The 57,671-nt window shown below is 37.4% G+C and carries 52 protein-coding genes (2 of these 52 only partly in view); 28 read left to right on the top strand and 24 right to left on the bottom strand.

Features of this window, described 5'->3' with window-relative positions; translation table 11 throughout:
* Window positions 1-1,225: the 5' portion of a saccharopine dehydrogenase C-terminal domain-containing protein gene (locus R2800_04775; protein ID MEZ5016344.1), read on the bottom strand. Its footprint begins 98 nt before the window's first position; 1,225 of the gene's 1,323 nt are visible here — the first part of the coding sequence; its start codon is at window positions 1,223-1,225; its stop codon lies off the left edge, out of view.
* Between the two features lie 130 nt (window positions 1,226-1,355).
* Here R2800_04775 and R2800_04770 point away from each other — a divergent pair, with 130 nt between their 5' ends.
* Window positions 1,356-1,823: a hypothetical protein gene (locus R2800_04770; GenBank protein ID MEZ5016343.1), complete on the top strand. Its 468-nt coding sequence runs from the start codon at window positions 1,356-1,358 to the stop codon at window positions 1,821-1,823.
* A gap of 5 nt (window positions 1,824-1,828) precedes the next feature.
* Window positions 1,829-2,254 (top strand): hotdog fold thioesterase, encoded by a 426-nt coding sequence (locus R2800_04765; GenBank protein MEZ5016342.1) that lies wholly within the window; start codon window positions 1,829-1,831, stop codon window positions 2,252-2,254.
* On the opposite strand, the gene R2800_04760 is transcribed toward R2800_04765, so the two are convergent.
* Complete coding sequence (locus R2800_04760; protein ID MEZ5016341.1) at window positions 2,251-2,820, bottom strand: matrixin family metalloprotease; 570 nt, start codon at window positions 2,818-2,820, stop codon at window positions 2,251-2,253. The genes R2800_04765 and R2800_04760 overlap by 4 nt on opposite strands.
* A gap of 206 nt (window positions 2,821-3,026) precedes the next feature.
* Here R2800_04760 and gyrA point away from each other — a divergent pair, with 206 nt between their 5' ends.
* The 3 genes from gyrA (at window position 3,027) to R2800_04745 (ending at window position 8,257) form a co-directional block, all read left to right on the top strand.
* Entirely contained in the window at window positions 3,027-5,615 is a 2,589-nt protein-coding gene (gyrA, locus tag R2800_04755; GenBank protein MEZ5016340.1) for a DNA gyrase subunit A, read from the top strand.
* Window positions 5,616-5,773: 158 nt separating this feature from the next.
* Window positions 5,774-7,012: a hypothetical protein gene (locus R2800_04750; GenBank protein ID MEZ5016339.1), complete on the top strand. Its 1,239-nt coding sequence runs from the start codon at window positions 5,774-5,776 to the stop codon at window positions 7,010-7,012.
* Window positions 7,013-7,150: 138 nt separating this feature from the next.
* Window positions 7,151-8,257 (top strand): acyl-CoA desaturase, encoded by a 1,107-nt coding sequence (locus R2800_04745; protein MEZ5016338.1) that lies wholly within the window; start codon window positions 7,151-7,153, stop codon window positions 8,255-8,257.
* Between the two features lie 29 nt (window positions 8,258-8,286).
* Here R2800_04745 and R2800_04740 read toward each other — a convergent pair whose 3' ends face one another.
* The 7 genes from R2800_04740 to R2800_04710 form a co-directional block, all read right to left on the bottom strand.
* The gene (locus R2800_04740) at window positions 8,287-9,492 is read right to left on the bottom strand and encodes a DUF763 domain-containing protein (GenBank protein ID MEZ5016337.1); all 1,206 of its coding nucleotides are present in this window, start codon (window positions 9,490-9,492) and stop codon (window positions 8,287-8,289) included.
* A gap of 33 nt (window positions 9,493-9,525) precedes the next feature.
* Window positions 9,526-10,794, bottom strand: coding sequence for a sigma-70 family RNA polymerase sigma factor (locus R2800_04735; protein MEZ5016336.1), 1,269 nt, complete (start codon window positions 10,792-10,794; stop codon window positions 9,526-9,528).
* Window positions 10,795-10,864: 70 nt separating this feature from the next.
* Entirely contained in the window at window positions 10,865-11,212 is a 348-nt protein-coding gene (locus tag R2800_04730) for a YciI family protein (GenBank protein MEZ5016335.1), read from the bottom strand.
* A 96-nt stretch (window positions 11,213-11,308) separates the two neighbouring features.
* Window positions 11,309-12,289 carry a fatty acid desaturase gene (locus R2800_04725; GenBank protein MEZ5016334.1) on the bottom strand — a complete coding sequence of 327 codons (981 nt, stop codon included), beginning with the start codon at window positions 12,287-12,289 and terminating at the stop codon, window positions 11,309-11,311.
* The gene (locus R2800_04720; protein MEZ5016333.1) at window positions 12,289-13,170 is read right to left on the bottom strand and encodes a lysophospholipid acyltransferase family protein; all 882 of its coding nucleotides are present in this window, start codon (window positions 13,168-13,170) and stop codon (window positions 12,289-12,291) included. The genes R2800_04725 and R2800_04720 overlap by 1 nt, the downstream gene beginning before the upstream one ends.
* Window positions 13,171-13,321: 151 nt before the next feature.
* On the bottom strand, window positions 13,322-14,920 hold the full coding sequence (locus tag R2800_04715) for a hypothetical protein (protein ID MEZ5016332.1): 1,599 nt from the start codon (window positions 14,918-14,920) through the stop codon (window positions 13,322-13,324).
* 71 nt (window positions 14,921-14,991) lie between these two features.
* Window positions 14,992-16,134, bottom strand: coding sequence for a geranylgeranyl reductase family protein (locus tag R2800_04710; GenBank protein MEZ5016331.1), 1,143 nt, complete (start codon window positions 16,132-16,134; stop codon window positions 14,992-14,994).
* 71 nt (window positions 16,135-16,205) lie between these two features.
* Between R2800_04710 and R2800_04705 the strand changes: the two genes are divergently transcribed.
* Window positions 16,206-16,901 carry a hypothetical protein gene (locus tag R2800_04705; GenBank protein MEZ5016330.1) on the top strand — a complete coding sequence of 232 codons (696 nt, stop codon included), beginning with the start codon at window positions 16,206-16,208 and terminating at the stop codon, window positions 16,899-16,901.
* A gap of 24 nt (window positions 16,902-16,925) precedes the next feature.
* Here the strand turns inward: R2800_04705 and R2800_04700 are convergent, their stop codons facing one another.
* The 4 genes from R2800_04700 to fdhD are packed head-to-tail and all read right to left on the bottom strand — an operon-like array spanning window position 16,926 to window position 21,851.
* Window positions 16,926-18,317: a Gfo/Idh/MocA family oxidoreductase gene (locus R2800_04700; GenBank protein MEZ5016329.1), complete on the bottom strand. Its 1,392-nt coding sequence runs from the start codon at window positions 18,315-18,317 to the stop codon at window positions 16,926-16,928.
* A 35-nt stretch (window positions 18,318-18,352) separates the two neighbouring features.
* Window positions 18,353-20,665, bottom strand: a complete 2,313-nt coding sequence (locus R2800_04695) for an FdhF/YdeP family oxidoreductase (GenBank protein ID MEZ5016328.1) — start codon at window positions 20,663-20,665, stop codon at window positions 18,353-18,355.
* The gene (locus R2800_04690; GenBank protein MEZ5016327.1) at window positions 20,665-21,033 is read right to left on the bottom strand and encodes a hypothetical protein; all 369 of its coding nucleotides are present in this window, start codon (window positions 21,031-21,033) and stop codon (window positions 20,665-20,667) included. Before R2800_04690 ends, R2800_04695 begins: the two co-directional genes overlap by 1 nt.
* The gene (gene fdhD / locus R2800_04685; GenBank protein MEZ5016326.1) at window positions 21,030-21,851 is read right to left on the bottom strand and encodes a formate dehydrogenase accessory sulfurtransferase FdhD; all 822 of its coding nucleotides are present in this window, start codon (window positions 21,849-21,851) and stop codon (window positions 21,030-21,032) included. The genes R2800_04690 and fdhD overlap by 4 nt, the downstream gene beginning before the upstream one ends.
* A gap of 243 nt (window positions 21,852-22,094) precedes the next feature.
* Between fdhD and R2800_04680 the strand changes: the two genes are divergently transcribed.
* From R2800_04680 to R2800_04670, 3 genes are read left to right on the top strand one after another with little or no spacing between them, the layout of a single operon-like run.
* Complete coding sequence (locus R2800_04680; GenBank protein MEZ5016325.1) at window positions 22,095-22,670, top strand: Crp/Fnr family transcriptional regulator; 576 nt, start codon at window positions 22,095-22,097, stop codon at window positions 22,668-22,670.
* Window positions 22,671-22,722: 52 nt separating this feature from the next.
* Window positions 22,723-23,934 carry a multidrug effflux MFS transporter gene (locus tag R2800_04675; GenBank protein MEZ5016324.1) on the top strand — a complete coding sequence of 404 codons (1,212 nt, stop codon included), beginning with the start codon at window positions 22,723-22,725 and terminating at the stop codon, window positions 23,932-23,934.
* The gene (locus R2800_04670) at window positions 23,921-24,649 is read left to right on the top strand and encodes a GNAT family N-acetyltransferase (protein ID MEZ5016323.1); all 729 of its coding nucleotides are present in this window, start codon (window positions 23,921-23,923) and stop codon (window positions 24,647-24,649) included. The genes R2800_04675 and R2800_04670 overlap by 14 nt, the downstream gene beginning before the upstream one ends.
* A 24-nt stretch (window positions 24,650-24,673) precedes the next feature.
* On the opposite strand, the gene R2800_04665 is transcribed toward R2800_04670, so the two are convergent.
* The 5 genes from R2800_04665 to R2800_04645 all read right to left on the bottom strand — a co-directional run bounded on the left by R2800_04665 (window position 24,674) and on the right by R2800_04645 (window position 28,722).
* Entirely contained in the window at window positions 24,674-25,459 is a 786-nt protein-coding gene (locus R2800_04665; GenBank protein ID MEZ5016322.1) for a hypothetical protein, read from the bottom strand.
* 217 nt (window positions 25,460-25,676) lie between these two features.
* Window positions 25,677-25,967: a hypothetical protein gene (locus tag R2800_04660; protein MEZ5016321.1), complete on the bottom strand. Its 291-nt coding sequence runs from the start codon at window positions 25,965-25,967 to the stop codon at window positions 25,677-25,679.
* A 236-nt stretch (window positions 25,968-26,203) separates the two neighbouring features.
* On the bottom strand, window positions 26,204-27,835 hold the full coding sequence (locus tag R2800_04655) for an ATP-binding cassette domain-containing protein (protein ID MEZ5016320.1): 1,632 nt from the start codon (window positions 27,833-27,835) through the stop codon (window positions 26,204-26,206).
* An 86-nt stretch (window positions 27,836-27,921) separates the two neighbouring features.
* The gene (locus R2800_04650) at window positions 27,922-28,431 is read right to left on the bottom strand and encodes a DUF4375 domain-containing protein (GenBank protein MEZ5016319.1); all 510 of its coding nucleotides are present in this window, start codon (window positions 28,429-28,431) and stop codon (window positions 27,922-27,924) included.
* Window positions 28,432-28,437: 6 nt separating this feature from the next.
* Window positions 28,438-28,722 carry a hypothetical protein gene (locus R2800_04645; GenBank protein MEZ5016318.1) on the bottom strand — a complete coding sequence of 95 codons (285 nt, stop codon included), beginning with the start codon at window positions 28,720-28,722 and terminating at the stop codon, window positions 28,438-28,440.
* Window positions 28,723-28,811: 89 nt separating this feature from the next.
* Between R2800_04645 and R2800_04640 the strand changes: the two genes are divergently transcribed.
* From R2800_04640 to R2800_04630, 3 genes are read left to right on the top strand one after another with little or no spacing between them, the layout of a single operon-like run.
* Window positions 28,812-29,831 (top strand): tryptophan 2,3-dioxygenase family protein, encoded by a 1,020-nt coding sequence (locus R2800_04640; protein MEZ5016317.1) that lies wholly within the window; start codon window positions 28,812-28,814, stop codon window positions 29,829-29,831.
* A gap of 11 nt (window positions 29,832-29,842) precedes the next feature.
* Window positions 29,843-30,589 (top strand): ABC transporter ATP-binding protein, encoded by a 747-nt coding sequence (locus R2800_04635; protein MEZ5016316.1) that lies wholly within the window; start codon window positions 29,843-29,845, stop codon window positions 30,587-30,589.
* 1 nt (window position 30,590) lies between these two features.
* Entirely contained in the window at window positions 30,591-31,889 is a 1,299-nt protein-coding gene (locus R2800_04630; GenBank protein MEZ5016315.1) for an ABC transporter permease, read from the top strand.
* A 17-nt stretch (window positions 31,890-31,906) separates the two neighbouring features.
* Here the strand turns inward: R2800_04630 and R2800_04625 are convergent, their stop codons facing one another.
* Together R2800_04625 and R2800_04620 are read right to left on the bottom strand one after the other, a co-directional pair.
* Window positions 31,907-35,734 carry a 1-acyl-sn-glycerol-3-phosphate acyltransferase gene (locus R2800_04625; GenBank protein MEZ5016314.1) on the bottom strand — a complete coding sequence of 1,276 codons (3,828 nt, stop codon included), beginning with the start codon at window positions 35,732-35,734 and terminating at the stop codon, window positions 31,907-31,909.
* A gap of 32 nt (window positions 35,735-35,766) precedes the next feature.
* The gene (locus tag R2800_04620) at window positions 35,767-36,957 is read right to left on the bottom strand and encodes a DUF1343 domain-containing protein (GenBank protein ID MEZ5016313.1); all 1,191 of its coding nucleotides are present in this window, start codon (window positions 36,955-36,957) and stop codon (window positions 35,767-35,769) included.
* 100 nt (window positions 36,958-37,057) lie between these two features.
* Here R2800_04620 and R2800_04615 point away from each other — a divergent pair, with 100 nt between their 5' ends.
* The 11 genes from R2800_04615 (at window position 37,058) to coaE (ending at window position 45,326) form a co-directional block, all read left to right on the top strand.
* Window positions 37,058-37,486: a peptidylprolyl isomerase gene (locus tag R2800_04615; GenBank protein ID MEZ5016312.1), complete on the top strand. Its 429-nt coding sequence runs from the start codon at window positions 37,058-37,060 to the stop codon at window positions 37,484-37,486.
* A 106-nt stretch (window positions 37,487-37,592) separates the two neighbouring features.
* Window positions 37,593-38,057, top strand: a complete 465-nt coding sequence (locus R2800_04610; protein ID MEZ5016311.1) for a hypothetical protein — start codon at window positions 37,593-37,595, stop codon at window positions 38,055-38,057.
* Window positions 37,949-38,275 (top strand): MotA/TolQ/ExbB proton channel family protein, encoded by a 327-nt coding sequence (locus R2800_04605; GenBank protein ID MEZ5016310.1) that lies wholly within the window; start codon window positions 37,949-37,951, stop codon window positions 38,273-38,275. The genes R2800_04610 and R2800_04605 overlap by 109 nt, the downstream gene beginning before the upstream one ends.
* Window positions 38,276-38,286: 11 nt before the next feature.
* Window positions 38,287-38,685, top strand: a complete 399-nt coding sequence (locus tag R2800_04600) for a biopolymer transporter ExbD (protein ID MEZ5016309.1) — start codon at window positions 38,287-38,289, stop codon at window positions 38,683-38,685.
* Window positions 38,686-38,741: 56 nt separating this feature from the next.
* Window positions 38,742-40,844 (top strand): ATP-dependent DNA helicase RecG, encoded by a 2,103-nt coding sequence (recG, locus tag R2800_04595; GenBank protein MEZ5016308.1) that lies wholly within the window; start codon window positions 38,742-38,744, stop codon window positions 40,842-40,844.
* Window positions 40,845-40,985: 141 nt separating this feature from the next.
* Window positions 40,986-41,552: a hypothetical protein gene (locus tag R2800_04590; protein MEZ5016307.1), complete on the top strand. Its 567-nt coding sequence runs from the start codon at window positions 40,986-40,988 to the stop codon at window positions 41,550-41,552.
* Between the two features lie 80 nt (window positions 41,553-41,632).
* Window positions 41,633-42,838, top strand: coding sequence for an acyltransferase (locus tag R2800_04585; protein MEZ5016306.1), 1,206 nt, complete (start codon window positions 41,633-41,635; stop codon window positions 42,836-42,838).
* A gap of 74 nt (window positions 42,839-42,912) precedes the next feature.
* Entirely contained in the window at window positions 42,913-43,848 is a 936-nt protein-coding gene (gene nusB / locus R2800_04580; protein ID MEZ5016305.1) for a transcription antitermination factor NusB, read from the top strand.
* A gap of 21 nt (window positions 43,849-43,869) precedes the next feature.
* Window positions 43,870-44,346 (top strand): DUF1573 domain-containing protein, encoded by a 477-nt coding sequence (locus R2800_04575; protein MEZ5016304.1) that lies wholly within the window; start codon window positions 43,870-43,872, stop codon window positions 44,344-44,346.
* A gap of 35 nt (window positions 44,347-44,381) precedes the next feature.
* Complete coding sequence (yajC, locus tag R2800_04570; protein MEZ5016303.1) at window positions 44,382-44,732, top strand: preprotein translocase subunit YajC; 351 nt, start codon at window positions 44,382-44,384, stop codon at window positions 44,730-44,732.
* A gap of 3 nt (window positions 44,733-44,735) precedes the next feature.
* Window positions 44,736-45,326, top strand: coding sequence for a dephospho-CoA kinase (gene coaE, locus R2800_04565; GenBank protein MEZ5016302.1), 591 nt, complete (start codon window positions 44,736-44,738; stop codon window positions 45,324-45,326).
* Here coaE and R2800_04560 read toward each other — a convergent pair.
* Entirely contained in the window at window positions 45,323-47,959 is a 2,637-nt protein-coding gene (locus tag R2800_04560; protein MEZ5016301.1) for a M1 family metallopeptidase, read from the bottom strand. The two genes, coaE and R2800_04560, sit on opposite strands and share 4 nt — an antisense overlap.
* Window positions 47,960-48,122: 163 nt before the next feature.
* Here R2800_04560 and R2800_04555 point away from each other — a divergent pair, with 163 nt between their 5' ends.
* The 4 genes from R2800_04555 (at window position 48,123) to R2800_04540 (ending at window position 51,325) form a co-directional block, all read left to right on the top strand.
* Window positions 48,123-48,620 (top strand): acetyl-CoA carboxylase biotin carboxyl carrier protein subunit, encoded by a 498-nt coding sequence (locus R2800_04555; protein MEZ5016300.1) that lies wholly within the window; start codon window positions 48,123-48,125, stop codon window positions 48,618-48,620.
* Complete coding sequence (locus R2800_04550) at window positions 48,620-49,702, top strand: DUF4476 domain-containing protein (GenBank protein MEZ5016299.1); 1,083 nt, start codon at window positions 48,620-48,622, stop codon at window positions 49,700-49,702. Before R2800_04555 ends, R2800_04550 begins: the two co-directional genes overlap by 1 nt.
* A 7-nt stretch (window positions 49,703-49,709) precedes the next feature.
* The gene (locus R2800_04545) at window positions 49,710-50,237 is read left to right on the top strand and encodes a hypothetical protein (GenBank protein ID MEZ5016298.1); all 528 of its coding nucleotides are present in this window, start codon (window positions 49,710-49,712) and stop codon (window positions 50,235-50,237) included.
* Window positions 50,238-50,341: 104 nt separating this feature from the next.
* Window positions 50,342-51,325, top strand: coding sequence for a pyruvate dehydrogenase complex E1 component subunit beta (locus R2800_04540; GenBank protein ID MEZ5016297.1), 984 nt, complete (start codon window positions 50,342-50,344; stop codon window positions 51,323-51,325).
* Between the two features lie 51 nt (window positions 51,326-51,376).
* Here the strand turns inward: R2800_04540 and R2800_04535 are convergent, their stop codons facing one another.
* Together R2800_04535 and R2800_04530 are read right to left on the bottom strand one after the other, a co-directional pair.
* Complete coding sequence (locus R2800_04535; protein MEZ5016296.1) at window positions 51,377-52,066, bottom strand: hypothetical protein; 690 nt, start codon at window positions 52,064-52,066, stop codon at window positions 51,377-51,379.
* The gene (locus R2800_04530) at window positions 52,059-52,394 is read right to left on the bottom strand and encodes a PadR family transcriptional regulator (GenBank protein ID MEZ5016295.1); all 336 of its coding nucleotides are present in this window, start codon (window positions 52,392-52,394) and stop codon (window positions 52,059-52,061) included. Before R2800_04530 ends, R2800_04535 begins: the two co-directional genes overlap by 8 nt.
* 117 nt (window positions 52,395-52,511) lie before the next feature.
* On the opposite strand from R2800_04530, the gene R2800_04525 reads away from it, so the two are divergent.
* Window positions 52,512-53,771 (top strand): NAD(P)/FAD-dependent oxidoreductase, encoded by a 1,260-nt coding sequence (locus R2800_04525; protein ID MEZ5016294.1) that lies wholly within the window; start codon window positions 52,512-52,514, stop codon window positions 53,769-53,771.
* A 4-nt stretch (window positions 53,772-53,775) separates the two neighbouring features.
* Here R2800_04525 and R2800_04520 read toward each other — a convergent pair whose 3' ends face one another.
* A protein-coding gene (locus tag R2800_04520; protein MEZ5016293.1) for a S8 family peptidase crosses the window boundary here: on the bottom strand, window positions 53,776-57,671 show its 3' portion. Its footprint extends 556 nt past the window's final position; only the last 3,896 of its 4,452 coding nucleotides appear in the window; its start codon lies off the right edge, out of view; it ends in the stop codon at window positions 53,776-53,778.

The raw sequence follows: 57,671 nt of genomic DNA, 5'->3' as shown, positions 1-57,671 counted from the left end.
TAGCCTTGATCTTCCCTGTTAGCAATTGCTTGGCCAATATGCCCATTGGTAAACCAACAGTTTTTGCCATAGCAGAATATTCTCGATTTTCACCTTTTATCACTAAGGTGCTTACTAGTTTGCTCGTCTTGCTTTTATGAGTGTATTCTACTTCATGTTGCATCACTATCATATCCTTATCGTTTGGCTGCATCTCCCATTTCTCCAGTAGAATATGCAATAACAGATCGCCAGAAGAGCTTCCTTTGAAAGATACTGCGGTGTCTTCAAATAAGCCTAGCCAAGAGATTAAATCCATTACCTCTTTCTCCAAATTGAATTTGCCCGCAACAAACTCAGCCAAGTCTCCATGACCTTCAAAATTAGCTTTATCTGCTACCCAATCAGTAAGCGTAATACCATCTTCGATTTCATCTGTAATATCAGTAAGACCAAGGTCGATAAGTGCTTGCCATCCCTTACAGAAAATAGGGTGACGTAATGACCCTCTGATAAAAGTATCTATATGGGGCACTTCGTAAGTGTCAAGATATTTTAAAGAGTCTCTATTGGGGTAGGATATTAGATCCTCAATGCCATTTACACTTTCTATAGCGTTTACGTCCGTAAATACTTTATTGTATGGTAGCGTTGTAACTGTTTTGTTTTGTAGGTATTGCGCGCCCGCCATACCTGCTGTTATAATATTTCTAGGATTCCAGGTAAACTTATAATGCCAAGGATTATCGTCAGACTCCGGAGCTATAAGGCCTCCTGCGTAAGACTTAAAAGAAGTGATGGTAGCTGCAACTTTGTGTATGCTATGGAATATCTGACTGGCAGTCATATGGTCAATACCGGGATCAAGCCCCATTTCACACATAAACATTAAGCCTTTTGCTCTAGCTGCCGCATCTAGTTCTTTCATCTCGTCAGACACATAAGAAGCTGTAATGATATGCTTGTTGTACAACAAGCAATCTTCAGCTAAAGAGATATGTAAATGAGGTGGCATTAAAGAAATAACCACATCCGCTTTTTTTACTAATGGCTGTCTCTCTTCTGCCTCTGTAATATCTATAACCGCAGCTTCTGCATATTTGCTGTTACGGGTTTTAGCAGCTACTGCTTCTGCATTACCATCGGCTACTATTATTTTCCAATCATTACTAGCTGCATGCTCTATAAGATAATCGATCAGGTATATTGATGTTTTACCTGCGCCAGCTACAAGTATTGTTTGCATGAGTAATTATGTCTTAATTAGTAGACTAATGTAGAACTTGTTTATGTAAAAGCATGAAGGATTTTATATTTTATTTGTTCTATTTTGTTTAAAATCATTTAGTTATCAAATAATATAAATCCTACAACGAATGAAGAAAGTTGAGAAAATTTTTGTTATTCTATACTTATTAGTATTTCTAACTAAAATAGCCACACTTTTGGGCTTGATAAGTCTTTCAATAATAGGGCTACCATTACTGTTAATTGGTTTTGCGCTTTCATCGCTATACTTCTATGCAGGCTTTATAGTATTCCCTGATGTAAACATTGTTACACAAACCAATAAAAAAACAAAAGAGACCAAAGAACAAGTCATCACATCCATATTTTCAGGAATAATAATTGGCTATGGAGTAATAACGACTGTATTTACTATACAAAGGTGGCCACTGTTAGGGTTTAAAATATCAACAGTTTTATTGATATTGCTTGCGATATTTTTAACTATTATGTTATTACTTAAGAAAAGTAAATTTTATAGGCAGCTACTACTTAAAAGTATGTTTGTTTTAGGGTTAAACTTTATATCATTGTTAGTGATTCAAACTATATTTTAGTGCTTATGATCTGGAAAACACAGCCTGATTTGGCACAAATGAATGCTTTGTCTGCTAATACAATGGGGGAGACACTAGGCATGGTCTTTACTACAGTTGCCGATAATTATATAGAGGCAACCATGCCTGTAGACAACCGTACCCGTCAGCCTTATGGCCTGCTACATGGTGGTGCATCAGCAGCTTTGGCTGAGACTGTAGGCAGTGTAGCTTCATCGTTGTGTATAGATAATGAGCAGCAGATATGTGTAGGAATTGAAATAAACTGCAATCATGTAAGAGGTAAGAGATCCGGTATAGTAACGGCTAGAGCAGAGCCTTTGCATATAGGCGCTACTACCCATGTCTGGGATATTAAAATACGAGATGAAAGAGAGAAGCTGGTCTGCGTGAGTAGGTTAACAGTATCTATACTGAAGAAGAAAGACTAATTGCCTATTTGCCTACTACAATTACTACACAAGCCTAGTAATGCATGGTCAATTGTGCTTACCTTTTCTACCGCATCTGTCATTAGGCATTTTTTGTCTTCACAATGCTTTAATCCTAAGTTGTGACCTATTTCGTGAAGTATTACTTTAAGTAGACGTTCTTTATATTTCTGTTTGCTGGCATTTTGTAGTCTTTTAGTAGACACTACAGCTGCAACTCCAGGTCTTTTAGCCAGTCCCATTATACCCCAAACACGGTACTTATTTTCCGGTTTTTTAATATTTCTGTATTTATCTTTTTTGCTAACGAATATATCAGTAGCTGTTATCCCAAGTACTAAGGAGTGATCATCTGTCTTTATAACTCCTAGATAGTCTAAAATATCGCTGGCTGAGTATCTAAACCCTTTTTCGTAGTTGACAAAACTTTGTGGTACTTGAATACTTTTTGCTACAATAACATTGAAGCCATAGAACTCCTGTATCTGGTTGATAATATCTTCCTCAAAGTCAATATTTTGATAAGAAATAGGCTGCAGCAATAGGGTAGCATGTTCTCGCTTCATCCTATTATTCCTAAAGCTATTATTTGAGATATTGCAGGAAAAAAATATCGCTGCAAAAGCTATATAATACAGGTATTTACATATTGATTTCATCTTACTGTAAAGATTGGTTCACTTATACACAAAATGCACATTTGTGGATACTTTCCATACCGACAATACGGGGCATTTTTGTTATATTTGTACATTCTTTTTAACGAGTATTTATGGACGAAAATAATGAGAATTTGTCGTCATCGGAGGAGACTCCTGAAAATGACAAAATCATCCAGATCAATATAGAAGAGCAGATGAAAACGGCCTATATCGATTATTCCATGTCGGTTATAGTTGGTCGTGCACTACCAGATGTTCGTGATGGTCTTAAACCGGTGCACAGGCGTGTATTATTTGCCATGCACGAATTGGGTATCAACTACAACAAGCCTTATAAGAAATCTGCCCGTATAGTCGGTGAGGTGCTGGGTAAGTACCACCCGCATGGTGATACTGCAGTATATGATGCAATGGTGCGTATGGCTCAACCTTGGAGCATGCGTTATAACCTTGTAGATGGCCAGGGTAACTTTGGTTCTCAAGATGGTGACGGACCGGCAGCAATGCGTTATACAGAGGCACGCTTACAGCGTTTGTCTGAAAGTATGATGGATGACCTTGATAAGGAAACCGTTGATTTTTCGTTGAACTTTGACGACTCTTTACAAGAACCAACTGTAATGCCAACGCGCATACCACAGCTATTGATCAATGGATCTTCAGGTATTGCGGTAGGTATGGCTACTAATATGATGCCGCACAATTTATCTGAAGTAATAGATGGTTGTGTTGCTTATATCGATAATAATGAGATCACTATCGACGAATTGATGAAATTCGTTAAAGCTCCCGATTTCCCAACAGGTGGTATCATCTTTGGTATTGACGGCATAAAACAGGGTATGCATACTGGCCGTGGTAGAGTAGTACTGCGTGGTAAAGTAAATGTAGAGACCTTAAAAAGCGGCAAAGAACAAATTGTTATTACAGAAGTACCTTATCAAGTAAGTCGTGATGCACTGGCAGAAAAAATAGGTAACCTCGTAAACAATAAAGTAATTGAAGGGATTACACACGTAGCCAACGAGTCTAATAAAGACGGGACAAGGGTAGTTGTAGAGTTAAGAAGAGATGCCGTAGCACAAGTGATCATCAATCAGCTGTACAAATACAGTGAGCTACAAACCTCTTACGGTATTAACAATGTAGCCCTTGTAAAAGGTAGACCTCGTACCTTAAACCTGAAAGATATGATTTCAGAGTTTGTAGGTTTCCGTCATGAAGTTGTTGTAAGAAGAACTCAATATGAACTAAGAGAAGCAGAGAAAAGAGCTCATATTTTAGAAGGTTATCTTATAGCTCTAGACCATTTAGATGAGGTTATTTCTCTTATAAGAAATTCTCCAAACCCAGAGCAAGCAAAACAAGGCTTGATCGAAAAGTTTGAGATGTCTGAAATACAGGCAAAAGCTGTATTGGAGCTACGTCTTCAACGTCTTACAGGCATGGAGCGCGATAAGATACGTGAAGAGCATGCTGAGATAATGAAACGTATTGCTCATTACAAAGAGATTTTGGCTAATGAAGGGATGCGTTTCGATATCATTAAAGAGGAGCTGGAAGATGTAAGAAAGAAGTTTGGAGACGAGCGTAAATCTGAAATACAATACCTAGCTAATGAAATGCGTATTGAAGATCTAATTGAGGAGGAAGATGTTGTTATCACCGTTTCTCACTTAGGATATATCAAACGTACTTCTGCTACAGAATATCGTGCACAAAAACGTGGAGGTAGAGGTTCTAGAGGTGGACGCACCAGAGAAGAAGATTATATAGAACATCTATTCATTGCCTCAACGCATGACACATTAATGTTCTTTACAGAAAAAGGGCGTTGTTTCTGGTTGAAGGTATATGAGATACCTGAAGCTGATAGAAACGCTAAGGGCAGAGCGATACAAAACTTGCTACAAATACCGCCTGATGATAACATCAGAACAATTATAGATGTATACAAACTAGAAGAAAAAGAGCGTATTGAAGGGAAGTTTGTCGTATTGTGCACGAAGAAGGGTATTGTTAAGAAAACTAAGCTGGAAGACTTTAGCCGCCCACGCCAAACTGGGGTAAATGCAATTACTATACAAGAGGGGGATGAGCTATTAGAAGCAAAACTTACTGATGGCAATAACTATATCATGATGGCTGTAAAATCAGGTAGGGCTATTTGTTTTGAAGAAAGCAAGGTTAGACCTACGGGAAGAGGAGCAATAGGTGTAAATGGTATTGAGTTGTCTGACGAGAATGACGGTGTTGTAGGCCTTGTTTGTTTAGCCAAAGACGATGAACAGACGCAAGTGCTTGTAGTTTCGGAAAGAGGCTTAGGAAAACGTACTCCATTCTTAACCAAGAATGAAGAAACAGGAGAGCTGGAAACAACTTACAGAGTTACCAATCGTGGTGGTAAAGGTGTAAAAACTATTAACATCACAGAAAAAACAGGCGGTCTTGTTGGTTTATTAGCAGTGTCGGAAGAGAATGATCTAATGATCACTTGTAAGTCTGGTATTACAATACGTATGGAAGTTGAAGCTATTCGTGAAGCAGGTAGAGCAACTCAAGGTGTTAAATTGATCAACATAGACGAAGGCGATGAAATAGCTGCTATTGCTAAAATAGTAGACAAAGACGATGAAGATGAAGGGGAAGAAGTTGACGAAAGTACAACAGACGCTACTGCCACAGAAGCAGAAGAATAAGCCTAAAGAATAAATAGCATTTTTAAGCCGTGTGTTTTTTTACATGCGGCTTATTTGTTTATGTTAATATGTCATTTTGGTTACTATTAAATCATTTATTGGTTTTATTTTTGCTTTATACTATACACAGATATCTATTATTAATAAATAAGATGTAAATGAAGAAGATCACACTAGTTTTAGTTTGCCTATTAGCAACAAATTTTGTTTGGGCACAAAAGAAGAATGTTACCAGTGCCGCACTAGAATATGGTAAAAAGAACTTTGCGGAAGCTTTAAAATATATCACCGAAGCGGAAACTGACCCCTCTACAAAAGATTTCCCAAAAACTTGGTATGTAAAGGGTAATATCTATATGGGTATGCAAAACGACCCTGCTTATAAAGCAGAAGCACCATACAGAAAAGCAGTAGATGCATATACTAAATTAATTTCACTTGATCCAAATTATAAGAAAAGTGATGTTGATCAAGCTTTAATTATCAGCACTTATAACTATTATAATGATGCGGTTACGGCTTATGGTCAGAAACAATATAAAGATGGATTTAACTATGGAGCACAAGCTGTTGCCATAAGAAACATCGATGGCGGCAAACGTTTTGAAGGAAAGAAAACACTAGATACTATTGCATCTCAATCCAAAATAATACAAGCATATTGTGGTTTTTATGGCCAGATGTATGATGAAGTGATACCTGTACTTAATGAGTTGAAAGATGATCCTATAAGTACTAGTGATAATATTTACTTAATGCTTTCGAATATATATAAGCAACAAAGTAATGATAAAGCTCAAATAGAACTTCTTGAAGAGGGTAGAGCAAAATATCCTGCAAGTACTTCTCTTAGAAATGAAGAGTTGAACTACTATATCAGAACAGATCAACAAGAAGTATTAATTAAAAAGTTAGAAACTGCAGTAGCAGGAGACCCTGATAATGCTGAATTACAGTATAACCTTGGTAATGGTTATAATAGTATGGCTAGTTCAAAGGAGAAACCTGCTAACTATGATGAATTAGTACAAAAAGCTGAAACTGCATACTTAAAAGCAGTAAATGCACAACCTGAAAACTTCCTTTATAACTACAACTTAGGTGCATTATATTTCAACAACGCTTCTGAAGTAATAACTGCAATGAACCAACTTGGTACTAGTGCTGAAGAGAATAAAAAATATGATGAGTTGCAGAAAAAGAGAGATGCATTGTTTGAAAAAGCACTTCCTTATTTGCAAACTACTCTTGATAAATTAGATCCTCAAGTAGAAACGCTTAAGTCTGAAGACAGAAGCACTTACAGATCTACTATCGTAGCAATGAAAGAAATTTATGCTCGTCAAAATAAGCTTGACAAAGCAAAAGAGTTGAAAGAGAAGCTAGATGCTATGTAATTATACATATTGATTTATTTAAACGTGTTGATGCTTATCAACACGTTTTTTTTGCTTGAGAGTTAATTATTATTTAATATTTATAGGTAGGATTTGATTTTAGGAGTACCTTTGCACACAAATAAAAAAGAATACCAGTTGTCTACAAATAGAAAAATAGAGATCGTACGTTTTGCTAAAAGAAATGGTGAGGGTTTTTACGACGATCTAAAAAAGAACATCGAAGCTTACTTCAGAGATAATAACATTGCGAAGAACGGTAACACCAAGATGGTAACGAAAAGTATCGCAATTATTCTCATGTACTTAATACCATATGGCATTATGGTATCAGGAGTAGCGTCATCTTCACTATTTATATACTTCGGTCTTTGGTTTTTGATGGGGATAGGCATGGTAGGTATAGGATGTTCTGTTATGCATGACGCCAACCACGGTTCTTATTCTAAGAATAAGTTTCTAAACGCAATGCTTGGTAGAATAGCTACGCTTGTAGGTGGCTACCATGTAACATGGAGATTGCAACACAATATTCTTCACCATACCTATACGAATATTGAAGGTTTGGACGATGATATAGAAGCTGGCGGTATGCTTCGCTTTTCGCCACATGCACCAAAACATAAGGCGTATAAATACCAGCATATATACGCTTGGATCTTATATTGCTTCCTTACATTGCAATGGGCTACCATTAAAGATTTCAAGCAGGTATATGATTATCACAAAAAAGGCTTGCTTAGAAAAGAGAAGAAATCTTTAGGTATTACCATGTTCCAGTTGAGCCTATACAAACTTGCTTACTATGCATATATCATAGTATTGCCGATATTATTTTCAGGGGTGTCTTGGGGTTATGTAGTGCTAGGTTTTGTTCTTATGCATTTTGTTGCAGGTTTCTTACTATCGGCTATTTTCCAATTGGCACACGTAATGGAAGATTGTGAATTCCCATTACCAAGTGGAGATAGAAAAATTGAAAACAACTGGGCTGTACACCAAGTATTAAATACGGCTAATTTTTCTCCAAAGAGCAAGATCATGTCGTGGTTCATAGGTGGACTAAACCGTCAGATAGAACATCATCTGTTTCCTAATATCTGCCACATACATTATGTAGATATTGCGCCGATAGTTAAAAAGACAATATTAGACCATGGCTTACCATACTATGAGCAACCCAACTTTATTACAGCACTCACCAAACATGGTGAAATGCTAAAGAAGCTTGGTCAAGATCAGTAAATAGCTTAGTCTAATTAATATATTTTATTTCAGAACAACGAAAGTTGTTCTGTTTTGTTTTTAGGAGGCAACTCTTTACCAAAAACAGTACGTCCGCCATATTTCCAGGAGTCTTTTCTTTCTTTTTCTATCAACTCTTCAAACCTGCTATTGGGGACAAAATCTTTCTCTAAGCGTTTAGCAGATGAATGGAGTTTTTTGATCGCTTCATTTTTATCATTATTCCCTAGTTTGGCCAGCCTGATAGATCTATCCAGAATTGCTATAGATTCATCATATACCTTAGTAGGCACAGGAAAGGGATGGCCATCTTTACCACCATGTGCAAAAGAATAACGAGCCGGATCGCTAAACCGAGAAGGAGTGCCATGTATTACTTCACTAACTAGTGTCAATGATTGTAAAGTACGTGGGCCTACACCTTTTAGAAGCAATAGAGATTCTATGTCCCTTAACTCTTCTTCTTGTGCTATAGCTAGTATGCTTCCTAACCTTTTTAGGTCTACGTCTTTGGCTTTCACATCGTGATGACTAGGCATCAATAGTCGCTTAGCTTCTTTTAGGATTATTTCCGGCTTCTCTTTTGTTATGTCCAGTATGCTTTGTTTGGTTTCTTTTGCCGCCTTATCTGTAAGGTTTAATATTTGTCCTTTATTTTGACCATAAATGAAGGTATGCGGTGTTTCTGTATAAGATTGTAGTGAAGGGGAGTGCCAATGGTAGCGACGCGCCATACCATTAGTATCATTCATTCCCTGTTGTATAACCGTCCACTCACCTTCATCGCTGAGTATGAAAGAGTGCAAGTAGATATTATAGCCATCCTGAATAGCAGTATTATCTACTTTAGCCGAAAGTTTACTGCTTCTTACAAGTGCATTTCCGTCTAAGCCTGTTCTTTCTGCTATATTGATCAACTCTGTAGGTGTTGCTCTGGAGTGCTTTCCTTTACCACCACAGATATAAATACCATGCTCTTTAGACCTTTGATTTACGGTATGCTTTAATGCGCCTAATACAGAGGTAGTAATACCAGAAGAATGCCAATCCATCCCTAACACACAACCTAAAGATTGAAACCAGAAAGGGTCACTCATTTTGTGCAAAAGTGCAGATTTACCATATTCCATTACAACAGCATCTACAATAGCACTGCCTAGTTTGCCCATGCGTGTATATAGCCATGGAGGTACTTTCCCGTAGTGTAGTGGCATATCTGCATAAGAACGACTCATAGAATAAAGGTAAAGAAAAAGTTGCACAAATGTCTAACTTGTCAATTCCTTTAGTTCTTTATTGATCAGTTTTCTTTCAGCTGTAGACACCACAAGAGACAATGCCTTTTCAAAGTGCTTGATGGCGTCAATCTTGCTGCCTATTTCTGAATACAACTTGCCCAATATGGCGTGTAGCAAATAGTATTTATCTAAGTAATTAATACCAGGTATGCTCTTTATGACTTCTATAGCTTTTGCTGCGCCTTCTAGTTCTTTAAGCACCACAGCTCTATTAAGCAGTATTATAGGTGATGGTTCAATTTGTTGAAGGATATTGTAATATTCTAAGATCATCCGCCAATCAGTAGCATCGTAAGTTTCCGCTTTACAGTGTTCGTATGCTATTGCAGCTTCTACATGGTATCTGCTTATATTACTACCTTCAGCGGCTAATGTTAGCTGATGTATTCCTGCATCAATAAAGTCCTTATTCCAAAGTGAACGGTTTTGCTCACTCATCAATAGCAGGTCTCCACTAGCACTTATCCGTCCGGGCATGCGTGCGGTATGAAAATAGCAAAGTGCTAACAATGCTCGTGCCTCTGGTCTACATGTAGAAGGATGTTCTACTATTAGCGTGCACAACCTTATGGTATCTAAAGCCAAACTTTCCTTGATCAATTCATCATCATAGGAAGAACTGTAAGACTCGTTAAAAATAAGATAGATCGTTTTAAGTACGTTCTCCAGCCGAGCAATCAACTCATCACCTGTGGGTATTGTAAAAGCAACCTTCCCATCTCTAAAAGCTTTTCTTGCCCTGTAAAGTCTTTTCTCAATAGTGTCTTTGGAAGTTATAAAGGCTTTGGCTATTTGTGGTATCGAAAATCCGCTTATCGTCTTTAATACCATAGCGGTTTGAGCTTCTTTTGCAATATCTGGATGGCAGCAGGCAAAAATCATTCTTAGCTGATCATCTTTTATTTCATGCTCTTTGAAATAGTCTTCTAAAACAGTATTGGCAGTATATTCAGAATCGAGTAGGGGATTATGATCATCACCATAGGTGTATTCATGCCTATATTTCCGCAACATGTCTATTGCTCTATTCTTAGCGGCACGATATAGCCAAGCTGTAGGGTTATCGGGTACACCTTTCTCTTGCCAGCTTTCCAAAGCTTTGATCAATACATCTTGAAAAACATCTTCGGCCAATTCAAAATTATGTGGTCCAAATACGCGTGTAAGAACTGCTATTATTTTACCAGACTCTTTTTTAGTAAGCTCTTCAATAATATAATGTACCGAAGTAATAGACATGGACTTGAAGCTAGTGATATTAAACAAAACAGCCTGCATATAGCAGGCTGAAATAATAATAATGTGTTTATTACATATTGTTCATGCTCGCGATTTCTCTTACCTCTACAATGCCATTATGTTCAAATATTGGGCATCCTTTTGATAGCTCAACAGCCTCGTCATAATCTTTACCTTTTATTATAAGGTAACCATTCACCACTTCTTTACCTTCTGCAAAAGGGGCATCTGTAATATTATCTACAGTATGCATGGTTCTACCATCACCAACCAGAGGTTGACCGCCAATAAACTTACCAGCTTCTGCAAGTCCACCCATCCATTTTTTCCAAAGCTCCATGTGCTGAGCCCATTTTTCAGGGTCCAATCTAGCCTCACGTCCGTCTCCACCTCTAAAGATCAATAAATACTCTTTCATAGTTTTTGTCTTTTAATTGTTTAGTTAATCAATGTTTGTATATAGAAGACGAACACTAATTAAGAAACTGGACAGGAAAAGAAAATATTTTTACAATTAGCTAAAAGCTTCCTTAAGAGAGACCATTTTGTCACGTTCAGGATCCCAAACCTTTAGTCGAAAACAAGCTATAACATCCTTTATTTTCAAAGAGGTTGTTTTGGCGTTCTGCAATTCAGGTATAGCTTTGTAGGCTTCTGGTAAACGGTAGAATGGAATACGAGCATTAAGGTGGTGTATATGATGATAGCCGATATTACCTGTGAACCAGTTCATCAATGGAGACATCACCATATAACTTGACGATTCTAGCGCAGCCTTTTCATATTTCCAATCCTTATTCTCTGCAAACGTGGTAGTAGGGAAGTTGTGCTGAGCGTAAAATAGATAAGCCCCCATACAACTAGCAATAAAATGAGGTATGCCAACGGCAAAAAACCACGCTTGCCAGCCTAGAAAGATAATTAGTAAGGCACTTATAGAAAAGTGAAGTATTAAAGAGATCAATGAATCATAATGCTTGCGTGGTGCACTCATGAAAGAGTTGATACACATGCCAAATATGAACATGGAAAAATATCCAAACAGTATGGTAAGTGGATGACGAACAGCTAAGTATATTTTTTGCTCCTTTTTGCTCATAGCAGCAAACTTTGCTTTGGAAGCAATAGGGTAGGAGCCTATACTGGCACTAAATAGTTTTGAATTGTGGCTGTGATGATAATCGTGAGAACGTTTCCATATACTGCTAGGTGCTAATATATATACACCAAAAACGATCATAATAGCATTAGCAATGGCCGACTTATTTAATATAGCATGATGTTGGTGGTCATGATAAATAATAAACATACGTATCATGAGCAACCCCCCAAGTATACTTATAGGTAGTTTGAAGTACCAATTAGGAACAAAGAATGTGCTCAATAGAGTACCAACCAACAGAAGAAGGGTAGATAACAAGTGTACCCAACTTGTGGTGCGATTCTCTTGTGCAAATTGCTTGGTAGCTAATATGAGTTGTTTCCCTTCGAGCATTAATCTTGTTTAGTTCTTTTATGTTTCCAACGCCTATGTGACCAAAGCCATATTTCGGGTTGGGCAATTATATCTTTTTCCAACTTCTTTGTATGCGCCTCAGATATTTCTCCCTCAGCAGTATCCCTTGGGTTGTCAAACATCTTTTCAGCATATATTTCGTAGTAGCCTCTTTTTACCTTCTTAACAGTGCCGTATACTACTACATAATTTAGCTTCTTGGCAATCACTTCAGTACCTTTAAAAACAGGTGTGTCCTGATTTAAAAAGGTCATCCAATGAGCGTTCTCGGGTGTAGCGGTTTGGTCAGCAATAAAAGCAGTAGCATTAAGCTCATTTCGGTTTTTCACCATTTCTCGAAACGTATTCTTTGTTTCTATTAGCTTAGTACCAAAACGTGTACGTATTTTATATACAAGATCATCAAAACGTTTATTCTCAATTCTCTTGTATATCACATAAAGCTGGTGCTTGCAAGACATACTAAAAGTATTTCCTGCCCATTCCCAGTTGCCCATATGCCCTAATACAAGTACTATACTTTTATCCTTAGCAGCAATGTCATCAAATACTTTATAAGCTTGCGGTGTAAACACACAACGCTTTAGCATTTCTTCTTTGCTGATGGAAAGGGTCTTAAAGGTCTCTAAAAAAACATCGAATAGGTGCTTGTAAAACTTTTTGGCAAGGATCTTTATTTCCTCTTCAGATTTTTCGGGGAAAGAATTGGTGAGGTTCTGTAAAACCACCTTCTTCCTATACCCAAAGATTCTGTAGATTACCAAATAAAGAAAATCTGATATGATATATAATACCCTGAAAGGTAGTATTGATATCAAATAGATCAATGGTAACAAGAGGTAAAAAAGAATCGCCTGCACCTAAATCTGTTTTACAAATCAACTAATCTACAAATATAACCTAATAATCACTGCCTAGCAATAAATGGACGTAGTTAATTGACAAGCATCTTACTTATTTGATAATCAATACATAACAATGATAAACACATCCATGTTTTTTTAATGTTCTTTATTTGATAAATACTGGCTTAGAAATAAAGTATTTGTCATCAATTACAACTGTTAAATGTATTTGTTGTGCCTCAATTTTGTTTTCAAATGAGACTCTGAACCTACTGTTGCCTTGCCTATTCGTTAATTCCCCATGCTGTAATAGTTGCCCTCCCATATTAGTAAGGTAGTAATATGCTGACGTGAACTGCTCTTGTGAAAGAGTTATGTTTATATAATTGTCAGCAGGGTTAGGGTATACATCTACCTTGTATTCATGACTTCCTTTTATAGGCTTAATATTAGTCGCATTACCTTTTATTAATCTTACTTCATAAATATTTTCATCAGCAACCGTTTTTTCTGTTTGGTTTGCAACAAAAGGGTTTCTTGATGTACTAGAAATACCACCTAATATGTGCCCTATAAGTATTGTGTCTTTATTAAAAGTGTGCAACTTAATAATATCAGATTTTGTATGTGGAATATCTTCATTGAGCAAAAATTCAGCACTGGCACCTATTAGATTCGGCATTCTGTTAGGTAGCTCATATTCTTTCATAACACCATTGGCACCTCTAGATAAACTACTGATGGTATTGACAAAAGGAACATTATCATCTTTTACTAAAGAGCCATTTTCATAATAGTATTGGCTAATACCTCCAAAAAACAACATATGCATTACATTGTTAACACTATCATACAGCGATGTTGTAGCACAATGGTAGTTGCTTAAATATTGGTTGAATGTTGTTTGCGGCGAGTGCCCCTTGGCTGTAATATCAACCGGGTATAAAAATGGCAAGTCAACATTTTGTTGAAAAACGCCCGAAGAGATCATAAAACCTTCTGATCTGTCAGGAAAAACCTGAGGTAATAGATTGTAGTCCCTTCTTCTTAAATGCACAGCATCTGTAATAGGGGTGTGCTCAACAAAACTTGGTTGTGTAGTAGCATTATTAATTGTAAACTTTCTTATCTGGTTGGTATAGGTTTGGGTATATGTATTATTCCCCATAGGGTTATACCTACCATCAAAACGATGACCACCTACTAAGTAAAACGTATCCGCTAAATAAGACAAATGCCCACCGGTAACTGCAAAAGAGTTATTACTCACTTGTTTTATGTATGAACTTATAGGCTGGCTATTAATAACGGCATTAATAAGACCTGAAACGTTAATCGTTGTCAGGTTAGGGTATGTGATATGATCAGTTGCTGTGGTAGAATATCCATATCCACCAATAATATAAAGGGTATCCTCCAATTGATGAAAGTTCATATTAGTAGATTGTAATTGCTCCTCTATAGCTGTAGGTAAAGAACTTACACTTGCCGACCACATTTTTTTTTGAGCAACATCAACTACATATATATCCTTATTGTTTTGTGTTTCAGGGAAGCTTCTAAAAGGCTGCCTAGGATGCAAGCCATCTCTACGCCCTCCTATAATTAACCATTTACCATTATGCTGAGCATATGCATAAGAATGCAAACCAGGCAATCCATTTATTTTTACGGGTGTAAGATGGACCTGATACTTTAAAGAGTCTTGTGCAAATACGCTTTGACTTAATAAAGCCAATACAGAAAATAAAAGAAGTTTTTTCATAACATCAAAAGGTAAATCGTAACAAATACTAATACAGTAACATTTGTTACAAATCTATGATGCTGTAAAAACTAACATTTACTCTGAACAAAGCGCCTTACGGGTTCCCATCCTGTAAGTTTGAAACCCCAATCTAGCAAAAACGGCATTTTGCTCATTATACTTTGTGTTTTGGTGCGTAGTTTCAGTTCATCCCCAAGTGCTCCCCAAACGGCAGTATCATATTGCTGCATAACCTGTGCCGAAAAACTATCTGTTTTTATACATTGTATAGCTTGTAATGCTGCCAGTCTTGCACTCAACATGGCATTGCCAATCCCTTCTCCTGTTATAGGGTCAACAAGTGAAGCCGCATCACCACATAGCATAAATCCTTCACCAGACATCTGTATTTTTCTTGATCCAATAGGTAAACCATGTCCTTCGAGTTTGCCAATTTGTTTTGCTTGGACAAAGCGACTTTTTAGCTCTGGTATTTTTTCTATTACATCGTAAAGCCCCTTTTTTAAATCCATTTTTCGCTTTGCTATATCGGCACTTAGCATACCAAAACCTACGTTGGAACGAGTAGGAGATACAGGGAATATCCAAAAATAACCAGGTAGGAAACGCCTATCCATAATTATCTCAATAGTATCTTCTTTAGTATTGGCTACATTATCAAAGTAGGCCCTTACTGCGCCTAAGTAATGGTCTCTATCTACAGTATAGTTAGCCAATTGCTTGGCACAGATACCTTGTGCGCCATCCGCACCTATTACGATTTTAGCATTGTATGTAATCCCGTCCTTATCTTTTAAGGCATAGCCATCTTCTGTCTTAGAAATTGTCTTTAAAGTAATGCCCTCAAGAATTTCTGTATCAGTATGCTTCTTTACTAATCCTAACAACTGATTGTCAAAATATAACCTTGGGCAGGTATATGCATCAAGCTTCCAATGTAGTTTTAGCTGCTTTTGGTTATAAACAACATCTGTATGTTTAATAAGCTGCGCCTTATCGTAGACCTTAAATACGTCTGCAAATTTTGAATCAATAGCTTTTAGTGTTTGGATAGCTCGAGCTGGTATAGCATCCCCACATACTTTGTCTCTTGGAAAGCTAGATTTATCTATCAATACCACTTTCAAACCAGCATCTTTTAATGCCAACGCAGCTGTACAACCTGCAGGCCCAGCACCTACAATAAGTATATCCGAACTTTTATTACTCACTGCGTAAATATACTAAGGTTGTTTACAGCTTTAAGGTTTTTCAAGCTTTGAAATAGCTATATTTATGGCTTATGTATAGAATAGTTGTATTACTGGCTATTAGTATAGCCATTTCAAGTTGCAATGGATCAATAACTAGCATTCATCAAAATACTAATTCGGATGATTGTAGTAATGCAAAAGCTAATAAAAAGATACAGAGTGTATATTCTATAGAAACTCTTTTTGACATGACTGCTGAGGAAGCAGAAGAGTGGAGGACAACACCAAATGAAGATAGACCTGTAAATGGCTACCATTATTACAATGTAGATACAACGTATAATAACAACTGTTTATTGAGTGTCGTAGTCACATTTGATTATACGGGTGCATACCCGTCAACTGCTTTCTACTATTTTACATTTGATAAGAATACTGGTGAGCAGCTTGATATATATGACATTGTAAATGAGGGAATGGCAGCACCAATTATTAGCAAGTATACAAGGCGAGTAGAAACTATCATAGCAGAGGGTAGAAAAGAGCTATCAGACAAGGAAGAGCTTTACAGTTATAATAACCAAATTGAACAGTATAGAAACTTCAACTTCCCTCACAGAATTGAGGATTTCTACATTACAGAGGAGGGGTTTGTGTTTGTAATTCCATTCGATTTTCCTCATGTAGTGCAGGCACTACAACCAAACAACATTATAGAAATACCCAAAAATGATATTGCACCATATCTAATAGAAGGGGCAATGCTGAATTTGAATAACTGGTAACGTTATCATTGTAGCTATAAGGCGCTATATGATATTTCTCAAAAGGGGAGAAGGTTTATAGTTTTCCCACAAGCCACCTGTAAAGTCAGGAATTTTAATAGGCATGCTTCCTTGCGCTACAGACATTTCTGATAAGGGAACGATAGCGCTCCATAACACACTATCATAAACATTGATATCTAAAGGCAACCCTTGGTTTAACGCTTTTACCAGTCTATACATCATTACTGCGTCCATACCACCATGCCCGCCTTGAATATCTATTAGGTTTTTAAAAGCAGTACCCCAAAGTGGGTGGTCATATTTAACTCTATATTCTCGATATTCTTTTTCTTCAAGCCATTCGTGTCCGTAATATTTGGGTTCTCCATCATCTATGTACAAACGGGAGGGATAACCTTCATGTACGGCCATGGTACCAGTTACATTGTTCAATCTACTGTAGGGCCTACCTGTATGTACATCAAATTGCAACATGATGGTCTTACCTCTTTTAGTTTTGATTAAAGAAGTATTTAGATCTCCGCACTTGATCTTATCATGACTACTATTCTTTCTTTTAGCCGTATCACTCAAATTCTTTTCTCTAGAGCTCATTGACACTATAGTATCAAGGTTATCACCTCTTCCTATATCCATGTAGCTGGCTATGGGGCCTAAACCATGAGTAGGGTATAAATTACCATTATGCTTCTCATGTTCTTTTATTCTCCACTGATTGTAATAGTTCTTTTCGTCTATCAGGTGTTTTCTCAGGTCGTGCAGGTACGCACCTTCAGCATGTGTTATATCTCCAAAAACACCTTCTTGAATCATATTAAGCACCCAAAGTTCTTCGCCGTTGAAACAACAATTTTCTAACATCATACAGTGTTTCTGCGTACGTTCAGCTACTTCTACTAATGTCCAACAGTCTTTCAAAGTCGTAGCGATAGGTACTTCACAAGCCACATGCTTGCCTTGCTCCATGCCATAGATACACATTGGGGTATGCAAATGCCATGGAGTAGCTATGACCAATAAGTCAATATCGTCCCTCTCAGCTACTTTTTTCCACTCCTCTTCGCCTCCGTAGTATAATTTTGCTGGTTTCTTTTGAAGACGGTTTAATATCTCTTGAGCTGCGTTGGCCTTTTCTTCTTGAATATCGGCTATGGCTACTATTGCAGCATTTTTTTCTTTTAGTAAATACTCAAACATTTGCAGAAGTACCCCTCCGCGATTACCCACACCTATCATACCTATCCTAACAGTATCAATAGGTGCTGTGGTTAACTCAAATACACTTCCTGTACCTTTTTTATCAAGTAAATTTTCTTGTTGCGCATCATCTTCATTGTAAAATGAAGTTTTTAGCGCAACTCCTAAAGACAATGCTGCTTTTGCTGAAAGTGTAACAAAGTCCTTTCTATCCATAATATCTACTGGTGATTTAAAGTGCCAATATGATATTAGCCCTCATGTTTTCTGATTTTTAATACCACAAACTTTGAAGTTGGGGTGTTGCTCTTGTCAGCGGTACTATTTATTGGTACCAAAACATTTGTTTCGGGAAAATAAGTAGCTGTGCTTCCTTCTGGTATACTAAACGGAATAATGATGAATTTATGCGCAACACGTTCTACGCCATCATGATAATTATACAGATCGACCACATCACCACCTTTACAACCTATTTTTGCAATATCCTTTTCATTCATGAATATTACACGTCGCTCATTAGTAATACCTCTATATCTATCATCTAGGCCATATATAGTTGTATTAAACTGATCATGGCTTCTAACGGTCATCATCAAAAACTCATCATCAGCTATATTATGATAAGTAACATCAGCTACATTGAAATTGGCCTTTTGATTAGCAGTATTAAACTTACCCTCTCTAGCACCATTAGGCAGATAAAAACCTCCTAATTGACGAACTCTCTTGTTATAATTTTCAAACCCAGGAATAACTAACTCTATATCGTTACGTATATAATCATAGCCTTCTGTATATAGTTTCCAGTTTACTTTGCTTTTTTCACCTAAAGTGGCCATTGCCAAATGACATACTATCATTGGCTCACTCATAAACTTATCTGATATTGGCGTCAAACCACCTTTCGACATTTGTACTACCCCCATAGAGTTCTCACAGCTAATAAACTGCTGTTCTCCATTTACAATATCCTTGTCACTGCGCCCGTATGTAGGTAATATTATTGCCTCTTCTCCTGTTACTAAATGACTGCGATTCAGCTTAGTAGATACTTGTACCGTAAGTTTTGTTTTACGTAATGCATCAGCAGTATATTCCGTATCAGGGGTAGCAGAAAGGAAATTACCGCCCATGGCAAAAAACACTTTTGCATCACCTTTGTGCATGGCTTTAATACAGTCTACGACATCATAACCATGCGCTCGAGGAGGTTCAAACCCATAGGTTTGTTGTATTTTATCTAATAGGGCAGGAGCGGGCTTTTCAAAGATTCCCATTGTTCTATCTCCTTGTACATTACTGTGTCCACGTACAGGACAAGTACCTGCACCTTTTTTGCCGATACTTCCTTTTAACAGTAGCAAGTTCACTACTTCCTTAATAGTATCTACTGCATTTTTATGCTGAGTAAGCCCCATAGCCCAACAAGCGATGATCTTGGTCTTATTCTTTATAATATCAACAAAGTCATTGATCTGTGCAATAGAAATACCACAAGCTTCTGCAAGCTTATCTATATTATCGTAGGTCTTGAGGTTATTGATGTATGCCTCATATCCGGCAGTATTATTCTTAATGAATTCATGGTCGAATACAGAACCCTGGCTTTTTTCTTCTTCTTCCAATAATCGTTTGCCTAACGCTTTTAATAGAGCTAGGTCGCCATTTATCTTCACCTGAAGAAACAGATCGGTCAGTTTTGCCTTAATTCCAAGTGCGCCAGACACTTCTTGAGGGTTAGCAAAACTAATAAGCCCCGTTTCTGGTAGTGGATTAACTGATACTATCTGTGCACCATTCTCTTTTGCTTTTTTTAGTGCAGAAAGCATACGAGGGTGATTGGTGCCAGGATTTTGCCCTAGTATGATTATCACTTCAGCTTCATAAAAGTCATCTAATGTAACAGAACCTTTACCAATACCTACAGACTCCATCAAAGCACTACCACTAGATTCATGACACATATTTGAGCAATCAGGCAGATTATTAGTGCCATATTCACGCACAAATAGCTGATACAAATAGGCAGCTTCGTTGCTAGTACGGCCAGAAGTGTAAAAAACCGCTTCGTTAGGACTGCTTAACGCATTCAAATGTGTTCCTATTTTCTGAAAAGCAGCTTCCCAGCTGATAGGCGTATAATGTGTAGCTCCTTTTGCTAAATACATTGGTTCTGTAACACGACCTTTCTTACCTATTTCATAATCAGTAAGTTGAGCAAGATCATATACAGAGTTATTAGCAAAAAAGGCTGGGTCACATTTTTTTGTAGTTGCTTCCTCGGCTATAGCTTTAGCGCCATTCTCACAATATTCAGCTATTGACGAGCGATGCCCGTCAGGATCAGGCCAAGCACAACCAGGACAATCATATCCATCTTTTTGATTAAGTGTAATAAGTGCTTTCCATGCTCTGGCTGCCCCCATTTCACTTAAAACATGTTTAGCGCTTGAAATAACCGCAGGTATTCCTGCAGCCATATCTTTGGGCTTGGACAATTTTAGCCCTGTAAATATCTCAGGGTTTTCTGCATTAGGTACGTGCTTGTTATCTTTATTCATTACAGTTGTGCAGCTAAAGGATTATCGTAATTATCAGACTGATTTTCAATACTTTCATCAAGACACTTAAAGTCTTTCTCTAATAGTAGATACAACTCCTCACCATTACCTAATTGTATCATATTGTCAAAACCTACAATTTCTTTTGTCGTCCAATCGTTGGCTATAGCTATAGGAATAAGCATGGTTATCTTGCCATTTTCAAAAACTGCACCTATTGCATCCCTATCATCAGTTTTGAGCTCGTAACTAAAAGTTGCAGCACCAAAATTGGTCGTATCTGTTACAGTTCCTGTTTCGGCAAACTGAGCCACCTCACTTTTGGTGAGTCTAAACCTTACCGAATTACCTCTGATTCTTATTTTCATACAATAACTCTATTCTCTCCACAATATATATTAAAACGGTCAGCCTTTAAAAAACCGACTAGGGTCATATCAAACTCCTTTGCAGTAGCTACGGCCAAACTTGAAGGCGCACCAACGGCAGCTATTATCTTAACACCTGCCATTGCCGCTTTCTGTATTAGCTCAAAACTAGCTCTGCCACTAAGTAGTAATATATGCTTATCTAAAGGCAGGTCGTTGTTTTGCAAAGCAGTGCCTATTAGTTTATCTAAAGCATTATGTCTACCTACATCTTCTCTGGTCAACAATAAATCTCCATTGCTATTGAACAGGGCAGAAGCATGAATCCCCCCGGTTTGCTCAAATAGACCTTGATTATGACTCAATTTATCGGGTAAAGAGTGCAGAGTAGAGGCATTTATAGAAATATCACTCTCCTTATCTTCTAATAAACAAACAGTCTTTACAGCATCAATTGAAGACTTTCCGCACACGCCACAGCTAGATGTAGTATAAAAGTTCCGCTCCAGCTTAGTTATATCAAAAGTCACCTGCTCATCAAGGGTAACCAAAACCTGATTTTCTCCTAAAGAAACGCATGGCCTTACTTCGTCATTGCTACGGATGATACCTTCTGTAAACAGAAAGCCTATAGCTAACTCTTCATCATTACCCGGAGTGCGCATGGTAATGGACAAGTTCTTAATAAGATACTCTCTGCCATCAAAAAAGGAGAGCTTTATTTCTAACGGCTCTTCTATGGCCAATGTATCTTTTACGTCGTTGCGAACATTATCTACAACTCGTTTAATTTCAATATCTGCGACACCAATTGTCATTCTCCAAATTTACTAAAAGCTATCAAGATATGAACAGCGAATTGAATTCAGCATGCTATACTTTATAAGGAAAACCTATAGCCCAAAACTAAATAAACAGCAAGATTGTATTATTGTTATTAAGGAGCTGACAAACTGACATTATAGGCGTTGTCTATAACAATTACAATGTAGCGTTTCTTTCAAACAGTAGTTATTACTTTAGCACATCATAGACACTTAAAGACAAATTAGTAGGGTAGCATGGAAAACTTAATAAAGAATATAAGAAGCTTAATTGATGTTAATGACCATGTCTTAACTAGAACCTTGTCTTGTTTTGAGAAAATACAATTAGATAAGGGAGCAGATTTTAGATCTTATGGAAAAATTGCCAGTAGTATGCAATTCATAGAACAAGGGCTGGTAAGGGTATTTTTTCTTGATGATTCTCTTAAAGAAATAACCGTACAAATAGGCATTGAAAATAATTGGATAAACAACTTGTATAGTTTTATAAATGGGGTAACCAATGAATTTTACACTGAGATATTAGCACCAACTACCATTTATCAATTACACAAAAGCAAATTTGAAAAACTGCTTAATGATGTTCCTAAAATGGAACCTTATTTCAGGTTAAAATTAGAGCAATCTTACTCCAGGCTACATAATAGAGCATACGGTCAACTGAACAAAACCGCTGAAGAAAAGTACCTCACCTTTAGAGAACATTATGGACATATCGAGCAGTTGGTCCCCCAATATATAATTGCATCTTATCTTAATATAAGCCCCGAACATCTTAGCAAAATCAGAAAACAGCTCAGTAGTCATTGATTTCTTAATCTAGATTAAGATAATAACGATATTGTTAGTGGACTTTTGCGTCATGCGTAGTTCAGACATAAGGTTTGCTGAGTTCATTTTCATTATTGCTTTATTGATGGCAATAGTATCATTAGCGATAAACATGATCTTACCAGCTTTTCAAGATATTACACAAACGTTTCACATAAATGACAACAAAACACATTTTACAGTTTCTATCCTATACCTTGGCTTAGGATGTAGCCAACTTATTTATGGCCCCCTATCAGATAGCTTTGGCAGAAAAAGGGTAATGACAATCGGGTTTGCTTTTTTTCTATTTGGCTGCTACATATCTTATATAACAACCTCTTTTTCTTTTTTAATACTAGGACAACTGATACAAGGGGTAGGGATGGGTGCCCCCAGAGCATTGAATTTAGCAATTGTTAGAGATAGGTTTAATGGCAACAAAATGGCCAAAGCCATGTCCTTTATAATGGTCATTTACATTTTTGCACCTATGATAGCCCCTGTGCTTGGCAAGGCTATTATAGCTTACTACAATTGGAGAGCAATCTATATAGCTTTCTTTGCAATAAGCACGTTCTCCATCCTTTTGTTCTTATACCGAATGCCTGAAACACTGGATAAGGGTAATAGAACTAAACTTAACTATATCAATATAAAGAATGCTTTGCTTTACATTCTTAGCAATAAAAGCTCATTGGTGTACATTATAATTCTAGGGATGTATTCCGGTATTTTCATTAGCTATCTCAATCTTTCGCAAGCAATATTTGAAGTAAAATATAGCCTAGGCAAAAGCTATCCGTTAGTTTTTGCTACTCTGGCTACAAGTATAGGTATTGCGTCTCTTATAAACGGCAGGGCAGTAGTACGTTTAGGCATGACAAACATTGTTCACTATGCAATAACAGTAAGCCTCATACTATCAGTAGTATATTTGTTGAGCCTACATTACACACATAATTATTTAGATATATTCATGCTGTTTATGTTCTTACAGTTGGCTTGCTATGGCTTTCTCATTAGCAATTTGAGCACTTTGGCCATACAGCCATTAGGGCATGTTGCGGGCATGGGAGCTTCAATTATAGGCGCTTTGTCTACAATCATATCGGTACCTATATCTATCTTAATAGGTCTATGTACGCACAATACACTACCACCATTGATCATTGGTTTTCTTGGCGTCTCTATATTGAGCATTACCATTTTACATTACATTAATAAAAAACAAACTATAAAAACAGCATATGGAAAAAGATAATATCATTAAGCATTTATTTGAATTTTGGGAACATATTGGTGAGGCTGGAGGCTTTCTATATAAAGAAAACGACTACATGTATACTGCTCCTCAAAAATGGTCTTGGCCATCAAAAGTTTTTAATATAAGCCAAGAATGCAATATCGAAGAACTACAACAAGCCATACAGATGGGGGAGTTACCTAACTCAATAGGCATACACCAAGACGATATATCTTTAAAAAACACGCTACTAGCAAACCATTTTATAGAAACATCTAGCGTAAAGGGTATGTATAAGGACATTTCTTTAACAGAGCCCACTCAAAAAGTATTTAATACCATTAAACTTGTTACAACAGAAGCAGAAGCACACAGTTTTGCTGAAATAGCATCCAGTTCTTTTGGGTATGAAGTTTTACCCTCAACAATCATCGAGGCTCTAATAAAAAACAAGCAGAGTATAAAGGCTTTTATTGGGCAGTATGAGGGTATCTATGTGAGTTGTGGTATGATCTTCCTAGACAATGAAGGAAATTCGGGGATACACATGATAGGAACAATCTCGTCACACAGAGGCTTGGGTTTAGGAAAAACTATGACTGAGCAGCTAATAGATGAGGCTCACAGGAATAATAGTAAAACCATATTCCTTGTTGCATCAGAATCGGGAGAACGTATTTATTCAAAAATAGGATTTGTAGCATCCGGAGCTTTACTAAGCCTTAAATACTAAAACACCTAAAGGCGAGAGGCTTACTTACAGCATACCTTTTGCTAAGAGTATTTTAGTAGTCAGGGTTACTATATTTTTGTCTTTAGGTAGGTAACGAAACTTCAATTCTTCATTATTAGCAGCAAGAATTACGGTCATTGTTATTCCATCCCATGGTTTACGAATTTCGGCCACAAGGCTATTGTCAAGAGCGTAGATATAATATCTTGTATGGGCATAATTAGGACCTCTAGCTATAGCATACCTATCAGCTCCAAGATCCTCCCAACGAGTGGTCTTATAATAAGCAACCATCTTATCATCTGCCTTAATTATTGTCGAATCATTATCCTTATTATGCTCATAAGCTATTTTCCAGTCCCTTTTATTGTTCTTTTGTTTTATCGCCTCAAGCTCTTCATAAGTTATCGTGATTCCTTTTTCCTTTATAAATGCCACTAAAGACCGTGTGCCAAACTCGTCATAATAGCCTTCATCATCTAATACGCCATTTATTACCATATAGTGCAAATACTCCTCAACGAAGTTCGATTCCATAGGTTTTATATAAAAGGTTTTATAAAGCATGGACACATCTAATTGGTAATACTGATCAGCACCGATAATAACAGGTTCAATTTGCGCCATACGTTCCAATAAGAAGTTCCTTATAATATATACCTGTCCTTCGGCTTGTAACAAACAGTATGGCTCGCTGTTATTATATACTGTATCTCCCGAGATGGTTATAACGTTCTTTACCTCTTGCTCATCCTGAGCAATGGCTAACAAAGGAAATAATAAAGCAAGAAATGCTACCAATGTTCTCATTCTTACAATTTAGGGAATATTCCATATGGCTGTATATGCCTATTATCTATACTTACGCTTGTATGACATTTGCTATTCAATTACGCATTTGAGTTCTATAATTTACATTATGTTAAATAAAAGAATACTCATAAAAATAGACCTAGAAGATATCCAGGCCTACTCTGTGATAGTAAATATGATATTGGGTGTATAATTGATAGTGAAAATTATTTAGTTATGCGGGTTGGTTACGCTGTGCAAATTGTTGTAGGTATCTACTACAAGTATTCCATATCTCCGATGCCAGAGACTCTTGCTGTACATTATATACTTTAATAAAATCATGAGCTTCGGAATCTAACTCCTTACCAAGATTAGCAAAATGATCTTGGTACATATCATCTACAACTTTCGACTCTACATTATAACTATATACTTGATACAGCTCTGCTGAATGTTTATCTACTAATCTTTTGGCAATGTTTTTAAAACGCTCAAGACGGTTTTGGTAATAGTTTTTTTTCATAAACGGCACATTTTAGTATCATGAACATGAAATGAATTAAGGTTCATTTACCTTCTCACTACTGTTGATAGGATTATTACAGACTTGTTGTGTATTAATTGAGCTGTGTATAATGGCTAGTTCCTTACTGCAACGATATTATCTATCTACTCTATATTGTCATGTAAAAGTAAATATACAAAAAAAAGGTATATTATAATACAATAATATACCTTTTAACCAAAAGTTAATCGCTTTTACGCTACGGTATGACCGTACATTTCTTCCCTTAGCGCCTTTATCTTATCATCAGACATGTAATGATCAAAGTCTGTTTCTCTATCTATAAGACCATTCGGGGTAATTTCTAGTACTCTATCAGCAACTGTTTGTGCCAATTCGTGGTCACGTGTAGTGAATATGATAGTTCCTTTAAAGTCTTTCATACCATTGTTCAGGGCTGTAATGCTTTCCAGATCCAAGTGGTTGGTAGGCTCATCAAACAAAAGCACATTACCTCTCAGCATCATCATGCGGCTAAGCATACAGCGCATCTTTTCTCCTCCACTCAAGACGGTACACTTCTTAAGTGTTTCCTCGCCAGAGAACAACATACGACCCAAAAATCCACGTATAAATGTCTCGTCCTTTTCCTCTGAATACTGTCTTAACCAGTCTACAAGGTTGTCATCAGTATCAGAAAAGAACGGAGTATTATCAGCCGGCAAATAGGTTTGGGTTGTAGTTACCCCCCATTTAAAGCTACCTTCAAAGTCTTCATCATTTTCTGCAAGTATCTCATAGAATGCATTGGTAGCCAAGCTATTACTTGACAAAACTGCAACCTTCTGTCCTCTCTTCAGGTCAAACTTAATGTCCTTAAATAACACCTCACCGTTAAGAGATTTTCCTAATCCATCTACTTCCAATATTTGGTCACCTGCATCGCGAATTACGTTATTAAATAATATAGCAGGATATTTACGGTTAGAGGCCTTCATGTCCTCCACATTGATCTTATCTAATGCTTTTTTACGGCTGGTAGCTTGTTTCGATTTAGAAGCATTAGCAGAGAAACGAGCGATAAATTCTTTAAGTTCTTTGATCTTATCCTCTGCTTTTCTGTTCTGTTCTGTACGTTGTTTCAATAACAACTGGCTACTCTCATACCAGAAACTATAGTTACCGGTAAATATGCTGATTTTACCAAAATCAATATCTGCAACGTGCGTACATACAACGTCCAGGAAGTGACGGTCGTGAGATACTACCAATACGATCTTATCATAATCGGCTAAGAAGTTCTCCAACCATGTGATAGTTTCCAGATCAAGGTCGTTGGTAGGCTCATCCAGAAGCAATATGTCAGGATTTCCGAAAAGCGCTTGCGCCAATAGTACCCTTACTTTTTGGTTACCATCAAGCTCTTTCATCTTCTTAGGATGCAAATTTTCTTTAATACCTAGGTTACTTAGTAGTGTAGCAGCATCACTCTCAGCATTCCAACCATCCATCTCCGCAAAAGTAGCTTCCAACTCCCCCGCTTTTATACCATCTTCTTCAGTAAAGTCTTCTTTGGCATATAAAGCATCCTTCTCTTGCATCACCTTATAAAGCACATCATTACCCATTACAACGGTTTCAAGCACAGTGTACTCGTCAAACTCGTAGTGATCTTGCTTTAACACACTCATTCTCTGCCCTTTAGATATCTCTACCTTACCTGTGGTAGGGTCAATATCTCCAGACAATATTTTCATAAATGTAGACTTCCCTGCCCCATTGGCGCCTATTACACCATAACAATTACCTTCTGTAAACTTGATATTTACATCCTCAAACAATACGCGCTTTCCATAACGGAGCGATAAATTACTTACTGATATCATATATAAACTTCTATATACTTTATAAAAACGCTGCAAAGGTAGAAAATAAAAGCCCGACGAGCTAATTATTAACTACTATTATCTCATTAAGTCAATAGGGCTACCTTTTCCATGTTCTGCTCTGCATATAGCAGAATGGTATTAATTGTAGGCAAATGGTGTAAACTAAAGCGATTGTCAATATCCTCAAATTCTGTTAACTCTACATACAACTTTGCAAAATCATCAACTGAATATTCCTTATCCAGCAGCTCTCTGTTTAAGACATATACTTTTAAAGCATCATCTATAACCTGTGCCATACCTGTAGCTCCCACCTTCTGCAGCAGGTCGTGAAGTGATGGTAATAACAACACATATCCGTTTTGTATCAATTGTATAAAGCCCCCTTGCAATACTTGCATTTTTACATAGTCATATGTAATAATAAGTTGCTGAATTTCAGATAATTCATCTACATAATTAAAGTCTTGCTTCTTATATAATTGTTCGTGTAAAGGCTGACATAAATACTCATAAAGAGCAGATGCATCCCTGGCCTCTTTCAATTTGCTATACTCTACTTTGCTTATTTCTGGTATGAAATCGCTTCCCATTTTCTACTACTTTTTACCTAAAACAACGTTTCTTCTGAACGCCAAATAGAACAATCCAGTCAAACTTGTTGACAATATCAGCCCAATTGTCCAAGCCAGCTTTTCGGTCATATCAATATTTTTCGACTTGTGTATTTCCATTAAAGCGGGGATCGCGAACATGAACTGCATAACGACACTTACTAAGAAAAGCACATTAGCACCCGGCAGATCATTAAAGTAAAATACCGCAGCCATTACCGCAGTAAGAATATTAATGATCAAAAATTGATATAAGAGACGTTTACTCATACAGCAAAATTACACATAAACTACCTGAAGTTAAATAGCAGAAAAATATGTATGTACCTAGTTCAAATAAGATTAATTAATTTAACCGCATGGAAAAGAAACAACGTCCACCTGTTTACTATAGCGAGTACCTACAACTAGATAAAATACTAAATGCACAGCTTCCTGAAAGTGATAAGGAAGGTATAAAAGCAGATGATGAAATGATGTTTATCATCATACATCAGACTTATGAATTATGGTTCAAACAGATATTACATGAACTAGGTGTTATTCGTAACATTTTCAAACAAGAAAGCATCCCGAATAACTCCCCTGATATATATAATACCATACATAGAGTTAAACGCATCTGTTCAATACTGGATATAGCAGTAGAGCAAATGACTGTTATGGAAACCATGACACCACTCGACTTCTTAGACTTTAGAGATCTACTACGTCCTGCGTCAGGCTTTCAAAGCATACAATTTAAAATAATCGAAGCCACTTTGGGCCTCAATTATAAGAGCCGTCATGGACAGAATTATTATATCTCTCAACTGAACGAGGCAGATATAAAAAGAGTGAAAGACGCAGAGGCTCAAGAATCATTGCTAGTACTTATTAACAGATGGCTAGAGCGAATGCCTTTTGTTAAAGACAATATGTGGCCTGAAAACTCTTTTTGGCAACAATACAGAGCACTATATGCTGACAGCTTACAAGAAGTAGAAAAAGGCAACCTAACAACATTTGATATGTTGTTTATGAATGATAAGGAATATCCGGAGGACAGAAGGTTTAGTGCAGAAGCTAATAGAAGTGCTCTTTTCATTATGCTTTATAGAGACTACCCGCTACTCCATTTACCTTTCGAACTGGTAAGCAGCCTTCTTGAAATAGATGAAAAGCTATCTATGTGGCGTCACCGCCATATACATATGGTACAACGCACTATTGGAAAACGTGTAGGCACTGGTGGCAGTTCGGGTTCTGATTATTTGAGAGCGGCGGCTGATAGTCATATTATCTATAAGGAGCTTGCAGAATTAACCTCTTTCCTGGTACCACGCAATATGCTGCCTGATCTACCCGCTGGTGTAATTGATGGTTTAAGTTATAAATAAGCCATAGTTGCATGTCGTTGGCAATAGAAATAGAATCTTTAAAAAAGGAATATAAAGGAGCCTTTGCACCTGCATTAGACGGGCTTAGCTTTTCTGTACAAGAAAACCAGATAGTTGGGCTGCTAGGTCCTAATGGTGCGGGAAAATCTACCAGCATCAATATTCTATGCGGTCTACTACATGCGGACTCTGGCACAGCTCGTATACTTGGTAAAGACTGTGGTACAGATACTCAATACATAAGACAGCAAATAGGTATTGTACCTCAACAGATAGCTTTATTCCCTAATCTATCAGCTTGGGAAAATTTTAGATACATTGGTAAGCTCTATGGACTAGATAAGAATACGATTAACCAAAGAGCCCAACTATTACTAGAGAGATTAGACATGGACAAACATGCTAACAAACGTGTTGTTCGCTATAGTGGTGGCATGAAACGAAGAGTAAATGTAATAGCCTCCCTACTTCACCAACCGCAGCTGGTTATCCTTGACGAGCCAACCGCAGGAGTGGATGTACAATCTCGTGCCATGATACTTAACTTTTTAAAAGAGTATAAAGAACAAGGCAATACGATATTATATACCTCTCACCATTTAGAAGAAGCTGAGAAAATATGTGAAGATGTTGTCATAATAGACCAAGGAAAAAATATCGTAAGTGGCTCCCCTGCCGACTTAATTCAACAAACACCAAACTGCAATAGACTTGAAGATGTGTTCTTGCACTACACAGGACACTCAGTAAGAGATTAATATGAAAAAGGTATTAGCAACTATATTAAAAGAGTGGATATTAACCCGACGTGATGTCGCTGGTTTTATGCTCTTGTTTTTAATGCCTGCGGTATTAATTGTTGTGATGGCAATGGTACAAGATGCCCCATTTAAAGACTACCAGGAGTTGAAATTTGAATTGCTACTAGTAGACAATGATGGTGGTAGCCTTGCAAAGGAAATAAAAAAGGGACTGAAAGAAAGTAAGAACTTCAAAGTAATTGACAGTGTAGACGGTGCTCCGTTATCCAAAGAACGATTTACCCAGCTGTTACAAGACGGAGAATACAAGGTTGGTATTGTTATCCCTAAAGGAGCAACAGCCGAGGTGGTTAATGCAGCTAATATTGTAGCCAATAGCATATCAAGCAAGCTGGGGTTAATGTCATTACCAACAAGAGATTCAAGAGACAGCTCTTATGTACGGATGTATTTTGACCCAGTTACCAAGCCTACTTTCAGACTATCTATTAGCAACGCACTGGATAAGTTTGTCACCTATTCGTGTAGCAATATGCTGGTACAACGTCTATCCAAACTAGGCAAAGCTGAAGATATAGAGCAAACTGTTACTGATGATTTCAAAAAGGTATTCTCAGGTATTGGTATCAGAGAAGAGATGCTGTACGAAAGCAAAGAAGAAAGTAAATACATCAACTCTGTACAGCACAATGTGCCTGCATGGGCTATATTCGGTATGTTCTTTATTGTAATACCGATAGCAGGACATTCTATTAGAGAACGCGAAGAAGGCAGTGCTTTGAGAGTAGGGTTAATACCATTTGCATTACGCTATGTAGCTTTAGGTAAGATATTGTTCTATACCCTTATTTGTACGCTACAGTTCATCTTTATGTTTAGCCTTGGTATATGGTTATTACCATTACTAGGTCTACCTACATTATATCTTGGTATTAATGCTTGGGTACTATTACCAGTAGCTATAGCTATTGCCTTTGCCGCTACTTCTTACGGGCACTTTATTGGAGCTGTATTCAAAACTACTAACCAATCTATGCCTTTTGGTGCTATATCTATTGTTATACTATCAGCTATAGGCGGTATTTGGGTACCAGTAGACCTACTACCTGAATCCATTCAAACATTAGCACTCATCTCCCCTCTTCGCTGGGGTTTAGATGCTGTAAATGCTATTATACTTCGTAATGGTGATTTTACAGATGTGCTACTGCATCTAATGATCCTATTCAGTTTCAGCATAGTCTTATGGCTTATTAGCATCTATAAACATAAGACCAGACCTACTTCTGTTCAGTAACGAAGAATCACTTATTCTTATTTCTTTAGAACGAATATCAAATTGGCGGTGAATTGGCTATTATCCAGTATCTCCAATTGCAGGTTATGCTTTTGGGCAAAGTCTTCGATCATTGCCTGACTTAAGAAATGCAGATTGTTTTGAGTCTTGTTGAACTTGAAGATCTTTGTAGAGAACACCTCTGTCAGCTTTGTTCCTTTTATACGCTCCTTCAATTCTGATACACCATCTCTAATTATCAGTTGTCCGCCATCATTAAGTACTGCCAAGCAATTTCCTAAAACAGCTGTCTGTTGCTCAGGCAGTAGATAATGCAACACATCTGATATGATAATACCATCGCAAGGCTCTAGGTTGAATTGCGTAATATCACCTTGCTTAAAGTTGACAGCATCATTACGTAAATAATTACCCTGAGCTACTTCTATTTTTTGATCGTCATAGTCAACACCTACAAACTGTCTCTCAGGTGCTGCCCAATGCAACATATAAGTCATAAAACCATAACCACACCCTAAGTCATAAAACTTACCTGTTCGAGGTAGTAATTCATGAAACTGCTCATAGTTTTTTTCTAGAGAGATTTTCACCCTACAATACCATTCTAACACAGGTCCCTTATAAGTATAGCTCCTTATAAGACGCTCCCTGAAATAACTAGGCGTCTCTACCTTTTCTCTGATATCGGACATCTCGGACCGCATCCATCTACCTATGTATTTAGCACGCTCGCTATAGGTAGCACCAAACCTTGTATCATCAGGTGTTATCCTATCATATATATACGTAGCGCATAAGCTATCTTTCAATAAAAAGTCTCCCTTTTGCATCGTATTATGCACACCATGTAGCACAACTGGTACTATATCCAACTGTAATTTCTCTGCTATGAAAAAAGCACCTTTTTTGAACCTTTTTATCTTATCGTCATAGCTACGAGTACCCTCAGGGAATACTAAAACAGAGTAGCCTCTATCCGTTAAATCTTTTAATGGCTCTAAGCTATCTTCTGCCCCTTCTGCTACAGGATAGTACTCTCCCATTCTCACCACAGCACCAAATACAGGAGAACGCCACACCCATTTATTGGTAAGCAATACTATACGCGGGTGCATGCTGGTAGTAATCAGTATATCAAGAAACGAAGTATGATTAGCAATGAAAACAGCCGGTTTTTGAAAGTCTTCTTTGCCAATATTATAAGTACGCTTGGTCACATTGGCCATTATATGCATCATGCTCCAAGTAAGCTTACTAATACAAATATGGAATATATACTTACCTCTTTCTTTACCAAAAGGCCATAACTTGGTAAAGACCACCCCTAACACAGTAAGCAATAAAGACCCTGTAAAGAAATAAGTGAATGCAAATACCGATTTAGCAAAACTCCAAAGCGTGAAGGGTTGAAACTTCTTGTTAGCCCTATTCTGTATAAAGAAGTTGAATAAGAATGGCTGCAATGTCTGTGATATAAACAATACACATACTAAGCCAGTAACGGAAATAAGAGCAATAGACCTTAAAGCAGGATGCTTGGCTAGTAAAAGTACACCTAAACCAATAATGACCGTTGTTACAGATATATATACAGCGGCTCTAACTGATTGAAGTTTCTGCTCCCCTGTTTTATACCGCTCTATCAGCCCATCCATAGTAAAGATGGTGTAATCATCCCCCAAACCAAATATGAGTGAAGAGATAACAATATTGACGATATTAAACTTAAGACCAAGTAAAGACATTAATCCTAATATCCATACCCAAGAAATTGCCATTGGCAGAAAGGCTATTATAGCCAGCTCAAAACGACCGTAGCCAATAAGTAAGGCAAAAAACACAATAAGGGAAGAATAGATAGCAATATTGGTAAAATCACTATTGAGTATTTCTACCAATTGAGAAGCTCCTTGTTGCCTATCTGCAATGATCACTTCTTCATTATCACCTAATGCTTCAAATAGTTTTGAACGGTACTCCTTCGGCACTTTCAATGTTGCTAATGCATGAACACCAGCTTCATTAGTTGAGAACCCTCCCGGGAATAGAGACTTAATTACAGCCTCATCCTTTTCTTGTAGTGGTTGATAGTCGGTATTCAAACGTTGATAAAAACCTGAAAATGCGGTAGCAGAAAAGCCTACTTCTTTTGCGGCAGGTTCTATAGCAGCTCTGATATTATTGACCCTTTCCTCGCTCCAATAATCCTTCCATCTAGCAATTCGTTTTTGCTGCGTGGCTTTTGAAGGCAATAAAGAGACTGGATTGGAAATATCCTTTATCCACCCTTTCTCATAAAATTCGTTTAGATACCCACTTGCTGTTTCTAGCTTTTGTAATGCTTGCTCCTCTTCTTCTGCATTAGCAATAACGAAAACTGAACTCAATGCCTGAGGGTTAATTTTACTGATCTCATCTTCTGCCTTTTTTAGTTTTGGAGAGAGATAGTTCAAATTCATCATATTGCTATCAAACTGCACATCCCCACTGTAGTAGAGCATCACAGGAGTAAACACAACAATGAATAATATCAACCATTTATTCTTTTCAGGCTGCCACTGTGCTAGTTTATCAAAGACTGTAGGCTTGATCACCTTATTACTTACACCTATAGGCAAATGAGGCATAAATATTAATGTGCATATAGCAGCACCTGCCAAGCTAGCGGCTGCAAACAAGCCCAGATCTTGAAGTATAGGTGTGTCTACCAGTTGCAAAGCCAAAAATGCAGCTATGGTTGTAAAGCTGCCTATGGTTAGTGGCTGTGCTAACTCTTTGACCGTAGAGCGAATATCATTTGCCTGCTTGGCATGAGACAAGAAGTGTATTGAAAAATCAATGGCAATACCCATTATTATGGCACCTGCCCCAAGTGCTATGATAGAGATATGCCCTTGTATCAGATAAACAATACCCAAACCCATGACTGCACCATACAATACTGGTACTAACAGTAATAACGGTATACGTTTTCTACGGAAATAGTAATAAGTAAGTAGGAGCAGCAATACAATGGTAAGCGATAAGGTCACTATAGTATCCGTACGCATTTGTGTAGCATTGCCTGCTGCTACTGCAGGACCACCATAGTATATAATATCAATATTGGGGTTAGAGGTGTTCCAATTGTTTATATAATCATCTATCCCCTCAAACAGTTTACTATTCGCACCTGTCTCCGATGCTTTATGAGTAGGCTTTAGAAAGAATGTGAGTTTCCTCTGATTTTCATAAAAGATATAGCCATCGTAATTTTCATAGTCAGCACCCGACCGTAAAGCCCCTAGCTTTTTCCATACAATATTGGATATGCCAATGGGATCCTTAGCTACGAGTCTTTTATAAAAAACACTTGCAGGTGATAGTAGTATTTTCCTGTTGCTCTCTAAGGTCTCTTTTATTTTACCTGGCAAAGCAAGGCTATCGATCTTTAGATAATCTTCTTCTGTTAAAAACAAAGGAAGGTTCTCCCCAACAATATCTACAAGCGTTTCTTCATAGCCATCACCGGGCTGCAAACGAATGGTATCTATAAGCGCTCCGTTAACTTCTTGTAAGCCGTTTGTAAATTCATTAGCTGCTACTATGAGCTCATCAGGGTCAACTACAGTACTGTCTTTAAAAGACATCAGGAAAATAACCTGCTCCCCTGCATCTGTTTTGCTGACCACATCATTCATGGCTTTTATAGCCTTGCTATTGGGCAGCATCTTAGAAATATCCTCATCTAGCTTTAGCTGCAAAGCAAAGTAGCCCCATATCGCAAAAGAGGATAAGAACAATACCCAAAAAAGAGGTCTTCTCTTCTTTAGAAAATCATAAAGAGGGGTAAAGAATATTTGCATTCGTATCAGTAATCAGTAGCTAAAATAGAATGCTATTGAGCAAAATCTGAATATAACAGGTACTTTTTTCTTATTTCCTTAAAAGCATCTATATCCTTTTGCCAGCTGGCCTTAATATCAGTTTCTGGAACGCCGTCCATTATTTGCTTTCTTAATGCTGAATTACCTACGAGTTTCTCAAAAAAGCTATTAAAGAATTTATCCTTTTCGGGATACCAATTATAGGCATTGATCAACCAAGTTAGTCTTAGGCTATTTCTGATCATTACATTGGCCTCTTGCTCGTTGAGTGCTATCACCTGCCCATAGCAACGCTCCCCTGCTAGCTTGGGCTGCGGACCTTTAAAAGGGATATTGGGCATAAAGCTATAGTTCGTTTTCCCTTTGTAGGCAGGGTGTCCAAACTGCTGAAAGGGCATATCCGTACCTCTACCTACGCTTGCTACAGTCCCTTCAAAGAAGCATAGTGATGGGTAGCAGTAAATAGCCGCCATATTTCTAAGGTTAGGAGACGGGCTAACTGGCAACTCGTATTTTTTACTATGGTCGTAGTTAGCACAAGGTATCACAGCTAACTTTAGTTGCTCTGCTCCATCAAACCATTTTTCTCCAACCAGCATTTTAGCATACTCTCCTGCTGTCATAGCATATACTACAGGTATAGATTGCATACCTACAAAAGAGCGATATTTCTCTTCTAGTACCGGCCCATCTATATAGTGTCCATTAGGATTGGGGCGGTCAAGAATAATAAACTCCACATTATATTTAGCGCAGGCCTCCATCGCATATTGCAAACTAGAGATATAGGTATAAAAGCGGGTGCCTACATCTTGCAGATCATATATTAATACGTCAACATCTTTCAAGTCCTGCTCCTTAGGCTTTTTAGACTTTCCGTATAATGAGATAATAGGTGTTTTTGTTTTGCTATCAATAGTATTATCCACTTTTTCACCAGCCTCTGCCTGCCCTCTAAAACCATGCTCAGGAACAAACACCTTAACAACGTTAATTTTTTGGCTTAATAAGGTATCTAACAATGAAGTACCATCAACTTCAGAAGTTTGGTTGATGAGTAATGCTACTTTTTTATTGGCCAACAAAGGCAAGTATTCTTCAAACCTATCAGCGCCTGTTTGTATTTCCTGACTACAAGCAGTTAAGTTTAAACAGGTTGTAGAAAAAATAAACACTCCTATAAACAGCCAAAATCTCATCATTCTATTTTAAATATTTGTATGCAAAGATACTGCCAATTTATTATTCGAATAGAAAGACGTACCTTGCAGCCATTATCTGATTTAATTAAATAATATAATCATGACACAAGTTAAAAGCGGTGATACTGTTAAGGTACATTATCATGGTAAACTAACAGATGGAACTACTTTTGATACTTCAGAAGGTAGAGATCCTTTAGAGTTTAAAGTAGGTGAAGGTCAAGTTATTAAAGGCTTTGATGATGCATTGACAGACATGAAAGTTGGTGATAAGAAGACAGTAGAAATACCTGTAGACCAAGCTTATGGTCAAAGAAATGACAACATGGTAATGGAATATCCTAAGAGCGATTTCCCTGCTGACATGACTCCAGAAGTTGGTTTACAACTACATATGAGTGATAATTCAGGCAATACTTTCCCTGTTGTTATTACAGAAGTAAAAGAAGAAGCGGTTGTATTAGATGCTAACCACCCGTTAGCTGGTAAAGACCTTATCTTCGATATCGAACTAGTAGCTATAGGTTAAGAATTTCTTAATATATGTAACGCCGAAGCATTTTGCTTCGGCGTTTTTATTTTTAACAAACACTACTGCGAGTAATTATTATTTTTGTTTGAAGCAATACTAACTCATGTCTTTACTTACAATTTTACTACAACTAGATACTGTAGCGCAAATGACACCTGCTGAAATAGAAGCAGAACCTGAGTCATTATCATTACTGTCTTTACTTATAGAAGGTGGCGTTTTAATGATCCCCCTTCTAGCCTGCTCCATTCTGATGGTATACGTATTCATTGAGCGTTTAATGGTGATCAGAAAAGCAAAGGTCATTGACGTTAACTTCATGGCGCGTATTCGCGAACATGTAACTGACGGTAATCTTAAAGGTGCTATAGCACTAGCCAAAAGCACTAATTCTCCTGTAGCAAGAATGATAGAAAAAGGATTGAGCCGTATTGGCAAGCCTATCGATCATATCGAAAAATCGATGGAGAACACAGGCAAACTAGAGATATACAAGCTCGAGAAGAATTTATCTATACTGCAGGTATTGCACCAATGTTTGGTTTCCTTGGTACTATCGCGGGTATGATATTGCTATTCTTCAGCATACAGCATCAAGGCTTTTCTATTGAAAATATGGCTGGCGGTATCTATACTAAGATGGTTACCTCTGCAGTAGGTTTGATCATAGGATTGATATCCTACGTGGCTTATAACTACCTGAATGCTCAAATAAACAAAAACGTGAACCGTATGGAAACATCGGCAGTAGAGTTCTTAGACATTTTACACGAACCTACTCACTAAAGCTACGGTATATGAACTTGAAGAGCACCTTAAGAAATAAAAACGAGGTACATACCTCTGCACTGAATGATATCTTATTCATTCTGCTATTCTTCTTTTTGATCATATCTACACTGGCTAATCCTAATGTAGTGAAGGTGATGACCCCAAAAGCAGCTACAGACACAAAGGCCAAACAAACCGTGGTTGTAACTGTAGATTCACTACAACGCTACTATGTAGGTACAAAGCTAGTATCAGCTGATTCGCTTCAATCGGCCATTGCTAAGGAAGCCCTTAGTACTGACGATGCAGAACCAACGGTGGTTATCAACGGAGATCAAAAAGCAGACTGGAATAGTATAATGGAAGTAATGAAAGCAGCAAAAGCTTCTAACCTGAAAGTTGTAGCGGCAATTGACAATCAATAGTATAGGCTTTCTTTTTCCTAGTTCTTATTCCTTATTTTTAGGAAAAGTATACTGATATATCTAGCAATAATTCCATATTATCATCTCCTATTGAATATTTAAAAGGTGTAGGTCCTCAACGTGGCGATATGCTACGTAAAGAGTTAGACATACATACTTTTGGAGATCTACTGCATCACTACCCTTATCGATATATTGACCGTTCTCAAATAACACCTATTGGTAGTATAACACACGAGAGTGACTATGTACAACTAATAGGTACATTAGTCAATATTAGTGAAGAAGGTGTAGGCCGAAAAAAAAGGCTTACTGCTACGCTCTACGACAAAACAGGAAAGATCGAATTACTTTGGTTTCAAGGGGCACAATGGCTAAAGAAATCATTAGAAGAGAATGCCCACTATGTGGTTTATGGGAAAATATCGTTTTTCAATGGTATAGCTAACATTAGCCACCCTGATATAGATCCACTAAAAACAGAGCATAAAGTTGCTCAAATGCAGCCTGTATACCCTACTACCGAAAAGCTAAAGGCTAAAGGTTTGAGCAATCGTTCCTTTGCTAAAGTAACTCACCATCTCTTTGAAAAGATAGGACAATCGGACATACCTGAAATACTACCGTCGGAGCTCATTACCAAGTTTAAACTGCCTAGCAGATACCACTCTATAAAGTGGATACACTACCCTACAACTGCAGAGCAAGCACAGGCTGCCAGATATCGACTAAAGTGGGAAGAACTATTTGCCTCTCAACTAAAGATAGCACAGCTAAAACTACACCATAGCATACAAGCAGGTTGGAAGTTTGAGACTGTAGGAGATAATTTTAACGGATTTTATAAAGAGCATTTACCCTTTGAACTAACAGGTGCGCAAAAAAGAGTACTAAAAGAAATACGTTACGATACTGCTACCGGAAAACAGATGAACCGACTGGTACAAGGAGATGTAGGTAGTGGAAAAACCATTGTTGCGGTAATGGCCATGCTCTTGGCATTAGACAATGGCTTTCAGGCTTGCCTTATGGCACCTACCGAAATATTGGCGCAGCAACATTACCAGAGCGTAAAAGAGTTGCTAGAGCCTATGCAAATACCTGTGGCTATATTAACTGGTACTATAAAAGGGAAAGAACGCAAAGAGATATTAAAAGGACTGGAAACGGGTGACATACCTGTAGTAATAGGCACACATGCCCTGATAGAGAAAACAGTGAAGTTCAAAAACCTTGGGCTAGCGGTAATAGATGAGCAACATCGTTTTGGCGTTGGGCAGCGTGCACGATTATGGGAAAAGAACGAACGTGCACCACATGTATTGGTGATGACTGCCACCCCTATTCCTCGTACTTTAGCCATGACACTATATGGCGACCTTGATGTATCTGTAATAGATGAGCTGCCACCAGGCAGACAAGAAATAAAAACAGTTCAAAGAAATGAAATGGCTCGTGCAAACGTCATGAGCTTTTTGAAAAAGGAAATCGACAATGGTCGACAAGCTTATATCGTTTATCCGCTAATAGAAGAATCCGAGAAACTGGATTATGAAAGTCTGGAGGAAGGCTTTAAACAAGTAAAGACATTCTTCCCCGACCATAAGTACAAGATAAGTATGGTACATGGCCGTCAAGATGCCGACGAACGTGCTAGAAACATGCAACGCTTTGCCGATGGGCATGCTGATATACTTGTAGCCACAACCGTAATTGAAGTTGGCGTGAACGTCCCCAATGCTACGGTAATGCTGATAGAAAGTGCCGAAAGGTTTGGTTTGTCTCAACTGCATCAATTAAGAGGTAGGGTTGGCCGTGGAGGCGAACAATCCTACTGTATTTTACTTAACGGTAGTAATATCTCTAAAGAAAGTGCCAAGCGTATGGAAATAATGGTACGTACTGCCAATGGTTTTGTAATAGCAGAAGAAGACTTAGCCATGCGAGGACCAGGTGATCTATATGGCACTCAGCAAAGTGGTGTATTAAAGTTTAAACTGGCGGACATAGTAGCTGATGCAGGCATACTAGAGCAAACCAGAATTGCTGCCCAACATGTACTGGCAGAAGACCCGAACCTTACCCTACCTAAGCATATGGGTATTAGAAATATACTTATGAAAGAAGCTACTCACTCACAATGGAGCAAGATAAGCTAAGAAAAAAATAAGCCTCTGTAAAACAGAGACTTAAATTGTATTGTAGTAAAGACAACCTTTCAGAAGTCCACTACAATCTCGAGGTTTGGCACCGCTGCAAAGGTACAGCATATTATCATATCTTCAATACCTGTTATGAATATGCTTCCTAATTTTCGGCTAAATGAATCAACGCCAATTTCAAACGCTTTTATCCAAAAAGGCATTTACGACTATATAACTGCAGTACAATATATTAAGGAACTACCCTATGGCAGAAATAGGGATAAAAGCAATTTAATCAATGTTTTAGGAGATAATCGTGGTACTTGCAGTACAAAACACGCACTACTAAGTCAACTAGCAATTGAGCATGAAAGAACTGATATATCACTAATGATGGGGATATTCAAAATGGATAAAATATATGCACCCAATATTGGAGCGATATTAAAACAATACGGACTGGATTATATACCAGAAGCACATAATTATCTTTTGTTCAATGATCAACGAATTGATTGTACGACCAAAACATCTCAGGCAATCGATTTTGAAGATAAACTCATAGAAGAAATACAAATCGAACCGTATCAGATAACAGATTATAAGGTCAACTATCATAAAGCATTCCTCAAAAAATGGCTAGAAGAAAACAGTCATATCAACTTGTCTAACCAAGAATTATGGTCCGTAAGAGAGGATTGTATAAAAGCCCTCTCATTGTAAACGTATAGTTAACGAGATATTAGATTGATACTAATATTAAATTCTGCCTTATATTTGTTACAAAATAAAAAACACACACAATGGCACGTAATAGTGTATACTTCCCCAATCTCAATGGAGTGAGGTTCATAGCGGCTTTAGCTGTTATAATCCACCACATTGAACTTACCAAATATTGGTTTGGCCAACCCAACATATATACAACATCTTTTGTAGGTGGTGTCTTCGGGCAACTTGGTATTATCTTATTCTTTGTGCTAAGTGGTTTTTTAATCACTTATTTGCTGCTGGAAGAGAATAAACAAAAGCAACATATCTCCATCAAACAGTTTTATATAAGGCGTATGCTACGCATATGGCCACTTTATTACCTAATAGTAGTACTAGGCCTCTTTATATTGCCTAAAATTCATTTTTTCGATATTCCTAATATTACCACCCATGTAAAAGAGCATTTTGCCACTAAAAGTGCAATGTTTCTATCCTTTTTCCCTAATGTGGCCTATGCCATGTATGAACCTGTACCCTATTCTGAGCAAGCATGGTCGGTAGGTGTTGAAGAACAGTTCTATTTATTATGGCCTGTATTAATTGCTTTGGTGATCAAGAGGTTCAGAACTATGCGCATGCTTTTAAGCACAATAGGAATATACCTATTCATAAAAATAGCTGTAGTATTCGCTTACAGCCTTCATCCTGAAAACTTGGCAATAGATAGGCTATATCAATTCTGGACTCATTTTTCTATAGACTGCATGGCTATAGGAGGTATTGGTGCTTATATACTCTTCTATGAGAAGGAAAAGATATTGAAACTCCTATTTAACAAGTATCTCCAAATAGTTCCATACATAGCTTTAGTATATATAACCGTTAGAGGTATTGCTGTTCCTATATTTAATAGTGAATTCTATGCAGTAATATTTATCGTTTTGATACTGAACCTTGCAGCCAATAAGAAGACACTTTTAAGACTCAACTATAAGCCTCTTGACTATTTAGGCAGGATATCTTTTGGGTTGTATATGTTTCATAATATTATTCTAGTAATGGTTTTAAGGCTAATGCTTTCCATCAACAAAAACATCTATAACTCCCTGGAAGGCAATATTGTATATTATATTCTAAGTATTCTGTTCACAATTATTATAGCCGGCTTATCCTACCGTTTCTTTGAAAAGCCATTTATCAAAGCAAAAGTGAAATATTCCTCAGTTATAAGCGGTGAAAATGCTGTAGATAGTAACGAAAACACAGACGTAGCAGCTATTGATACAAAGTCGTAGGTTTTAAAATAGATATTGATGCGATAAATAAGGGAGGATTCTGTAACTTTGCGGCGCAAACAGGTCTTTTATTTATGATCAGCAGGAGAAATATTCGAGTAAAGGTGATGCAAACGCTATATACAATAGCATCATCCGAAACTGGTGACAATGAAACTTTGAAAAGCAAGGGAAGAGATATCCTAGAAGATAAACTATCTCGTTCACTTGATCTATTTGTCATTTCTATTCTTTATACCCTACGCGTAGCGGAATATGCAGAAAAAGATGCTAGGGTTCGTGCGGCTAAATACCTACCTACAGAAGAAGACCTTAAGGTAAATACAAAAATTTCTGGCAACGAGTTTCTTTGGAGAGTTAAAGAGAACCAAACTTTTATCGAAAAAGTAAAGGAGTCTAAACTCGAGCATTTTATTGATGACGACCAGATAAAAAAGATATACCAAAGGCTGGTAAAAGCTAAGGAATACATCGCCTATGCTGAAGAGCCATCAAGAGAAAGCAAGAAAGAAGTAAATATCATCAAGTTCATTTGGGATAAGTTGATCTATGGAGACGAGGACATGCAAGAGTTCTTTACAGATGAGCTATCTGGCTGGGATGACGACAAGCAAATGACCAGCATGCTAATGGACAACTTTTTCAAAAGTAGTCATAAGGTAAACTTCTTAAATCTTATCTCTGCAGAAAAAAAGGAATACTCCATATCCTTGCTAGAAACTGTAATAGACAAGGAGGCATATAGCATGGAGCTTATTCAGCCTAAGCTGATCAACTGGGATGCTGAACGTGTAGCTTTGATAGACTTACTACTTCTTAGAATGGGTGTGGCAGAACTACTTTACTTCCCCACTATTCCTACCAAAGTGACGATAAACGAATATATAGAAATAGCTAAATTATACAGCACACCACAAAGTGGTCAATTCATAAATGGAGTACTGGACAACACTTTGAAAGACCTACTTAAAGAAAACAAGATCAACAAGGAAGAACGTAATCGTAAATAACACTACGAAATAAGTATACACATGAAGAACCATCTATTATTAGCATCTCTATTCCTCAGTCTTACCGCTTGTGTAGACGAGAAACCTGAGGACGTAATAAAAGATAACAAAGAACTACTATCTACAGATCTTGTATCTAACCCTCATACGGCTGAAGGCATAGACACTGCAACGTTGAGCAACTTACCTACTATGGACTTTACAGATACAGTTCATAACTTTGGATTGATGTATGATGGAGAAGTAGCTACTTACAATTTTGAGTTTACTAATAATGGTAAAAAGCCATTGATAATAAGCAGCGCTAAAGGGTCTTGCGGATGTACTGTGCCTAACTACCCTAGAAAACCAATAGCACCAGGAGAAAAAGGGGTAATGAATGTACAATTCAACTCAGAAGACAAACATGGCCATGTTGAAAAATCAGTAACAGTGATCAGCAACTCTGATAAAGGCATGCAAATGTTATATATTAAAGCAGATGTAAAAGCTAACTAATAATCATATTTTTTAAAATTTATAATTCTAATATAATGACTGCAAATCTAGATTCAATTTTACTACAAGCGCCAGCAGGTGGCGGTGGCATGCAATTACTATTCATCGGTGGTATGGTGGTTGTAATGTATTTCTTTATGATACGCCCACAAGCTAAAAGAGCTAAAGAGCAAAAGAAATTTTCTGAAGCTATAGGCGTTGGCGAACATATTGTAACTGCTGCCGGTATTCATGGCACTATAAAAAGAGTTAACGAAGATGGCACTTTACATCTTGAAGTGAACCATGGTTCTCATATAACTGTTGAGCGTTCTGCAATTTCTATGGAGATGACAAATGCGCACAAGAAAAGAACTGAGCCAAAGCCTGTAGACAGTAAAAAATAAACCATGCTTAAGGTAGGTATTACTGGAGGTATTGGATCGGGTAAATCCGTAGTATGCCAAGTGTTCAACACACTTGGCATACCTGCTTTCAATGCAGACAATGCCGCAAAATACCTAATGGAGCACGACCCTACTCTTGTTAGCAATATCAAAACATTATTTGGTGAAGAAGTATACATTGAAGACAAGCTAAACCGACAGCTATTATCCTCCATTGTTTTCAACAACCCAAAACTGCTACAACAACTAAATGCCTTAGTTCATCCCCTTACCATTGCCTATGGCAAAGAATGGATGGAGCTACAAAGTGCCCCTTATATCATCAAAGAAGCGGCTATCTTTTTCGAGTCGGGCACCTACAAGGAAATGGATGTCATGATTGGCGTTACAGCACCTGAACCATTACGCATAAGGCGAGCTATGAATAGAGACAACGCGACGAGAGAAAAAATAGCACAACGCATAGCCCAACAAATGGATGAACAAGAGAAAATGAATAGATGCGACTACATCATTACCAATGATGATAAAACAGCTATCATTCCTCAAGTAGAACGAATACACCAAACATTACTTGCTAGAAGTAAATCTTAGTTCCCAAATATCCTCTTGTAGTAGATATCGTATTGAGATAGATTTTCTTGCTCCTGCTCGGCAGCTATAGTTCTATCAATAGAGCTCTTGATAAGTGCTAATTTCTTTTTCTCAAAATCTTGTTGCGCATTGCTTCTTGTATTGGCAATACCATCTTTTGTAGCATAGGCTAGCTCAAACATTGTAGCTACCATTGCAGCCCTGTAAGATTTGATATTCTCAGTAGCTATAACTTCCTCAGATATTTTCAAGGATTTTTCTACTACCATAAGGTCATCATCTATACCAGCAATAAACACAGTCAAGTTATCTACAAAGAATATTCTACTATTCCCTGTAAAACTGTACTTGTTTTCATCGTACAAATTAAGGTCATCAGCATTAGCTCGTTCAGCAATTATTGTCCATATACTATTTCTTAAAGAAGCTTTAGGGTTATTCTCCAAACCTACTTTAGCTATATTGTAAGCAGTATCTTTATCTATTTTAGCAATAGCATTTAATGCAGCTCCAGCTACCAAATAAGAAGGGCTGTTCAAAGATTCATAAAATAGAATAGTTTCCTCCGCTTTCCAATTGCTCAAAGCATTAATAGCTGTAGCTACCACAGAATTATCACCATCATTTTGTGCTATAAATGCTACTTTATCCTTCCAGGAGTTTATTGATTTCTCACTTTTCACACCACTCAATATCAACAAAGCCTTCTCTCTAATAAATGGATTACTGTCGTTAATAGCTAATTCTAGAATAGCTTCCTTCTCATTATAATCTTCTGCTGGTGATTTGCCCTTTTCCAACTTGTTCCCATATACAGCCTTAAGCTTAGAAATAACATCTTCTTGCTCTACATTAACGAATTGTTCTTTCCAAGCAGAAGATGGTTTATGTTCAAAAATGCTACCTACTAACCAATGTTTTACATCTGGAACAATTACAGGACGTTGCCCATTTTTATACTTGTAAACAAACTCTTCTTTTTTCCTTTTCAGGTTCCAGTCTATGATCTTCTTATCCTTACCGTTTACCAGTAGTGTTTTTAATGGCAACTGATATACCCCCCAATTATTATTCTGCGTTTGGGCAACTGTTACTTTTAGCTCTTGTGCTTCATCATCATACTCGTGGTCAATAGTAAGGGTAGGATGCCCTCCTTTCATATACCATTGATTAAAGAACCAATGCCAGTCTTTTCCTGTAGCTTCTTCTATAGCCAAACGCCAGTTTGCTATTTCTGCCGGCTGTAATGCGTTCTTAGTTAAGTATATCTTCATGGCCTCACTAAAAGCATCATCACCTATCAAACCATGCAAGTACCTCAATATAGCACCACCCTTTTGATAAGAGACTCTATCAAACACATCTTCCCTACTCTTGTAATGATAACGAGCCAAAGGTTCTTCTGTATTTTGCCCACTACGCAAATAGACATTCAGGTCGTCGTACGCCAACTGCTGCTCAGAAGCCATGCCATACTTGAACCTGCGCCATAACTGCTCTCCATAGTTGGCAAAAGACTCATTCAATGTGATGTTCGACCAAGATTCTGCTGTAGCATAATCGCCAAACCATTGATGAAATAGTTCATGAGAAACCACATCTTCATAGTTTCTATCTGCTATCTCTCTATCGTTCTGGTTGACAAACTCTCCAAACGTACTGGCACTGGTATTCTCCATGGCACCAGACACATAGTCTCTCACTATTATTTGGCTGTATTTATTCCAAGGGTACGCTACTCCTGTTACATCAGAGAAGAATTCTAACATTTCAGTAGTATTGCTGAAAATAGAACGAGCATAAGGCGTATATTCTTCTTCTGTATAGTAGCTAACCTCTCGACCTCTCCAAAAGTCTTTGGTTATAGTATACTTACCTATTGCAAAAGTGACCACATAAGGTTGTATCGGCATATCCATCTCCCACGAGTCCATACGCATACCGTTAGACAATGATTCTTGCTTTGCCAGCTTACCATTACTTAAGGTCGTCATACTATCTGCTACTATAAGATCTATTTGAGTGGTAAAACGTTCATTAGGAACATCTATTGTTGGCATCCAATGAGAATTGGCTTGTGTTTCCCCTTGTGTCCATATCTGCATAGGTTTATTAGGCACTTTACCATCATGGTTTATGAAATACAAACCCCTATCATCAGTTATCGATTTACTGCCACCTGTAGAGCTGCTATAAGGCAACGCCTTATATTTTATATATAATTTGTGTTGAGCAGCTTTTACATCATATATAAACAGTTTGTCATTCTTGTATTTAAAATTCAATGGCTTTCCATTACCAGCACTCATCTGCTTTACCTCCTCAACCTCCATACCTTGTGCATCTAGCACTATACTATCTGGTGAATAGTAATCTCTATATGGCTGAATATCGATCCAGGCTTCACCGTCAGCACTACGTTCTAACCAATTAAAGCTAAGTTTTATATGAGTATGTGTGATATCCCAAATACGCTCAGGAGTGGCCCTATAATCATTGTCACTACTTTTTACCACTATTGGCTTTAGATCCATATAGTTATTAGCGGTTTTCTTACTACCTGTACAAGAAACCAATACGGATAAGGCAATAATACTAGCTATAGAGGTACTGAAACGTACTACAGAGGTCATATATAATGTTTAGGTGCTAATGTAATATATAAGCTATAATTAATTATACCCCATAAAGGGGTATTGATTTTAACACTAATAGCCACAAATTAACTAGTTATAAATCATAAATAACCGTCTTTAATTGACTATTTTTGTTGCTTAATCATAACAACAGGCAACTATGTTGCAAACAAGTATAAGAAATAACACCTATACTATCGACAACAAAGATGGTAATTGGCAAATCAATGATGCGGACACCGAGTTGGATATTCAATTCCAGCCCAATGGTTTGATAAGCATTATTCGTGATGGAAAAAGCTATACTGCTCTAGTAGAAAGTGTTGACCATAAGGCCAAGGAGCTAAAAATAAGAGTTGAAGACCAAGTCTACACCATTGCAATAAAAGAAGAGATAGACCAGCTACTAGAAAGCATGGGGCTTGATCTAAAAGCAATGCAAAAAGCAGAGCCTATCAAGGCACCAATGCCTGGTAAAGTATTAAAGATACTGGTAACACCTGGTCAACAGATAGAAAAAGGTGATGGCTTATTGATACTGGAAGCTATGAAGATGGAAAATATCTTAAAAGCTACAGCACCAGCTACCGTTAAGGCTATCAACATTGAAGAAAATACAGCTGTAGAAAAAGATACTGTATTAATAGAACTTGAATAATGTTCCGTTCATCGTCACTTAAACATATTGTTTTTGCACTCTTGTTTGTTGTTGCTTATGCTGCACAGGCACAGCAACAGTTTTCCTATGTATATATACAAGGAGATAAGGAGACGCCTTTTTATGTAAAGTTTGAAGATGAAATGCTACCTAGATATGGTAAAAATTACTGTATCATACCTATGTTGGCACCAGGCCCTATTAATATCGAGATACTATTTCAACAAAGGGCTTACCCTTCTCAAACATTCACAATTGAAGTACCTGAGAATGGCAATAGAAGCTTTTTACTGAAAAATAAGCAAGGCGTATTTTCATTATACGATATAGAACAAAAATTTTACCTGCCAGCAGGTAATACTACTGAACAAGACCGTATACCTAATTCAAGAGGTATTGTCTACAATACAAGTAGCAGTACTACTCCTATCAATACTAATACTGTTCCACAAACGCCTACTTATAGGCAACCAGAGCAAACCCCAACAATAAAAAAACCTACATATAATAAACCACAGGAGACAAAAAGTGATAATGGTGAGCAACCTAAATTTATCGCTAATATCCAGATAAACAGCACTAGTGACAATAAAACAAATGTTACTACGCAAAAGTCACCTTCCACTGACTATACAGAAGACACGCCCCCAAATTTAGCAGAGCGTACACCACCGCCAACTATGAGACAAAGTAGTGAGCAACCTAGAGTAATAGCCACTACACCTGCTAGAGCTATTACTAAACCTACAAGAACACAAAGCTCCGGTAATAACAAAGTAAGATTACATAATAGCGACTGTCCTACTCCTATTACTAATAACGAATTTGACAACATATACGATAAAGCCACTAACAAAAGCGATAAAGTAAGATTGAAGTACCTGCTTTCTGAAGTAGATAAATGCTTCTCTACCTTCCAAGCTAAAACTTTGGCGTTAACGCTACCTAATGATCCTGAGCGCTATACCTTCTTAAAACGAGTATATCCTAGAATAACGGATCAGGAGCAATTCCCTGTTTTAGAGAATATATTGTCAGCTACAGACTGGAAAGACTATTTTAAACTAATTATACCTCAATAAATATAATATGAAAAAGATAACACTTTCATTGTGTGCATCTGTACTACTTCTTGCTGCTTGCCAAAGCAATAAAAAAGAAGATATAATTCAACAAAAATGGCAAGCCATAGAGCTGGATAATCCTGATCTACAGAAAATAATAGATGAGCAAAATGCATTTCTGGATACTGTAGGGAATAACACTACGCCAGAGCAAAATGAGGAAATATATGGCATGAGAAATATTGATAGTGCTAAGCAATCATTAAGAAGAGAGCTGGACGACTATAAAGCAATGCAACAGCATGCCGTTGAAAATACATGGTTCGATTTTCAGAAAGACGGAAAAATGCTCATGAATTTTAGTGGCAAAATTGACTCTGCAAGCTGGTATTTTGATGAAGAGGGCAACCTAATGATCGATGAAATGAAGCTTAAAGGTGCTGGTAGTAAGATTAAAATGAAAGTGATCTCTATTCAACAAGACACGCTTAAGCTAAAATTTGAGGAAGAGAACATGAGAAGTACGGTTACTTTTAAACCAGCAAACAAGTAGTAATATTATAAGCTTTATTAGGGTAAAATACCCACTCAATGCTTATCTTTATTGCCTCAAAAGGCAGAATTATTTAAATAACAACTAATAGCAACAGATAATATATGCGTACAATAGCATTTCGTCAGGCACTAAGAGAGGCCATGCAAGAAGAGATGAGACGTGATGAACAAGTGTTCTTGATGGGTGAAGAGGTAGCACAATATAATGGTGCCTACAAAGTGAGTCAGGGAATGTTGGACGAATTTGGTCCTAAAAGAATAATAGACACTCCTATTGCTGAGCTTGGTTTTGCAGCTATTGCAGTAGGTGCATCTACTAACGATACTCGTCCTATTGTTGAATTCATGACTTGGAACTTTGCAGTATTAGCTTTAGACCAAATACTAAACCACGCAGCAAAGATGCTATCTATGAGTGCAGGACAGTTTAGCTGCCCTATTGTTTTCAGAGGACCAAATGGTTCTGCTGGTCAATTAGGTGCACAACACTCTCAAGCATTTGAAAGTTGGTTTGCTAATATACCTGGCATAAAAGTCATATCAGTTTCTAATCCATATGATGCAAAAGGACTTCTTAAATCTGCTATCAGAGACGAGAACCCTGTAGTATTTATGGAAAGTGAGGTAATGTATGGTGAAGAAGGTGAAGTGCCTGAAGAAGAGTATCTAATACCTATTGGTAAGGCTGATGTTAAACGTGAAGGTTCAGACGTGACTATAGTTTCTTTCAACAAAATGATGAAAGTAGCTTTAGGTGCTGCTGAAGAACTAGCAAAAGAAGGGATTAGCGCAGAGGTAATTGACCTTCGTACAATACGCCCACTAGATTGGCAAACTATTGTTACTTCTGTAAAAAAGACCAATCGCTTAGTGATCGTAGAAGAACAATGGCCATTCAGTAGCGTTTCTTCTGAAATTAGCTATAGAGTACAAAAAGAAGCTTTTGACTATTTGGATGCGCCTATCCGTCGTATCACGTCTGCTGATGCTAATATGCACTATGCACCAAACTTGGTAGCAGCATATCTACCGGATGTAGCTCGTACTGTTACCATTATTAAAGATGTGATGTACGCTAAAAAATAAAATTAGAACAACATATAACTAAAAGTCCACTACAATAGTAGTGGACTTTTTTTATTGCACTTGCTGATAATTTTCTTCAAATTCTTGATACTCATCCATAGCTTTTTTATACAACTGCCATCTTGCCAAAAGCAACATAGTGTAAATACCACAAAACACTGCTGTAACTACTAGTTTTACTATAGAAGTAGTAGTACTTGGAGAAAGAAAAAGTACTAAATAAATACCAAAAAAACTGCTTTGGCTAACAGCTGTAGATACATATAAATTGGTCTTGAACTTTGGTATCACCCTATATGTTATTACTATTTCTATTACCGCATATAGCACAATTAACAATAAGGAAAACAGCGACTTATCTTCCCAAAAGAATAACTCCTCTTTAATAAATAACCTATTTCCCTCATAAACGAATAGGCATACAGCTATAAACAGTAATAAGGAAGGAATGCTGGTGAACTGTTTTAAAAAATTTGTCCAAAACAGCTTTCTATACTTTTTGTGTAAGCCCTTCTCCATATACTCCGTAATAGCTCTAAAGCCTTTTATTCCAAAACTTTTATGAGCGGCTACCATTGCTTCTTCTAGACTTACTTGAGGATTTTGCGTCATTTCTTCTTCTACCTTGCAGGCAAAATGATCTAATACCTCCATTGCAATGACCGGATCTTTTATACCTCTATTGTGTATATATTGTCTTAGCTTTTTTAGCTGTAGTTCGTTTAGTGTAATGTTATCCATTTTTTATAGCAGGGTTTAATATTAAGCTTAAAGAATTCATCATTTCTTTTAATGCATCTACTTTATACTTGGTCTCTTTTTTACCTTCTTTGGTCAACGAATAATACTTACGCATTCTCCCATCTACCACTTCCGACTTGGTTGTTAGCAGCCCTTCGTCTACAAGCTTGTGCAGTGCAGGATATAATGCCGCCTCAGTAAGCACAATTGTATCATTGCTACCCTCTTTTACGGCTTTGGTCATTTCATAACCGTACATCCTACCATTGTCATCCAGCAGTTTTAGTATAATAGTAGTTAAGCTACCTTTCAACACTTTTTGTTCCATATCCCAGTATACATAATTTGATTAGGTATATACCTAACAAATTTAGGTATAAAAAATTAAAACAAAAAAAATGAGGTTTAGAAAATATAGCTCTTATTTTTGGGCACTCATTAGGATATGGAAGTACAAAAGTTAACAACAAAAGCAATAATTGTAGGTGCTGGACCGGGAGGTGCGGGTACATCGTTTTACCTTACTAAGGCAGGCATACCTCATATAGTTATTGACAAGGCCACCTTTCCGAGAGATAAGATATGTGGTGATGCTTGTAGTGGCAAAACAGCGTTAGTACTTCGCAGAGCAAACCCAGACTGGCTTAATGATGAGATTTTCACACAAGAAGAGCAATTCATGCCTAGTCATGGTATAATTTTTGTTGCCCCTAATGGCAAGGATCTACATATCCCTTTCAATCCTAATAGACAACCAGAAGACCAAGCTCCAGGATTTACTACAAAGAGGTTAGTGTTTGACAACTTTCTTTTTGAGAAAATACCATCTGAATACAGTACCATTTTTCAAGGGGCTAAGATCAGAGAGATCAAAAAAGAAGCAAATAGTGTAACCGTATTTTTTGAACAAAACGGGAAAAGCTATGAAGTAACAGCACCTGTTATTGTAGGTGCTGATGGAGATAAAGGTATAACACGCAAAACTTTATTGACCGATCATAATTCGGCCAAAGCATATGCCGTTGGTCTACGTGCTTACTACAAAGGGGTAAAAGGTTTAAATAAGGACAATTTTATCGAACTCCACTTCTTACCAGAATTATTACCCGGCTACTTTTGGATATTCCCTATGCCTAACGGCTTGGCTAATGTGGGTGTTGGTATTTTATCTGACGTTGTAAGAGAGAAGAAGATAAACCTTAGAGAACGGATGCTAGATGCCATAAAGAATAACCCTAACATAAAAGACAGGTTTGCTGATGCTGAGCTTGAAGACAAAATACACGGTTGGGGTTTACCTATGGCTATGGAGCAGCTACCTATTTCAGGAGACAATTTTGTGTTAGTTGGCGATGCCGCTAGTTTAATAGATCCGTTTAGTGGAGAAGGAATTGGTAATGCCTTGTATAGTGGCATGCTAGCAGCTGAGGCTATAGTAAAGGCTACCGAAGCTAACGATTATAGCAGAGCTACTCTTGAGAAAGAGTATGATGCAGTAGTATACAAAAGATTAGGAGATGAATTTAAAATAAGTGCTACCCTACAGCGTTTATGCAGATTTCCTTGGTTGTTCAACTTTGTTGTGAATAAGGCTAAGAAGAGTAAATCCCTTAGCGATACAATTAGCTGCATGTTTACAGATATGGACCTAAGAGACAAGCTTCGTAAACCATCTTTCTATTTCAATATATTGTTTAACAGGTAATAGTTTACTGATAAACTATTTTTCTTTGATGTTCTTTACCTGCTATAACTATTCTTAGCAGATAAACACCTCTTGACATCTGGGGCGTAAGTATAGTAGTACGATTATAACCTTCCTCACTCGCTATAGCCGTGGTTGTGTATACTTGTCTGCCCATTATATCCGTCATCACAATTTGCATCTTTGCACCTACTGATGCCGCCCACTCTATACTATAAGTATGATTGTTGGTAGGGTTAGGACTAAGACTGATGATATCATTTGTTGGTAAATAATATTTTCTATCGAAAATCATAATATCGTCAACTCCTATACCTTCAAAATGAGCAGCGGGGTCAGAGAACATGGTAAACCTTAAATTAAGCAGGCTGGCACCTTTTGGTAACGAAATAACAGCTTCTCTCCAGTCTGTTTCATTTTGGACGGTCCATATCTTATAACTAGTATCGTTGTACCAATTGGTCATTTCTCTGCCAGTGTCCAACTTACTCCATGACAAGCCTCCATCTATACTATATTCAAAATAGCCGGCATCACATAGTATCTGTCCACAGTTTTCTATATCCAATGCTATCCTGCAACTAAATGTTGGATTTTCAATAGTAGACACATCAAAGCAAGGTGAGTATAAATGGGACAACTCATTATCGTTGTAGCTAGAAGACAAGCTGGTTACCCAAGCTTTGGTGCCACTATATGCTTTACTGATCTTTGGTGCTGTAGGTACGCCATACTCCCAACTACTATTAATGCCATCAGCATACCACCCACCTGTTCCTTGCTCAAAGTCTTCTTTATATGGGAATGTTTTCACAAAAGGCTGATTGCGCAAACCGGTATTTAGAATACTATCATTTTTAAGATAAGTATCACCATTGGCTACAAGCCATACATCTAGTGCATAAGTACCAACAGCAGATATATCTAGCTTCTTATTAAAAGTATAATTTACGGTAGCCTTGCCAGCTATAGTAGCTAGAGTTTCCTTTACAGGTGCGCCATTATTGATTCTATAGTAAAGGTCTACATTATTTTGTGCTATATTAACGCCATTACGAATGGTAATTGTTAGTGGCGTTTCACTCGAACGGTCGCAACCTGTTTTTGCAGGTGCAACTATAGCTTCCAAAGCCACATCATTTTGCACGGTGTATAACTTCATATTGTCAATAGTAACACCGGTACCAAAATTACGTAGTGCTATTGATGTCGTATCCTGTTGAGAAAACTTAAGCTGAAAACTTGTTGTAAAGTCCTGACTACTCTTAAGCAAAGCATCAGAAACTGATATAGTACCAGAATTTTGCACCAAGCCAATATCCTTTCTGGCATTATTATAACTATACACTTTTTGCCAAGCACCTGCGTCGCTACCTCTTACCCATACATCATTACCTTCAGGCTCTTTAGGCAAGCCATGTAGTATATAATCGAACTCCAACCTTACCTCTGTACTTGCGGCGCTGGTATTAGCGATATTGAATGTACCAACGAATTCATTTTTATTAAGTGGCACATCTTTATAAGCATCCATGGTTATAGAACGGTTACCCGAAATCGTAATACCATTATTTACAAAACTCCTAAACCTTCCTGTGTCTGAATCATTATAATAATCCCAATGCTCATTAGTAGAAACACCCATGCTGTCATTAGAAATATTAATGATTCCCATTGTCTCAAAACCATCAGAGAAACCATTATTGATATTTATGGGTGCATTATTCAATTGCCTCACCACTTTTGTGACGGAGTCATTCTCTCTAACAGGATCTGTTGCCGTCAAATTCTCTACTGCAAATCTAAAACTATAACTACCTGCCGCAGCTAAGTTAGCCGTAGTTAATGTTACCGCTTTGATCGATTTAGCAGGAATAGCATCTGTAAATATTTGTGACTGCCAAGCACCATTATTGATACTATAAGACACTCTATAATTACTGTTTGCTACATCATCCAAGTTTCTGATATTCAGTATTACAGGAGCATTGTTTTTCAATTCTGTTGATGTAAACATCCTCCCTGAAACCGGTGTAAACACCTTATCTATTGATAGATCATTATCAGAAATACTACCTGTACAATCCCCATCATTTGGCAAGCGTTTAATAGCTAAACTTCTATACCCGCTCAGACTTCCTAATATTGGTCTTACTGCTACATATTGATATTTATTGGGATCAAGTCCCTTAAAAATATAACTGGTAGCATTCACCGTATCTACCGCTACAAGATTAGCTCCTAACTTTTGTAATATTTCATAGCTAGTTGCATTGTTTATAGCGCCCCACTCAATTGCTATATAACCAGGGCATTGATTAGTGCTCAACTTTACTTCAGGCTGCTTATTGATAACAAAAGCACCAACTGTAGACACCTGACCTATGGTGTTTCTCGTTAGTCTCATACTACAGTTTGCGGAGTTTATACCTGCAGGTACATACCATACATAATATCTCTGTGCGGCATCAATATTATTATCTATCACAGTCCAAGTGTTACCATCTGTAGTGTACTCTAGCGTAAAACTATTGGCATTGTCTGATGCATACCAATATATTCTCAGAGAGTCCTCCCCTTTTACTGCAGCTCCCTTGGTAGGATAAGTAATCTCCACACCTTCTTGCTCAAAATCGTAGGCTATTACATACTGTTGATTAGTACTAGGAATATTAAACCCTTTAACGCTTATGGTATAACTACCCGCTGCAGGGTTATTAATGATCACCTGCTCACAGTTATTCAGTCTATCTCTTTTTTCAATAGCATTTTTGAGAATATTTGCAGGAGTTTCATCCAACACCATTGGGAGATGTACCGTATTATTAGGTTCTGTTACTTCAAGATCCAGATCATTGATTAGCTGCTTTGATGATGATGGATTGGCCGCCTTATCATGCCAACAGAGCATTATTTTCAATTTTGCGGTATTGGCAGGCACATCAATTTTCATTTGTTGTGCGGCACCATTGGTTATAGTATTGGTTGAATACCTATTACTATCAAGCATAGTAATAGCATGCTGCAAGTTTAAAAAGCCAAAACCAAAACGATAATCAGGTCCGGGGTTTCCGATATCGGTAGCGCCGTTTAGTAATAGTGTCTTTAATACATCGCTTTTAGGATTTGTGTTATTGTGTAATTGCTTATAGCGCTCTGCTAATAAAGCTGCTGCACCAGCCACACCTGGCGAGGCCATACTTGTACCCGCAGCTACAAGATATTCTTCATTTTTTGTTGTAGAATTCACCTCTACACCTACAGCTGTTATTTCTGGTTTTAGTCTACCATCTCTTACAGGCCCTCTAGAACCATCGTATGCATTGACAAACCACTTATTGGTGCTATTAACTACTATGTTGTTCTTGGCAGGTTGATAACCTCCTGTTACAGTACCAAAGCCATCTGGATATGGCGAACAATTTAAATAGCCATCATTACCAGAAGCAAACACATGTAATATATCATTGTAATTATTAGCCAACTCATCTACTGAAACCGACAAGGCATCATAAACACCTGAATAAGAACAACTACCTACCGTAGAAGCATAAGAGTTATTGGTAATCGTCATACCATGTGCCTGATACATATCTGGAGTTGTAGTTAATACGTTGCTGAAAAAATGATCCACTAAAGTAGCTTCTGGGGCTACGCCTTCTCCTCTCGGGTCCATTATACCCGCGCCACCAACAATACCATTAATGTGTACACCATGATCAGTATATGCAGCAGGATTATAGTTGATAACTCTATCCTTCAAATCTATATGAGACATGCCAGACACATTATCACCTACACCTATAACAATACCTTTACCAGTCAATCCCAGCCCTCCATGTATCTTAGCCAATGAAGCATTACTTGTTTTTGATGCATTTTTAGACTCTGCATTTAACA

Origin of the sequence: Flavipsychrobacter sp. (assembly GCA_041392855.1) — a bacterium.
In the GTDB taxonomy this organism is placed as follows: domain Bacteria; phylum Bacteroidota; class Bacteroidia; order Chitinophagales; family Chitinophagaceae; genus UBA5543.
The sequence above is the reverse complement of the archived record's forward strand: the minus strand, read 5'-3'. Positions and strand labels throughout refer to the sequence as shown.

Coding starts and splice junctions, on each gene's coding strand:
- R2800_04635 (MEZ5016316.1), top strand. CDS start 29,843: ATGTCGTTGGCAATAGAAATAGAATCTTTAAAAAAGGAATATAAAGGA.
- R2800_04575 (MEZ5016304.1), top strand. CDS start 43,870: ATGAAGAACCATCTATTATTAGCATCTCTATTCCTCAGTCTTACCGCT.
- R2800_04630 (MEZ5016315.1), top strand. CDS start 30,591: ATGAAAAAGGTATTAGCAACTATATTAAAAGAGTGGATATTAACCCGA.
- R2800_04540 (MEZ5016297.1), top strand. CDS start 50,342: ATGCGTACAATAGCATTTCGTCAGGCACTAAGAGAGGCCATGCAAGAA.
- R2800_04700 (MEZ5016329.1), bottom strand. CDS start 18,317: ATGGATAGAAAGGACTTTGTTACACTTTCAGCAAAAGCAGCATTGTCT.
- R2800_04765 (MEZ5016342.1), top strand. CDS start 1,829: ATGATCTGGAAAACACAGCCTGATTTGGCACAAATGAATGCTTTGTCT.
- R2800_04760 (MEZ5016341.1), bottom strand. CDS start 2,820: ATGAAGCGAGAACATGCTACCCTATTGCTGCAGCCTATTTCTTATCAA.
- R2800_04770 (MEZ5016343.1), top strand. CDS start 1,356: ATGAAGAAAGTTGAGAAAATTTTTGTTATTCTATACTTATTAGTATTT.
- R2800_04650 (MEZ5016319.1), bottom strand. CDS start 28,431: ATGGGAAGCGATTTCATACCAGAAATAAGCAAAGTAGAGTATAGCAAA.
- R2800_04615 (MEZ5016312.1), top strand. CDS start 37,058: ATGACACAAGTTAAAAGCGGTGATACTGTTAAGGTACATTATCATGGT.
- R2800_04695 (MEZ5016328.1), bottom strand. CDS start 20,665: ATGAATAAAGATAACAAGCACGTACCTAATGCAGAAAACCCTGAGATA.
- R2800_04590 (MEZ5016307.1), top strand. CDS start 40,986: ATGCTTCCTAATTTTCGGCTAAATGAATCAACGCCAATTTCAAACGCT.
- R2800_04585 (MEZ5016306.1), top strand. CDS start 41,633: ATGGCACGTAATAGTGTATACTTCCCCAATCTCAATGGAGTGAGGTTC.
- R2800_04655 (MEZ5016320.1), bottom strand. CDS start 27,835: ATGATATCAGTAAGTAATTTATCGCTCCGTTATGGAAAGCGCGTATTG.
- R2800_04550 (MEZ5016299.1), top strand. CDS start 48,620: ATGTTCCGTTCATCGTCACTTAAACATATTGTTTTTGCACTCTTGTTT.
- R2800_04725 (MEZ5016334.1), bottom strand. CDS start 12,289: ATGCTCGAAGGGAAACAACTCATATTAGCTACCAAGCAATTTGCACAA.
- fdhD (MEZ5016326.1), bottom strand. CDS start 21,851: ATGACAATTGGTGTCGCAGATATTGAAATTAAACGAGTTGTAGATAAT.
- R2800_04640 (MEZ5016317.1), top strand. CDS start 28,812: ATGGAAAAGAAACAACGTCCACCTGTTTACTATAGCGAGTACCTACAA.
- R2800_04660 (MEZ5016321.1), bottom strand. CDS start 25,967: ATGAAAAAAAACTATTACCAAAACCGTCTTGAGCGTTTTAAAAACATT.
- R2800_04600 (MEZ5016309.1), top strand. CDS start 38,287: ATGAACTTGAAGAGCACCTTAAGAAATAAAAACGAGGTACATACCTCT.
- gyrA (MEZ5016340.1), top strand. CDS start 3,027: ATGGACGAAAATAATGAGAATTTGTCGTCATCGGAGGAGACTCCTGAA.
- R2800_04665 (MEZ5016322.1), bottom strand. CDS start 25,459: ATGAGAACATTGGTAGCATTTCTTGCTTTATTATTTCCTTTGTTAGCC.
- R2800_04535 (MEZ5016296.1), bottom strand. CDS start 52,066: ATGGATAACATTACACTAAACGAACTACAGCTAAAAAAGCTAAGACAA.
- R2800_04625 (MEZ5016314.1), bottom strand. CDS start 35,734: ATGCAAATATTCTTTACCCCTCTTTATGATTTTCTAAAGAAGAGAAGA.
- R2800_04620 (MEZ5016313.1), bottom strand. CDS start 36,957: ATGATGAGATTTTGGCTGTTTATAGGAGTGTTTATTTTTTCTACAACC.
- R2800_04675 (MEZ5016324.1), top strand. CDS start 22,723: ATGCGTAGTTCAGACATAAGGTTTGCTGAGTTCATTTTCATTATTGCT.
- R2800_04730 (MEZ5016335.1), bottom strand. CDS start 11,212: ATGAAAGAGTATTTATTGATCTTTAGAGGTGGAGACGGACGTGAGGCT.
- R2800_04680 (MEZ5016325.1), top strand. CDS start 22,095: ATGGAAAACTTAATAAAGAATATAAGAAGCTTAATTGATGTTAATGAC.
- R2800_04560 (MEZ5016301.1), bottom strand. CDS start 47,959: ATGACCTCTGTAGTACGTTTCAGTACCTCTATAGCTAGTATTATTGCC.
- R2800_04545 (MEZ5016298.1), top strand. CDS start 49,710: ATGAAAAAGATAACACTTTCATTGTGTGCATCTGTACTACTTCTTGCT.
- R2800_04555 (MEZ5016300.1), top strand. CDS start 48,123: ATGTTGCAAACAAGTATAAGAAATAACACCTATACTATCGACAACAAA.
- R2800_04690 (MEZ5016327.1), bottom strand. CDS start 21,033: ATGAAAATAAGAATCAGAGGTAATTCGGTAAGGTTTAGACTCACCAAA.
- R2800_04525 (MEZ5016294.1), top strand. CDS start 52,512: ATGGAAGTACAAAAGTTAACAACAAAAGCAATAATTGTAGGTGCTGGA.
- R2800_04740 (MEZ5016337.1), bottom strand. CDS start 9,492: ATGAGTCGTTCTTATGCAGATATGCCACTACACTACGGGAAAGTACCT.
- yajC (MEZ5016303.1), top strand. CDS start 44,382: ATGACTGCAAATCTAGATTCAATTTTACTACAAGCGCCAGCAGGTGGC.
- R2800_04750 (MEZ5016339.1), top strand. CDS start 5,774: ATGAAGAAGATCACACTAGTTTTAGTTTGCCTATTAGCAACAAATTTT.
- R2800_04715 (MEZ5016332.1), bottom strand. CDS start 14,920: ATGAAAAAACTTCTTTTATTTTCTGTATTGGCTTTATTAAGTCAAAGC.
- R2800_04735 (MEZ5016336.1), bottom strand. CDS start 10,794: ATGTCTATTACTTCGGTACATTATATTATTGAAGAGCTTACTAAAAAA.
- R2800_04705 (MEZ5016330.1), top strand. CDS start 16,206: ATGTATAGAATAGTTGTATTACTGGCTATTAGTATAGCCATTTCAAGT.
- R2800_04645 (MEZ5016318.1), bottom strand. CDS start 28,722: ATGAGTAAACGTCTCTTATATCAATTTTTGATCATTAATATTCTTACT.
- coaE (MEZ5016302.1), top strand. CDS start 44,736: ATGCTTAAGGTAGGTATTACTGGAGGTATTGGATCGGGTAAATCCGTA.
- nusB (MEZ5016305.1), top strand. CDS start 42,913: ATGATCAGCAGGAGAAATATTCGAGTAAAGGTGATGCAAACGCTATAT.
- R2800_04610 (MEZ5016311.1), top strand. CDS start 37,593: ATGTCTTTACTTACAATTTTACTACAACTAGATACTGTAGCGCAAATG.
- R2800_04670 (MEZ5016323.1), top strand. CDS start 23,921: ATGGAAAAAGATAATATCATTAAGCATTTATTTGAATTTTGGGAACAT.
- R2800_04530 (MEZ5016295.1), bottom strand. CDS start 52,394: ATGGAACAAAAAGTGTTGAAAGGTAGCTTAACTACTATTATACTAAAA.